Origin of the sequence: Streptomyces sp. NPDC048718 (assembly GCF_043198875.1) — a bacterium.
Lineage (GTDB): Bacteria > Actinomycetota > Actinomycetes > Streptomycetales > Streptomycetaceae > Streptomyces.
This window is the reverse complement of the sequence record NZ_JBICVG010000006.1, coordinates 1-57,671: the sequence shown is the minus strand read 5'-3', so window position 1 is coordinate 57,671 and position 57,671 is coordinate 1. Positions and strand designations below refer to the sequence as shown.

Sequence of the window (57,671 nt, the reverse complement as noted above, 5' to 3'; positions counted from 1 at the left end):
CAGGCCCGACACGCCGGGCGAATCGGCAGGGTTGTGGCAGGCTGCACCCGGGCAGGCCACACTCGACTAGCGGAAGCAGCGACGCACGTGACGTCGGCAGGCACCACCCGGGAGGTTCCCATGCCCGAACTGCGTGTCGTGGCCGTCTCGAACGACGGCACACGACTGGTGCTGAAGGCTGCGGACAGCACGGAGTACACCCTTCCGATCGACGAGCGGCTGCGCGCCGCCGTACGCAACGACCGTGCGCGGCTCGGCCAGATCGAGATCGAGGTGGAGAGCCACCTCCGCCCCCGTGACATCCAGGCGCGGATACGTGCCGGTGCCTCCGCCGAGGAGGTCGCGCAGCTCGCGGGCATCCCCGTCGAGCGGGTACGGCGCTTCGAGGGCCCCGTCCTCGCGGAACGCGCCTTCATGGCGGAGCGGGCCCGCAAGACCCCCGTCCGCAGGCCGGGCGAGAACACCGGCCCCCAGCTCGGCGAGGCGGTACAGGAGCGGCTGCTCCTGCGCGGTGCCGAGAAGGACAACGTGCGGTGGGACTCCTGGCGACGGGACGACGGCACATGGGAAGTGCTGCTCGTCTACCGGGTCGCGGGCGAGGTGCACACGGCGAGCTGGACGTACGAGCCGCCGCGGCGGCTCGTCCAGGCCGTCGACGACGAGGCGCGGGCGCTGATCGGCGAGACCGACGACACCCTGGCCGCCGCGCCGGAGCCGAGCTTCCCGTTCGTGCCGCGGATCGCCCGGCTGCCCCGGGACCGGCCGCTGGACCGCACGCTCGACCGCCCCTCGGAGCGCACGCCCGCCCCGGCTCCCGAGCCGGAGGAGGAACGCGACTCGCTGACCAGCCTCCTGGAGGCCGTGCCGAGCTTCCGCGGCGACATGGTCGTACCGGAACCGGCCACTTCGGAGTCCGCCGAGGAGGCCGAGGCCGACGTCGAGGAGCCGCCGGCGCCCGCCGCCTCCGCCGGAGCGGGCGCGGCCTACGCCGACGTCCTGATGCCGCGCGCCGTCTCGGGTCACCGCGACCGGCTCACCGGCACCACCGACCGTCAGGCCGAGGCCGACGGCGTGCGGCCCGGCCGTCGCGCGGCGGTCCCGAGCTGGGACGAGATCGTGTTCGGCACCCGGCGCAAGAAGCAGGAGTGACGCGCGCGTACGTCGGCGTACGTGTGTCCGCGTGAGCAGATGATCGCGTGACGGAGGGGCCCGCTGCCGGGTGACGGCCGCGGGCCCCTTTGTCGTGCGGATCTGTCGTGCGGTGTCGTCGGCCGGCCCGGCCTGGGAGGACGCCGGCCCGGGCCTTGGGCCGTACGTGACCTGCCGTCAATCGCCACACGCGGGCCGTGGTCGCGGTCGTGACCGTGGTCGTGACCGCGACAGGGAGGGTCCGCTACTCGGGGTCCGGGCCCGTCGCGACCGGGCGGGCCGGGTCGGCCGACCATTCGGACCAGGAACCGGCGTAGAGCGCGGCGGGGATCCCCGCGACGGCGAGCGCCAGGACCTCGTGGGCGCCGGAGACGCCCGAGCCGCAGTAGACCGCCACCTCGGACGCCTCCGTGGCGCCGAGTGCGGCGAACCGCGCCGTCAGGACGTCGGCCGGGAGGAAACGGCCGTCCGGTCCGACGTTCTCGGTCGTCGGGGCGCTCACCGCGCCCGGGATGTGGCCGCCGACCCGGTCGATCGGCTCCACGTCGCCCCGGTAGCGTTCGGCGGCCCGGGCGTCCAGGAGCAGACCCGCCCGGGCCAGGGCCGCCGCGCCGTCCGCGTCGAGCAGGCCGAGGGCGCCCGGCTCCGGTACGAAGTCGCCCGGCGCGGGATCCGGAGTGTCGCGCGACAGCTCACCCGTCCAGGCGGCGAGACCGCCGTCGAGGACCCGCACGTTCGGGTGACCCGCCCAGCGCAGCAGCCACCAGGCGCGGGCCGCGGCCCAGCCGAGCCCGCCGTCGTAGACGACGACCGGGGTCCGCGCCGACACGCCCGCGCGGCGCATCGAGGCGCCGAAGGCGTCCGGGTCCGGCAGCGGGTGCCGGCCGCCCTTGCCGGGCGGGCTCGCCAGCTCGGCGTCCAGGTCCACGTAGACGGCTCCGGGCAGATGTCCGATCTCGTACTCGGGCCGCCCGGGCGGGCCGCCGAGGCTCCAGCGGACGTCCAGCAGGACCGGAGGCGTCGCCCCGGCCGACTCGCTCACGAGTTCGCTTACGGAGATGATGGGCTTCATGGGTGCCATCCTCGCGCAGCCCGCGCCCTGAACACGGCCCCTTGGGGATTCCGGGATTCCGCGCGTCCGCGTCGGGACGCGCGGGCGTCGTACAGACGCTTCGCACAGAGACTTCGTACAGGGGCTTCGTACGGAGGCTCGTACGGCCTTCGCGGCCCGGGGCCACGGGCCGTTCGCGCGAACTCGCCGCCCGGCCGGGGCGTGGGCTGAGCGCGCCGTGTGCCGCGTGGTGCGACGATCGGCGCGGGACACGAAGGGTGCCCGACGGGACACCCGGGAACGGTCGCAGGTGTAGGACGGGCGGACGGCGGGCAAAGGCCCGCCGCGGCGCGGCCCCGTACGGCCCGCCGGAATTCACCTCGTACGGCCACTGGCGAGGAGAGAGTGACGATGACCGAGGCGACTCGGCGGACACCCGGCACACCCTGTTGGGTGAGTTTGATGGTGCATGGACTTGACGCGACGCAGGAGTTCTACGCCACGCTGTTCGGCTGGGAATTCGAGCCGGGCCCCCAGCAGCTCGGCCCGTACGTGCGCGCGCTGCTCGACGGACGGGAGGTCGCCGGGATCGGTCAGCTGCCGCCGGACCGGCATCTGCCCGTCGCCTGGACCACCTATCTGGCCACGGACGACGCGGGCGAGTCGGCGGAGACCATCCGCTGCTGCGGCGGCACGGTGGCGGTCGGCCCGCTGGAGGCGGGCGACGCCGGGCGGATGGCGATCTGCGCGGACCCGGCGGGCGCCGTCTTCGGCCTGTGGCAGGCGAAGGCGCATCTCGGCACGGCGAAGGCCGGACCGGCCGGAACACCGGTCTGGAACGAGCTGCTGACGTACGAGACGGGCTCGGTCGCCAAGTTCTACCGGTCCGTCTTCGCCTACGAGGCCGAACCCCTCGTCTCCGCCGGCCACGACTACGTGACCCTGCGCCTCGACGGCCGGCCCGTCGCCGCCCTGCACGGGGTGGGCACGGGGCTGCCCCGGGACCGGGGCGCGCACTGGATGACGTACTTCGAGGTCGGCGACGTGGACGCGGCGGCCCGGCTGGTCGCCGAACTGGGCGGGCAGGTGCTGCGCCCGCCGCGCGAGGGCACGGCGGGGCGGCCGGTCCTGGTGGCCGACCCCGAGGGAGCGGTCTTCACCCTCGTGCAGGCGGAGGACGGGGAGGCGGACCCGCCGCGAGTGCTCTGACCCGGCCGGTCCACCGGGGCCTCCGGGGCCTCCGGGTCCCCGCTCGCTCTTCCGGCCGGTTGTCCCCGCGTCCGCTCCTGCCGGTCTGCCGTCCCCGCGCTTCTTTCTCCTCCCGTCTCCCTCAGGTGCGGGCCGGGAGGGGCAGGGCGAGTTCGGCGAGCCGTTCGGACGGGAAGTGCGGCTCGCCGGGGTGCCCGGCCACGTAACGGACGGCCTCGGGGCGCAGCCCCGGATGCGTGACCGGGCGCATGCAGTAGCCCACGGCGCGCAACAGCGGCGCGAGGCTCGCGGCCGCACCGTCCGGGACGGTGGGCTCCGTGCCGCTCTCCAGATCGGTCACCAGATGGTCGACGATCGTCAGCGGGACGCGGTTGCTGTTCTCGTACGGGGTGAGCCGGGCGAGCACCGTGCCGGTGCCCACGCGCGCGATGGGCACGCCGAAGTACACGGCGGCGGTGATCATCGCCGTGGAGAAGCAGCCGACGACGAGACGGGGCCGGCAGCGGGCGTAGAAGGTCTCGGCGAGCAGCGGACCGTCCAGGACGGTGAGGGTGACGCCCGCGCGGTCGGCCTCCTCGTACAGGGCCGCCGTCTGGCTCGCCGGTGCCGTGGGGTGCGGCTTGAAGACGATCGAGCGGTGCCCGGCCGCGGCCGCGCCGCGCACCATCCGTACGTGCAGATCCTCCTCTTCCTCGGCGGTGAGGATGCCGAGGGCGGCGAGGTACTGGCCGAGGAGCAGCGCGGTGGGCGCGGTGGCGACCGCGGCGGTGAGGGCGGCGTTCTCCGCCGAGTCCTCCGACGCCGCCGCGATCTCGCGCAGCACGGCGCGGAAGGCGTCGTCGGGGACCAGTTCGGCGCCGACGCCGTACTCGGTGAGGAGCAGCGGCACCAGGCCCGGTACGAGGTCCAGGTGGAGCACCCGGCGGAGGCGGCAGGCGATCGAGTGGGACAGCTCGTCGCGGGTCGGGCCGTAGCTCATCAGGCCGTCGGCGTAGACGTGGACCGGGCTCTCGGCGAACACGGTGGCGAGCGCCCGGGCCGGATTGACCTGGATGGACTCGACGACCAGCTCGACCGGAGCGGCGGCGAGGTCCCAGGCCGTACGCAGCACCCGCTGCCAGAGCGGGGCCTCCTCGGGGCGGGGCGACCAGGTGCCGGGGTGGTGCGGGCGGATGGTCTCGTTCCAGTCGAGGACCTCGTCGAAGCGGGTCGCGATCCGCTCGTAGCCGGTCATCGTCTCCAGGCGGACGGCCGTCTCGGGGATCTCGGCGTTGTTCGAGACGAGCAGCAGGCGGCGGGCCTCGCCGGGGGCGCCGAACAGCCCGGCGTCGAGGGCGGCGGCCACGGTGGCGGCGCCGTAGAGGGTGGACACCTGGAAAATCTGGACGCGGCGGGGATCGGCGGGTGATGCGCGGCGGGGAGCCTCGTGTTGGGGGGAGTCGGTCTTGGCGGAGCCGGGCCGGGGGGAATCAGGCCTGGAGGAGCCGGGCCGGGTGGTGGGGGCCATGGGTCAGGCGGCCTTTCCGGTGTCGCGCAGGCTCCTCAGGAGGGCGCTGCGGGTGGTGTCCATGGTCGCGAGGGTCTCGTCGAGGACCGTCTGCGGCATCCGGCGCAGCGCGTCGGTGACATCGCGGCGCAGCCGCTTGCCCACGGCGGCCTCGTACTGGTCGGCCTTCGCCAGGTGGAAGGCGATCATCGCGCAGTACGTGCGGACGGCCTTGGGCAGGAAGCGGTCGGCCTCGCGGTCCCGGGAGACCTCGTCGATCAGCAGGTCGTAGGACGGGATGAAGTCCAGCTGGCGGTGGTCGGAGATCTGGGTGAGCGAGGTGGTGACACCGCGCCGGTAGAAGACGCCGTGCAGGGAGAGCGCCGCGTAGCTGGTGGCGGCGAGGTGGAGGCGCCAGATCCAGAGCCGGTCCTCGGCGGTGCGCAGCGCCGTCTCGAAGCGTCCCGCCCCGTTCCGGAAGAGCGAGGCGCGGTAGACGCCGAACGGCACGAACGGATAGTCCACCATCGTCACCATCGAGGACGGCGCGATGCCGTCCCGGGGGTCCATGACGGTGTCGCGTTCCTTCGCAGGCGCGTAGCGGATCCGTCGGTCGCGGCCGGTCGCCAGGACATGGTCGGTGCGGGCGAACTCGCAGCCCAGTCGGTGGATTCCGGTCACCATGGCGCGCAAGTGGCCGGGGGCGTACCAGTCGTCGCCGTCGAGGAAGGTGAGGTAGTCGCCGGTGGCCGCGTCGATGCCGGTGTTGCGCGCCTGGGCGACGCCGAGGTTGGTCGCGTGGCGGATGACGGTGGCCTGGGGGATACGGCTCTTCCAGCGGTCGAGGAGGTCCGGCGTCTCGTCGGTGGAGTGATCGTCGATCAGCAGGAACTCGGTGTCGTCGTCCGCGTTGTCGGCGAGACTGCGCAGGGTGTCGGGGGCGTAGGGCCCGACATTGTGGAAGGGCACGACGACGGACAGTTTCGGCACTCTGACTCACCAACTCGTGGATCGGTACGGGGGTCGGGCAGACGGGGCGGGCGGACGGGGGCAGGGGTTCGCTCCGTCGGACGGGACGGACGCGCGCGGGCGGTGAACTCCCGTCATGTGGTGGGTGGGCGGCTTGGGGCGCTCGGGGTGCTCGGGGTGCTTGGGACGCTCTGGTCACTCGGACGCCTTCGGCGGTGGAGCAGGGCGGTGGCGAGGAGGCCGAGGAGGGCCACCGCGCCGACGGCGCCGCCGAGTTTCATGCCGGGTGGGCGGAAGGAGCAGGTCACAAAGGTGGCCCGGCCGTCGAGGGGAACGGCGAGAAGGCCGAGGCGGCTGTGCGCGGGCTTCAGGGGCACGTCGCCGGCGGCGCAGCGCCAGCCGCGGATACGGGGGACGGCGAGGACCGCCGTGCCGGTGCTGCCCGCGGGCAGGTCGGCGGTGAGGGTGTGGCCGGTCGCGCGGACGGCGGTGGCGCCGGTGGCGGTCAGGTCGCGTACGGCGCTCTGGAGTCGCTGCCGGTCCAGACAACCGATCGGCCGCGCGGGCAGCTTGGGGACGGAACCGGCCGGACCGGCCTTCGGCTCGGGCCGCAGTTCGATCCGTACGGCCGTGGAGCCGGGCACCGTGCCGAGCCGCCGCATGGGCGCCAGGACCGAGGGTGGCTTTCCGGCGAACGGCACGGGCCCGCCGCCGCCCGCGAGTGTGGCCGTGCCCTGGAACTCGGGGGCCCAGAACCAGACCTCCGAGCCGGCCGGGCAGCTCGCGGCGAGGGCGGTGGTCGGGGCGGCGGTGGCGGTGGCGGTGGCGGCGGAGCGGCCAGGGATAACGGTACGGCGTGGGGCGGCCGGCACCTCGTACACCGTGCGCCCGAGCATCCGCTCCTGGCGGGCGAAGGCGGAGTCCACACTTCCGCCTGCTCTCAGTCCCGGGGGCGGGACCGGGGCGCTCGGGTGGACGGTGACGAGCGGCGGTACGGGGGTGTCGGTGACGGTGATCGCGGCCTTGGGCAGCCGGTCGAGCGCGAGCGGGCCCTCGGGCGTGGAGCGCATCCGGGTGCCGATGGAGAAGATCGCGTCGGTGACGGGGTTGTCGAGGCTCACCGGGTGGCGGCCCTTGGCGTAGGAGCCGAAGCCGAGACCGGCGAGGGTGCGCGCGTACGTATCGGAGGTGAGGCTGCTGTAGTAGTCGGCGCCTTCGCCGCCGACCAGCAGGACGTCGTTGCCGCCCGGGACTTCGCCGGGGTCGGTGCGATGGCGGGGCCAGTCGTCCTTCCGGGCGACGGCGCGCGCCATGTCGGTGTGCCAGGGCCCGACCCGGGGCGCCCAGGAGACCTCGCTCAGCTGCTGCTCCTCGATGCGCTTGCCGGTGACCAGGGCCTCCCCCGCCTGCGCGGCGAGCAGCAGGACGACGGCCACGACGGACAGCAGCCGGCCGGCGGGGCGGCGGGCCCGGGCGAGCAGGGCGGCCGCGGCGGCGAGCGTGCCGAGGAGTGCGGCGCCGGCGGCGGCCGGGTAGGTCCAGCGGTCGATGTCGACGGTGCCCGCGGCGGCCCACGCGAGGAGGCCGAGCGCGCCGGCGCCGCCGAGCAGCGCGCGCGTCCGGGGTACGCCGCCGGCCACGGACAGCCAGGCGGCCATCAGCAGCAGCCCGCACAGGACGAAGGTCTGACGGTACGGAATGCCGTTCGGCGAGGTGCCCGCGTGCCAGAGCAGGTGCGTCGGCTCCCATTGGAGGGAGAGGGTGACCAGCGCGATCGCCGTGATCCAGCCGGCCCGGACGCGACCGGCGACCGTGCCGTTGAAGGGCAGCGTGAGGGCGAGCGCCAGAGCGGGTGTGCCGATGAACAGGGCCGGCGTGGCCACGCTCGCCGTGGCCGGCAGGAAGCGGGCGGCGACATCGGCCCAGGCGGCCGCGGCGAAGGGGGTCGGCGGGGTCGGGGCGGCGGCCTTGGTGCCGAGGAAGATGACGACGACGAGCGGGGCGGCGAGCCCGATGCCGAGGGCGACGGTGCGGGTGGCGCGCAGCAGCGCGGTGAGCCCGTGGCGGGGGCGGGGGCTCGGGCGCGGGCTGGGGCGCGGGGGAACGACGCCGGCGGCTGCGGAGGGTGAAGGGTCCGGGAAGCCTTCCGGCCGGGTGCCGGGGCGGAGATCGCGGTCGGTGTCGTCGGCCGTGAGCAGCCGGACGAGGAGGACGACGGCGGCGCCGATCGTGGCCATGTACGCGGTGTAGAAGTTGGCGAACCACGCGAGCGCGACGACCAGCGGCCCGAGGAGCGGACGGCGCCCCCGGCGTGCCCACTCCCCCGCCAGGCACAGCAGCGGGAAGGCGACGAGCCCGTCGAGCCACATCGGCACGGTGGCGCCGTAGTTGAAGGTCCAGCTGGACAGCGCGTACGCGGTGCCGAGGATCGCGGCGACCGGCCACGGGCCGCGCCGCAGGGTGAGCAGCAGGACCGCCATGACCGCGCCCGCCGTGACGATCTTGAGCGCGGTGACGGTGTACAGGGCGAGTTCGGGGCGGTCGGCCGGGAAGAGGACGACGAGCAGGTCGAAGGGGCTGCCGAGGTACGTGCCGAAGTCGCCCAGGAAGTTGGTGCCGAACCCCGACGCCCAGTTCAGGAACAGGTCGCCGTGGGTCCGGCCGAGGAGAAGCTCGCGCCAGTAGGCGTGGAACGGCAGATACTGCTGGCCCAAGTCGACGATGTTGCGGGTGCGGGTGCCGAACGGATAGCTGCCGGCGAGCCGTCCGGCCAGGCAGAAGAGCACTCCGGTGAACAGCGCCGCGCCGGCCGCCGCCCGGAGCCGGGGCCGGGACCGGGACGGCTTCGGCGAACCGTGCGTCCTTGAAGGCCCGGACGGCTGGGACGTCCCGTGTGTCCCGGGTGCCCGGGGTGCCCGGGAATCAGCCTCGGCCTGGGACTCGGCTGCGGGTGGCACACGTCCTCCTGGTGACCGGCGCGGCTCGGCGGACGGCACGGCTCGGCTCGGTATGCCGGACTGCGGGGCGCCGCTCGGCACGCAATCTGATCGTCGTAGAAACGCATTACCCCCGAGCAGGGCGACCGCCGGCCGATCGGCAGGAGGTCTCCGGGCACACCGCAGGTGAACAGCCGGTGCCCGGCACCGCCGCCCCGGCCGGCTCGGGCGGTGGCCGGACGGCCGGTGCCCGAGCGAGCCGTATCCCGACCGCCGTCCGATCACCGTCCGACCGCCGCCCTATGAGCCCGCCCGATCACCCTCCGGCCGGCGGGCGGCAGATCACCGGGTGTCGCCGGCGGGTGCGCGGCCCAGGGCTGTCACCGCCAGGGCCCCGGCGGCGAGGACCGCACCCAGATACATGACGGCCCCGACGCCGAACCCGTCCGCCGCGCGGCCACCGGCGAACGCGCCCAGCGCGATCGATCCGTTGAACACGCCGACGAACAGCGCGGACGCGGCCTCGCGCGCCTCGGGGGCCGCCGCGAGCAGCCAGCTCTGGGTGGCGACGGAGACTCCGCCGTACGAAAGTCCCCAGACCGCGAGCAGGACCGCCGCCGTGACGGCCGACCCGCCGACCGCCGGCATCAGGCAGACCGTCGCGGCCAGCACCGGACAGATCGCCAGGAGCGCACCGCGCGGGGAACGCGAAGCGACGGCGCCCGAGAGGAAGTTGCCGGCCACGCCCGCGACGCCGTACACCAGCAGCAGTGTGCCGATCCTGGTCGCGCTCGCGCCCGAAAGCTCTTCGAGGACCGGCCGTACGTAGGTGTAGGCGGCGAAGTGGCCGGTGACCAGGAGCGCCACCACGCCGAGCCCGGTCGCCACCCTCGGCTCGCCGGCGAGCCGCAGCACGCCGCCGAGCCGGATGCCCCGCTCGGCGGGCAGCCTCGGCAACAGCGCCGCCAGGGCCGCGAGTACCACCAGGGCGAGTCCTGCGGCGACGACGAACGACGTACGCCAGCCGGCGAGTTCGCCGACGTAGGTGCCGGCCGGAACGCCGAGCACCGAGGCCACCGCGATCCCGCTGAAGATCAGCGAGGTGGCCGGGCCGACGGATCGCCCCGGGACCAGCCGTACGGCGAGACCGGCCGCCAGGGCCCAGACCCCGCCCATGCCGACGCCGACCAGGACCCGGGCGAGCAGCATGACCGCGAAGTGCGGGGACCAGGCGGCCAGCAGGTTGCCGGCGCTCAGCACCGCCATCAGGGCGCACAGCACCGGGCGACGGGCGAAGCGGGCGAGCGCCGGGGTGAGCAGCGGCGCGGACACCGCGGCGACCAGGCCCGTGAGGGTCAGGGTCAGACCGGCCGTCCCCTCCGTCACCCGCAGATCCCGGGCGAGGGGCGTCAGCAGTCCCACCGGCAGCATCTCGGACGTGACCACGGTGAACGTCGCACCGGCGACGGCGACGACGGCTGGCCGGCCGTCACCTCGGGGACTCGCGACGCTCGCGGTGACGGCGCCGGCAGGGGTGGCGATCTCGGTGGATTGCTCTGTCTGTGCCATGAGTTCAGCCAATCCGCCGCGACCTGCCGGAACAACGGCCAATCCCTCATGCTTCGATGAGCCGGGCTCATCGATCGGTCTGCCCGGCCCACCGCCCGAACCGGGCTTCCGGGCACTGGGGTTGAACCCGAAGCCGACACGAAGAGAAGGGGATCGGGGGAACGGCATGAGCACGGGCAGTCTGCACATCCGCGAGCTGGAGGCCTTCCTCGTCCTCGCCGAGGAGTTGCACTTCGGCCGGGCGGGTGAGCGGCTGTACGTGTCCCAGAGCCGGGTCAGCCAGCTGCTCCGGTCGCTGGAGGGCCGGATCGGCGCCCCCTTGGTGGAGCGGACGAGCCGCCGGGTGAGTCTGACCCCGCTCGGTGCGTCGTTCCTGTCCGCGCTGCGTCCGGCGTACGAGTCGCTGCGCGCGACGGTCGACGAGGCCCGGGCGGCGGCCCGGAGCATCGGCGGGGTGCTGCGGATCGGCTTCCAGGGAACGGTGGACGGCCATCTGGCCCGGGCCATCGCCTGGTTCGAGGAACGCCATCCGCAGTGCGCGACGGAGGTGGTGGAGATCGCGCTGTCCGATCCGTTCGGGCCGGTGCGGCGCGAGGAGGTGGACTGCGCGGTGGTGCTCCTGCCGGTGGCGGAGGACGACTTGGCCCTCGGGCCGGTGTTCTCGCGACAGCCGCAGACCCTGGCGATCTCCGCCCGGCACCCCCTCGCGGCGCGGGAGTCGGTCTCGGCGGAGGAACTGGCGGAACTACGGCTGATCGGCGTCCACGACACCGCGCCCGCGTACTGGCGCCTGGCGCAGGCCCCGCGCGAGACCCCGGCCGGCCGTCCGATCCCGCCCGGCCCCACCGTCAACACCCTTCAGGAGGCCCTCTCGCTCGCGGCGGCGGACCGGGGAGCACTGCTGCTCTGCCGCTCGACGGCCGGGTACCACGCCCACCACGCCTCCCTCGCCTACGTCCCGGTCGAGGGCCTCCCCGACTCCCGCCTCGGCCTGATCCTCCCCCGCGCGAACACCACTCAGAGCGCGCGGGCCTTCGCCGAGGCCCTCGCCCAGTCCCTGGCCGAGACGCCGCCCGATCATTCGACTCGCTGACGAGGGATCACTTCTTCGCCGGACGGACTCGTCAAAGGAAAACGCCGCACCCCCGACCTCGCGTCGGCGGCACGGCGGCGGAACTCCCCGAATGTCAGGCGTGGTTGACAGGCAGGACGTCCGGGGAGAGAGCGCCCGCGCGGGCCGTGGCGCTCGTCACCCGGCGGCGGTGGTGCCGGCGGCAGAGGACCTCGTAGCCGATCTCCTCCGCCGGCCGGTTCACGTCGCCGACGACCACCTGGGCACCTTCCACGACCATCTCGCCGCTCACCGTGCGGGCGTTGTGCGTGGCGCGGGCGCCGCACCAGCACAGGGCCTCGACCTGGAGCTGTTCGATCCGGTCCGCCAGCTCGATCAGCCGCTGCGAGCCGGGAAAGAGCTTGGTGCGGAAGTCCGTGGTGATGCCGAAGGCGAAGACGTCCATGTCGAGGTCGTCCACGATCCGGGCCAACTGGTCGATCTGCTCCGGCGCCAGGAACTGGGCCTCGTCCACGATCACGTAGTCCGCCCGGCCGCCCTTGGAGAGTTCGGTGACCAGGTACGCGTACAGATCCATGCCCTCGGACGCCTCGACGGCCTCCGTCACCAGACCCAGCCGGGACGACAACTTCCCCTCGCCCGCGCGGTCGTCGCGCGTGAAGATCACGCCCTGGAGCCCGCGGGCCGACCGGTTGTGCCCGATCTGGAGCGCCAGAGTACTCTTCCCGCAATCCATGGTGCCGGAGAAAAATACCAATTCGGACATGGAAGGACGGGGACCTTTCAGGATCGGAAAGCTGCGGAACGGCAGAGCGGCGAAACGGTGGACGGCGAACGGACAGAACAGCGGGCAGCAGGCGGAGCGGCGGGAGGGCGCGGGGCACACGTGAAACGGAAGCCCCGCACCTCTCAGGTACGTACTTCGAGGAGCGGAACCAACTGCTCCATCGGCGTCATGGACCCGTGCATGCCCGTCATCGCGGACTCGTTCGGCTCGTTGAGGGACGCGGTGATGGCGATGTCGCCGTCCGCGGCCGCGGCGACGACATCGCCGATCCGGCCGTACACCCGCTCGTCCACGTGCTCGCCGAACCAGCCGAGTGCGATGGCCTCGTCGCGGCTCGCCACCCAGAAGCGGTCGCCGATGACCTCGCGCCAGCAGGTGAGAACGTCGGCCTCGGCCCCGGGGACCGCGTAGACGTGCCGGGCGCGGCCCTCGCCGCCGAGCAGGGCGACGCCGGCGCGCAGCTCCCAGTCCTCGTCGAAGTCGATCCGGTGGTCCTCGTCGAAGGGGATGTCGACCATGCCGTGGTCGGCGGTCACGTACAGCGCCGCGCGGGGCGGCAGCTGCTCGGCCAGCCGCTGGGCGAGCCGGTCGACGAACATCAGCTGGCCGCGCCAGGCGTCCGAGGAGACACCGAAGCGGTGCCCGGCCCCGTCGAGTTCGCTGTAGTACGTGTAGACCAGCGAGCGGTCGCCGGCGGCGAGCTGCTCGGCGGCGAAGTCCACGCGCTCCTCGCCGGACAGCCGTCCGTGGAAGCTGCCGCCGCTCAGCGCGATCTTGGTGAGCGGGGTGTCCGAGAAGATCGGCGAGGAGACCTGGGCGGTGTGGATCCCGGCCTCGTGGGCGAGCTGGAAGACGGTGGGGTACGGCTGCCAGACCCGCGGCGGGGTCCAGGGCTTCCAGCGGAGCTGGTTCATCAGCCCGCCGGTGCCCGGGTCGCGCACCGTGTAACCGGGCAGACCGTGGGCGCCGGGGTGCAGGCCGGTGCCCACCGAGGCGAGCGAGGTCGCGGTGGTGGCGGGGAAGCCGGCGGTGAGGGGGCGCCCGGTGCCGCCGCGCGAGCCGGCGAGCAGCGAGGTGAGGAAGGGGGCCTCGTCGGGGTGGGCCTTGACCTGTTCCCAGCCGAGCCCGTCGACCAGGAAGACACAGACCCGGTCGGCGGGCGCCAGCTCGGCGATCCGCGACTCGAAGCCGGCTACGCCCTGCCCGGCCACGAGCGTGGGCAGCAGGTCGGCGAGGGAGCCGCTGCCGTACTCGGGCAGCGGCGCGGTGGCGGGGTCGAGCGGGATCGGGTCGTCCGGCCAGCCCTGGGCGATGGCGGTGGGCTGGGCCATCAGCGGGCGGTGGAGGTCGACGCGGTGGCCTCGGAGAGGGCCTGGGCGAAGGCGAGCGTCTGCCGGACGGTGTCCGGGCCGTCGCCCGCGTCGCTGACCCGGAGGCTGAGGTCGTCGGCGGTGGCGTTGCCGGTGTAGCCGTGGTCGGCGTCGCAGTTGGGGTCGCCGCAGGCGGCCGGCTCCAGGTCGATCCGGGAGACGGCGCCCCAGCCGATGGTGAGCACGACCTCGCGGGGCAGGGTGCCCGGGGTGTACGACTCGGGGTTGGCGACCATGCGGCTGACGACGACCGAGGAGATCCGGTCCAGGTTGAGGGACTCGGTGGACGTCGTGGCGTACGGCGTCGGGGAGCCGCTGTCGGCGGCCTGCTCGTCGGTGTGGCTGACGATGAAGCGGTTCGCCGTCAGGACCAGCACGGTGACGTGCCGCCGGACCTCGTTCGCGTCGAACGTGGTCTCCTGATGCACCACGTACGACTTGACGGCCTCGCCGCCAACGGCGGACTCCACCGCCTCGGCCACGAGGGCCGGGTAATAGCCGCTGCGCTCGATCGCCGTGCGCAGCCCCTGAGTCGTCGTACCGGTCTTCGCCATGGACTCCATCCTAATCCGTGGGCAAGGACGGCTTGGCCCGCCGAACGGGCGGCCGGGGCCGTTCGGCGGCGCGAGGGCTGTGACATCCGACTCCCCGCCGGGCGTGTGGGGGCATACCGGGCTCGGTCGGGCGCGCACGCGCCGGATCGCACGCCGGATCAGGACCACGTCAGGACCACACACCGGGGTCGCGCCAGGACCTCGTCGGGACCGGATCAGGGCCGGACCAGGAGGAGGTGCGCCCCGGTGAGGAGTCCCGGTCGGCGCGGGATCCGGGGCGATGGGGCGGTCAGAGTCGGTCAGGGGCGGTCGGGGACGGTCAGTAGGAGGGGAGGCGGCGCGGGCCGAGGTCGGTGACGGGCGAGGGCGGGGGCGGGGCAAGGCGGACGCTGGCACCGAGCACGGACAGACCGCGCGGGGCGACGACGACGGGTTCGAGGGAGAGAGCGACGACCTCGGGGTGGTCGTCGACGAGCCGGGAGACGCGCAGCAGCAGCTCTTCGAGGGCGGCGGTGTCGACGGGGGCCGAGCCGCGCCAGCCGAAGAGGAGGGGCGCGGTCCTGATGGAGCGGACGAGGTCGGCGGCGTCCCGGTCGGTGGCGGGGACCAGCCGGTGGGACATGTCGCCGAGGAGTTCGGAGGGGGCCCCGGCCAGGCCGAAGGAGAGGACGGCGCCGACGGCGGGGTCGATGGCGGCGCGGACGACGGTGTCGACACCGCGCGGGACCATCGCCTGTACGACCGGCTGGAGCTCCTCGGGCTTGCCGAGGGCCTCGGTGAGTTCGGCATATGCCGTACGCAGCTGGCCCTCGGTGGCCAGGTCGAGCCGTACGCCGCCGAGGTCGGGGCGGTGGCGCAGGTGGGGCGCGGTGGTCTTGAGGGCGACTGGGAAGCCGAGGCGGGCGGCGGCCCGGACGGCCTCGTCGGGGCCGGGGGCGGGCAGGGTCGCCAGGACCCGGATCCCGTAGCGGCCGAGAAGGTCGGCGGTCTCGTCGCCGTCGAGGGTGACCCCGCGCGCGTGGGCGTCGCGCTCGCGCAGGACGCGGGCGATGAAGTCGGCGGCGCCGGGTTCGTCGATGCGGTCGAACTCGGGGACCCGGCCGGGGTCGGCGGCGGACCGGCGGCGCCAGTCGGCGTAGCGGACGGCCTCGGCGAGGGCGCGCACGGCGCGTTCGGCGGCGGGGTACGCGGGGATGGCGCCGGGTACGGCGACCGGTTCCGCGGTGTCCTGCGGCCCGGCCGGTTCCGGGGTGGCCGCTTTCCGGCCCGCGACCCGCGAGGCGGACGGAACCGGTGGGGTGGCGGGGACGGCCTGTGGGGCAGCTGCCGGGGCAGATGGCACGGCAGGGGCAGGTTGCACGGCGAGGGCCGCCGTGGGGTCCGTCGGCCTGCCCGCGCTGGGCCGCGTACGGGTGGCCGCGGACAGCGCCTCCGCCAGCGCGCCCATCTCCACATGCACGACGACGACCGGCTTCGCGGGGCCGGGCGCGGCGGCGACGGCCGAGCGCAGGGCCGCGGCCAGCACGTCGACACCACCGGACGCACCGGACGCACCAGTCCCACCCGGCGCACCGGCCTCGCTGCCCGTCGCGCCGGCCGTTCCGCCGATACCGTCCTCGCCCACGCGCGGTATGGCCGTGACGACCACCGCGTCGCAGCCGTCGTCGGCGAGGGCCGCCGCGAGCGCGGCGCGGAAGCCGTCCGGGGTGGCGCCGGTCGTCAGGTCGAGGGGCCGCTGCGGGCGCAGGCCCTCGGTGAGGCAGGCGTCGTAGGCCAGCAGACCCAGCGACTCGGAGTTGCCGAGGATGGCGACCCGGGGACCGGCGGGCAGCGGCTGGTCGGCGAGGAGCAGACCGGTGTCGACGAGTTCGGTGATGGTGTCGACGCGGATGACTCCGGCCTGCCGCAGCAGCGCGGAGACGGTGGCGTACGGAACCCGGGTCACCGGGACCCGGTGCCCGGGCGGGGCGCTGCCGCTGTGCCGGGCCCCCTTGACCACGACCACGGGCTTGACGGCGGCGGTCCGGCGTGCGAGCCGGGTGAACTTGCGCGGGTTTCCGATCGACTCCAGGTACAGCAGGACGACATCGGTGGCGGGGTCGTCGTACCAGTGCTGGAGCAGGTCGTTGCCGGAGACGTCGGCGCGGTTCCCGGCGGAGATGAAGGAGGAGACGCCCGCGCCGTGCCGGTGCAGACCGGCGAGCAGGGCGATGCCGATGGCGCCGGACTGGGCGAAGAGCCCGATCCGGCCGGCGGCGGGCATCTGCGGGGCGAGCGAGGCGTTCAGCCGGACGGACTCGGCCGTGTTGATGATCCCGAAGGCGTTGGGGCCGATGATCCGCATGCCGTACGAACGGGCCTGGCGCACCAGGGCTCGCTGGCGTTCACGGCCCTCGGCGCCGCTCTCCGCGTATCCGGCGGACAGGACGACCAGTCCGCGGACGCCGTGCTCGCCGCAGTCGGCAACAGCGGCGGGCACCTGGTCGGCGGGAACGGTGACGACGGCGAGGTCGACCGGCTCGCCGATGTCGGCGAGCCGGCGGCAGGCCGGAGCGCCCTCCAGGGTGTGCGGCCCCTCCCCCAGGTTCTTGTTGACGGCGTGGACGGTGCCCCGGTAGCCGGCGGCGACGAGGTTGCGCAGCACGGTCCGGCCGACCCCGCCGGGCGCGCGGCCGACGCCGATCACCGCGACCGAGCCGGGGGCCAGCAGCCGCTGGACGGAGCGGGACTCGGCGCGCTGTTCGCGGGCGCGCTGCACGGCCAGGGAGCGGTCGGTCGGCTCCAGGTCGAGGTGGAGGCGGACCGAGCCGTCCTCGAAGCTGCGCTTCTGGGTGTAGCCGGCGTCCGTGAAGACCTTGATCATCTTGGTGTTCGCGGGCAGCACCTCGGCGGCGAACCGGCGGATCCCGCGCTCGCGGGCGACCGCCGCGATGTGTTCCAGGAGGGCGGAGGCGACCCCGCGGCCCTGGTGGGCGTCCTGGACGAGGAAGGCGACCTCGGCCTCGTCGGCGGGCGCCGAGGCGGGCCGCCCGTCGGGGGCGATGCGGTCGTAGCGGACGGTGGCGATGAAGTCGTCGCCCACGGTGGCGGCGAGCCCGACCCGGTCCACGAAGTCGTGGTGGGTGAACCGGTGGACGTCCTTGGCGGACAGCCGGGGGTAGGGCGCGAAGAAGCGGTAGTACTTCGACTCGTCCGACACGTGCTCGTAGAAGCCGACCAGCCGGTCGGCGTCGTCGGCGGTGATGGGGCGGATGCGCGCGGTGCCGCCGTCCCGCAGGACCACGTCCGCCTCCCAGTGGTCGGGGTAGGCGTGTTCCGGCTGTGCGGGCTGTTCCGACGCGCTCTGCATGGGGAAAGACTACGACCGGCGCGGGGCGTTGACACGAGTGGTGACTCGGGTCGCGGCGGAGCCGTGGCACCGGTCGCGCGGCGGGCGGGCGCCGGGCGCTGTGGGGAGGGCCGGACGGGGCACCCCAGGGGCCGCCCGGCGGTTCAAGGCCGGGTCTCTCGCCACCCGTGAGAGACTGGTCTAGACAACCGCTGAGAGTTGAAGGGCAACCACATGGCTGAGCGCCGCGTCAACGTCGGCTGGGCCGAGGGCCTGCACGCCCGCCCCGCCTCCATCTTCGTCCGTGCCACCACGGCCTCCGGCATCCCCGTGACGATCGCCAAGGCCGACGGCAACCCGGTCAACGCCGCGTCCATGCTCGCGGTGCTCGGCCTGGGCGCCCAGGGCGGCGAGGAGATCGTGCTCGCCTCGGACGCCGAGGGCGCCGAGATCGCGCTCGACCGCCTCGCGAAGCTGGTCGCCGAGGGCCTCGAAGAGCTGCCCGAGACCGTCTGACCCGTCCGCCGTCACCCCGCCGTCACCCGGCGACGGTTCGGCGGCGGTTCGGCTGTTCGGCGGTTCGGCTGTTCGGCGATTAAGCGACGAGAGCCGCGCCCCTCCAGCTCCTCCGGAGGGACGCGGCTCTTCGCATGTCCGCGCCCCGCGCACACCCTGGCACCGCACTCCCGGCACCGCGACCCCGCGCACACCGAAGCCCCGGCTCCTTCGAGCCGGGGCTTCGTCACGTGATGCGCCGCGCGCGATCGCGGGATGCGATCACCCACCGGGCCACCCGGGGGACGACCGTCAGACGGCCACGCCGCGGGCCCGCAGGTACGAGATCGGGTTGATGTCCGTGCCGTACTCCGCACCGGTGCGGGCCTCGAAGTGGAGGTGCGGGCCGGTGGAGTTTCCGGAGGAACCGGAGATGCCGATCAGCTCGCCCGGGGTGACCTTCTGGCCGACGTACACGCGCAGGGCGGAGAGGTGGCCGTACTGGGTGTACGTGCCGTCGTTCATCCTGATGACGATGTTGTTGCCGTACGCGCCGCCCCAGCCGGCCTCGACGACGGTGCCCGAGCCGACCGAGACGACCTTGGTGCCGTACGCGGCGTGGAAGTCGATACCGGAGTGGTGGCCGGAGGACCACAGCGCGCCGCCGGTCTGGTAGCCGGTGGAGACGTACGAGCCGGCGACAGGGAGCTGGAAGGAGGCGAGGCGCTTACGCTCGGCGTCGCGGGCGGCGCGCTCCTTGGCCTCGCGGATCTCCTTGACGCGCTGCTCGGCCTTGCGCTTCGCCTCGGCGGCGGCCTTGGCGCGGGCGGCGGCCTGGTAGGCCTGCTTCTCCTGGGCGGCGGCCTGGGCGTCGACGTGCTTGGCGAGGGACTCCTCGGTGACCACCCGGGTGAGGCCGGTGTCCTCCAGGGAGCCGTCCTCGGCGTCGGCGGCGAGCGCCGGGGAGGCCAGAGAGCCGATGACGCCGGCACCGGCGAGAGTCGCCGCGCCGGCGATGCCCGCGCCGCGGCGCGCCATCCGGCTCGGAGCACGATGCTTCCCGGTGGCACGGGTGAACGCCATGAAAAGGCTGGTCCTTTCCTTCCCTCTCGCCTACCGGGTTAGCTGACGGGTTCGGAGCAGGAAGGTCTCCTACGGGCCCCTCCGCGAGAGAGCGAAGGCGTCCGATTCACCCCAGGGGACGTGAGGGGTCCCCGGCTCCCCAGGCTCGCGCCTGACGGGGACTCGGCGATGGCTGCCCGGTGCCGCGGACGCGGCGTCGTGCAAGGGCGGACAGCCGCATCGACGCTAGGCCGATCATCTGTCCATCGCCAAACAGAGGCGCCTCATTGTTATTCATGCCACAGGGCATTCGGCCTCACAGGCCGTCAATTCGGACATAAGGAAGGACCCTGACGAACCGGGTCGTCAGGGTCCCTCTCTCAGCCGTCCACACCGTCGGCCCGGCCGAGCCCACGGGATCGGCCGGGCCGGCCGGGTCAGGTCACTCCCCGGCCGGGTCAGGTCGGTCGGGTGGGTCGGTCGGCCGCTCAGCCGGTGACGACCGTCACCTCGCCGATCCCGAGGGCCCGCACCGGCTCCTCGATCTGTGCCGCGTCACCGACGAGCACGGTGACCAGCCGGTCCACCGGGAAGGCGTTGACCACGGCGGCCGTGGCCTCGACCGTGCCGGTCTCGGCCAGGCGCGCGTACAACTGCCCCTGGTAGTCGTCCGGGAGGTGCTGCTCGACCTGGTCGGCGAGCGTGCCCGCGACGGAGGCCGCCATCTCGTACTTGAGCGGTGCCACCCCCACCAGGTTCTGCACGGCCACATCGCGCTCGGCGTCCGTCAGACCCTCGGCGGCCAGGGTGCGCAGCACCTTCCACAGGTCGTCGAGGGCCGGGCCGGTGTTCGGCGTGTCGACCGAGCCGGTGATGGCCAGCATCGAGGCACCGTGGCCCTCGGCGTCGGAACGCACCACCTGGCCGAAGGCCCGTACCCCGTAGGTGTAGCCCTTCTCCTCGCGCAGGACGCGGTCGAGCCGGGAGGTGAGGGTGCCGCCGAGGCAGTACGTACCGAGCACCTGGGCCGGCCAGACCCGGTCGTGGCGGTCGGCGCCGATACGGCCGATGAGCAGCTGCGTCTGGACGGCGCCGGGGCGGTCCACGATGACGACCCGTCCGGTGTCGTCGGCCGTGATGCCCTGCATGGGACGCGGCGCGGCGGGCGCCCCGGTCCACACGCCCAGGGTCTCGGCGAGCAGCTTGTCCAGGTCGACCCCGGTCAGGTCGCCGACGACCACGACGGTGGCGGCGGCGGGCCGCAGGTGCGCGTCGTAGAAGGCGCGCACGGCAGCGGCGTCGATCGCCTCCACCGTCTCCTCGGTGCCCTGGCGCGGCCGGGACAGGCGCGTACCGGCCGGGAACAGCTCCTTGGAGAGCTGCTTGGCCGCCCGGCGGGCCGGGTTGGCCGCCTCGTGCGGGATCTCGTCGAGCCGGTTGCGCACCAGGCGCTCGATCTCGGACTCGGCGAACGCGGGCGCGATCAGGGCCTCGGCGAGCAGGCCGAGCGCCTTGGGCAGCCGGGAGACCGGGACCTCCAGGGAGACCCGTACGCCGGGGTGGTCGGCGTGCGCGTCAAGGGTGGCGCCGCAGCGCTCCAGCTCGGCGGCGAACTCCTCGGCGGAGTGCTGGTCGGTGCCCTCGGACAGGGCCCGGGCCATGATCGTGGCCACGCCGTCCAGGCCCTCGGGCTCGGCCTCCAGCGGGGCGTCGAGGGACACCTCGACGGCCACCACCTGCTGGCCGGGGCGGTGGCAGCGCAGCACGGTCATCCCGTTGCCGAGCGTGCCGCGCTCCGGGGCCGGGAAGGCCCAGGGCTTGGCGAGGCCCGGCTGGGGCTGCGGGTGGAACGTCATGGTTGCCAAAGACGCGGCGGCCTCGGTCACTGGTCCGCTCCCTCTTCCTCGTCGCTGTCGCTGTCGTCGGCGCCGTCGGCCGTCACCGGCTCGTAGACCAGGACGGCGCGGTTGTCCGGGCGCAGCCGGGCCTGGGCGACCTCCCGGACCTCCTCGGCGGTGACGTCGAGGACCCGGTGCACGGCGGTGAGCGCGAGCTGCGGGTCGCCGAACAGCACCGCGTACCGGCACAGTTCGTCGGCACGGCCGGCGACCGTGCCGAGCCGGTCCAGCCACTCGCGCTCCAGCTGGGCCTGGGCGCGCTCCATCTCCTCGGGCGTCGGGCCCTCGGCGGCGAAGCGGGCCAGCTCCTCGTCGACGGCCTTCTCGATCGCCGGGACCTCGACACCGCCGGAGGCCTTGACGTCCAGCCAGCCGAGCGAGGGCGCGCCGGCCAGCCGCAGCAGGCCGAAGCCCGCGGCGACGGCCGTACGGTCGCGGCGGACCAGCCGGTTGTGGAGACGGGAGGACTCCCCGCCGCCCAGGATGGTCAGGGCCACGTCGGCCGCGTCGGACTCCCGCGTGCCGTCGTGGGGCAGCCGGTAGGCGGCCATCAGCGCACGCGCCGGGACCTCCTCCTCGACGACCTCGCGCAGCTGCCCGCCGATGACGTCCGGCAGCGAGCCGTCGCGGGGCGCGGGCTTGCCGTCGTGGCCGGCGATGGAGCCGAAGTACTTCTCGACCCAGGCCAGGGTCTGCTCCGGGTCGATGTCGCCGACGATGGAGAGCACCGCGTTGTTCGGCGCGTAGTACGTGCGGAAGAAGCTCCGCGCGTCCTCGAGGGTGGCCGCGTCCAGGTCGGCCATCGAGCCGATCGGGGTGTGGTGGTACGGGTGGCCCTCGGGGTACGCGAGGGCGGTCAGACGCTCGAACGCGGTGCCGTACGGCACGTTGTCGTAGCGCTGGCGGCGCTCGTTCTTGACGACGTCGCGCTGGTTCTCCATGGACTCGTCGTCCAGGGCCGCGAGCAGCGAGCCCATGCGGTCGGCCTCCAGCCAGAGCGCGAGCTCCAGCTGGTGCGCGGGCATGGTCTCGAAATAGTTGGTCCGCTCGAAGCTCGTCGTACCGTTGAGCGAGCCGCCGGCGCCCTGCACCAGTTCGAAGTGGCCGTTCCCCTTCACCTGGCCCGAGCCCTGGAACATCAGGTGCTCGAAGAGGTGGGCGAGTCCGGTGCGGCCCTCGACCTCGTGGCGCGAACCGACGTCGTACCAGAGGCAGACCGCGGCGACCGGGGTCAGGTGGTCCTCGGAGAGCACCACCCGCAGGCCGTTGGCCAGCCGGTGCTCGGTCGCAGTCAGGCCGCCGGAGCCGGCCTCGGCCTCAGCCGTGTGACCCATGGGCATGTACGTCCCTTCGATCGCGATCGGGAAAAAGTCCTGCCACTGTATGCAAGCGCGCCGCCACCTCGCGAAGTTCCCGTACCTCTCGGATGTCCCTCTTCCGGGTCGCGGTCGGCATTGTCCGTGGCACGGTCCACAATGGTCGGCGTCAGATCAGCCCAAGTTTGGTGAAGGAGCCGCAGCCGCGATGGCCCGCCGCAGCACGAAGACACCGCCGCCGGACGAAGCGTTCGAAGAGCGAATCCTCGACATCGATGTCGTCGACGAGATGCAGGGTTCCTTCCTCGAGTACGCGTACTCGGTGATCTACTCCCGTGCGCTGCCCGACGCCCGCGACGGTATGAAGCCGGTACAGCGCCGCATCGTCTACCAGATGAGCGAGATGGGCCTGCGGCCCGAGCGCGGCTTCGTGAAGTGCGCGCGCGTGGTCGGCGAAGTCATGGGCAAGCTCCACCCGCACGGCGACGCGTCGATCTACGACGCGATGGTCCGGATGGCACAGCCGTTCTCCATGCGGCTGCCCCTCGTCGACGGCCACGGCAACTTCGGCTCGCTCGGCAACGACGACCCGCCGGCCGCCATGCGGTACACCGAGTCGAAGATGGCCCCGGCCGCACTCCTGATGACGGAGTCCATCGACGAGGACACCGTCGACTTCGCCCCGAATTACGACGGCCAGGAGCAGGAGCCGGTCGCGCTGCCCGCCGCGTACCCGAACCTGCTGGTCAACGGCGCCTCGGGAATCGCGGTCGGTATGGCGACCAACATGCCCCCGCACAACCTGGGCGAGGTGATCGCGGCCGCCCGGCACCTGATCCGCCACCCGAGCGCGGACCTCGACGCGCTGATGCGCTTCGTCCCCGGCCCGGACCTGCCGACCGGCGGCCGGATCGTCGGACTCGCCGGCATCCGGGACGCCTACGAGTCGGGCCGAGGCACCTTCAAGATCCGCGCGACGACCACCATCGAGACCGTGACGGCGCGCCGCAAGGGCATCGTCGTCACCGAACTCCCCTTCACGGTCGGCCCCGAGAAGGTCATCTCCAAGATCAAGGACCTGGTCGGCTCGAAAAAGCTCCAGGGCATCGCCGACGTCAAGGACCTCACCGACCGCAACCACGGCCTGCGCCTGGTCATCGAGGTGAAGAACGGCTTCGTGCCGGAGGCCGTCCTGGAGCAGCTGTACAAGCTGACGCCCATGGAGGAGTCCTTCGGCATCAACAACGTGGCGCTGGTCGACGGCCAGCCGCTCACGCTGGGCCTCCGGGAACTGCTGCAGGTCTACCTCGACCACCGCTTCGCCGTGGTCCGGCGCCGCTCCGAGTTCCGTCGCGGCAAGCGGCAGAGCCGGCTGCACCTGGTCGAGGGCCTGCTCGTCGCGCTTCTCGACATCGACGAGGTCATCCGGCTCATCCGCGAGAGCGACAACTCGGCGGAGGCCAAGCAGCGTCTGATGGAGCGCTTCTCGCTCAGCGAGATCCAGACGCAGTACATCCTCGACACCCCGCTGCGCCGGCTCACCAAGTTCGACAGGCTGGAGCTGGAGGAGGAGCGCGACCGCCTCACCGGCGAGATCGAGGAGCTGACGAAGATCCTCGAATCCGACGCGGAGCTGCGCAAGCTGGTCTCGACGGAGCTGGCGGCCGTCGCGAAGAAGTTCGGCACCGACCGGCGCACGGTCCTGCTGGAGTCGGCGGGCTCGCCGAAGACGGCCCCGGCGATGGCCCTGGAGGTCGCGGACGACCCGTGCCGGGTGCTGCTGTCCTCCACCGGTCTGCTGGCCCGTACGGTGACCGAGGCCCTTCCGGCCGACCACGACGGCAAGCGCGCCAAGCACGATGTGATCGTCTCCTCGGTGGCGGCCACCCAGCGCGGCGACATCGGCGTGGTGACCTCGGCCGGCCGGCTGCTGCGGATCGCCGTCATCGACCTCCCGCAACTGCCGGACACGGCCGCCGCGCCGAACCTGGCGGGCGGCGCGCCGCTCACGGAGTTCCTGACCCTGGAGGCGGACGAGACGGCACTGTGCCTGACCACCCTCGAGGAGTCCTCGCCCGGCCTCGCGCTCGGCACGCTCCAGGGTGTGGTCAAGCGGGTCGTGCCGGACTATCCGGCCAACAAGGACGAACTGGAGGTCATCGGCCTCAAGGACGGCGACCGGGTCGTCGGCGCGACCGAACTGCGCACCGGCGAGGAGGATCTGGTCTTCATCACCTCCGACGCCCAGCTGCTGCGCTATCAGGCCTCCCAGGTACGGCCGCAGGGCCGCCCGGCCGGTGGTATGGCGGGCATCAAGCTGGCGGAGGGCGCCGAGGTCCTGTCCTTCACGGCGGTGGACCCGGCGTCGGACGCGGTGGTGTTCACGGTGGCCGGCGCGACCGGCACCCTGGACGCCTCGGCCGGCACCTCGGCCAAGCTGACCCCGTTCGACCAGTACCCGCGCAAGGGCCGGGCCACCGGTGGTGTGCGCTGCCAGCGGCTCCTGAAGGGCGAGGACCTGCTGATCCTGGCCTGGGCGGGCGCCACCCCGGCCCGCGCCGCCCAGAAGAACGGCACCCCCGTCGAACTCCCGGACCCGGACCCGCGCCGCGACGGCTCGGGCACGCCGCTGGCGAAGCCGGTGGCGGTCCTGGCGGGCCCGCCCAGCTAGGGCACGCTCTCCGCGTACCCGCGACGGCCCCCTGTTCCCTCGCGGGTACAGGGGGCGTCGCGGGTGCGGGCGCGGGCGCGGGTGCGGGTGCGGGTGCGGGTGCGGGACGGACGCTCAGGCCGGCGCCTCGGCCTCGTCCGGCCGCGGCACGTACCGCAGCACCCCCCACATGCTCCGCTCGTCGGGCGCGTCGTCCGGACCGGTCTGCTCGCAGGCGGCGAGTTCCGCGCGCAGCGCGGCGGCGTCGACTCCGCTGCCGATGAGGACGAGCTGCGTCAGCCGCTCCTCTCCCGCGGGCCAGGGTTCGGGGTGGAAGCGCAGAAAGCGGCCCACCGCGTGGACGGTGTAGCGGTGTTCCGGGTCGGCGGCGCCGAAGTCGACGAAGCCCTTGATGCGGTAGAGGCCCTCGGGGCGGGAGTCCAGGAAGGTCATCAGACGGCGCGGATGCAGCGGGACCGCCGTGCCGAGCGACACCGTGTCGTAGGCGGCGTGTGGATGGGCGTGCTCGTCCTCGTCCCCGTACAGGATGTCCTCGATGGACATCTGTCCGGCGATCTCGCCGTCCGGCACCACCCGGTCGAAGAGCAGCTCCGGGTCGATCCGCCCGTGCGCCGTCTCGACGATCGCGGCCCGCGTCGCGAGCCCGGTGACCGTCTCCCGTACGGCGGCCAGTTCCGCCGGTGCGAGCCGGTCGGACTTGTTGACGACGACGAGGTCGGCGACGGCCAGATGGCGGTCGGTCTCCGGGTGGCGGGTACGGGTCGCGGCGAACTCGGCGGCGTCGACGACCTCGACCAGCCCGCCGTAGACGGCGCGCGCGTTGTCGCTGGCCAGCACCATCCGGACGAGTTCCTGCGGCTCGGCGAGCCCGCTGGCCTCGATCACGATCACGTCCAGGCGCAGCTCTGGGCGGGTGAGGACCTCCAGGTAGGTGTCGAGCTCGCTCGCGTCCACCGCGCAGCACAGACAGCCGTTGCCGAGCGAGACCGTGGATCCGACCTGCCCGGCGACGGTCATCGCGTCGATGCCGATGTCACCGAAGTCGTTGACCATGACCCCGATCCGTGTGCCGCGTGCGCCGCGCAGCAGATGGTTGAGCAGGGTGGTCTTCCCCGCCCCGAGGAACCCGGCCAGGACGACGACGGGGATCGGCTGGGTGGTCAAGGGTGGTGCCTCCGGGCCATGGGTGCTTACAGGTGGTGCCACGGTCGGTGCCCGCGACCGCGAAGCCCCAAGAATAGGCACGCCGCGCGGCCCGGCCGTCCGCTCGCCCTGTGACCAGGCCCGATACTCCCCCGGCGCGCTCTCTTCCCGCGGCCCGGTCCCGGCCCCAAACATGGCCCCGGACGCGGCCCCGGCTACGGCACATCGCCGAGCGGGCCGGTGTCGACCGGTGACTCGCTCGGCGATGTGTTCCCGGACACGGCCCGGGGAGGGGTGGGTCAGACGGCGCCGGCGCCGGTGAGCGCCCGGACCTCGGTCTCGGCGTGCTTGGCCTCGTCCGCGGGCTCGGACGAGGTGACGGTGCCGAACCAACCCGCGAGGAAGCCGAGCGGGATGGAGACCAGGCCCGGGTTCTCCAGCGGGAAGTAGGCGAAGTCCACGCCGGGGAAGAGCGATTCGGGGCTGCCGGAGACGACCGGCGAGACCACGACGAGCAGGACCGCGGGGAGGAGTCCGCCGTACACCGACCAGACCGCGCCCCGGGTGTTGAACCGCCGCCAGAACAGCGAGTAGAGCACCACGGGCAGGTTGGCCGAAGCGGCCACGGCGAAGGCCAGGCCGACGAGGAAGGCCACGTTGAGGTCGCTGGCCAGGAGGCCGAGACCGATCGCGGCGACGCCGATGCCGGCGGCGGCCAGCCGGGCGATGGTCACCTCGCTGTACTGCTTGGCGTTCGGGCGGCGCAGCGTGGCGTAGAGGTCGTGGGCGACCGACGCGGAGGAGGCGAGGGTGATGCCGGCGACCACGGCCAGGATGGTGGCGATGGCGACGGCCGCGACGACTGCGAAGAGGATGGTGCCGCCGGTGGAGCCGGGGCCGCCGCCGAGGTCGAGGGCGAGCAGGGGTACGGCGGTGTTGCCGGCCGCGTTGGAGGCGTGGACGGTGGCGGGGCCGACCACGGCCGCGGCACCGAAGCCGAGCACGATCGTCATCAGGTAGAAGCCGCCGATGAGGCCGATGGACCAGACGACGGAGTGGCGGGCGGCCTTGGCGGTGGGCACCGTGTAGAAGCGGGACAGGATGTGCGGGAGTCCGGCGGTGCCGAGGACGAGGGCGACACCGAGGCTGACGAAGTCGAGGCGGGCGGTCCAGTCCCGGCCGTAGAGCAGACCGGGGCCGAGGAAGTCCTCGCCGTGGCCGCTGCGTTCGGCCGCGACGGTGAGCAGCTCGTTGAAGTTGCCGTGGAACCGGATCAGGACCAGCACGGTGAGGGCGATCGTGCCGAGCATCAGGAGGACGGCCTTGACGATCTGGATCCAGGTGGTGGCCCGCATGCCGCCGAGCGACACGTAGACGACCATGAGCGCGCCGACCCCGATCACGGTCCAGGAGCGGGCGGCGCCGCTGGTGCCGCCGAGGAGCAGGGCGACCAGACTGCCGGCGCCGACCATCTGGGCGACGAGGTAGAGCACCGACACGGTGACCGAGGAGGAGCCGACGGCGATGCGGACGGGACGCTCGGCCATCCGGGAGGCCACGACGTCGGCGAGGGTGAAGCGGCCGCAGTTGCGCACGAGTTCGGCGACCAGCAGCAGGACGACCAGCCAGGCGACGAGGAAGCCGACGGAGTACAGCATGCCGTCGTAGCCGAACAGGGCGATCAGACCGGAGATGCCGAGGAAGGAGGCGGCGGACATGTAGTCGCCGGCGATGGCGAAGCCGTTCTCCATGGGCGAGAAGAGGCGCCCGCCGGCGTAGAACTCCTCGGCGGAGCCCTGCCGGTTGCGGCCCGCCCAGGTGGTGATGGCCAGGGTGACCACGATGAAGACGCTGAACAGCACCAGGGCCAGGGCCTGGTGGTCACCAGTGATCTGGTCTCCGGTCATGACCGCGCCCCCCGGGTCATCTGCTGGGTGTCCCAGCGCAGTTCGAGGGCGGCCTGGTCCCGGCGCCGCCGGGCGTTGCGGACGTACGCCCAGGTGAGCAGGAAGGTGGAGGCGAACTGCCCGAGTCCGGCGAGCATCGCGACGTTGACCGCTCCGGCCACGGGGTGGGCCATGACACCGGGGGCGGCGGTCGCGGCGATCACGTACGCCAGGTACCAGAGGAGGAAGGCCACGGTGGCGGGGAAGACGAACCGGCGGTACCGGCTGCGTACTTCCTGGAAGGCGGGACTGCGTTGGACCTCCAGGTAGATGTCCGCCGTGCTGTGCACCCGCTGGCGCGGGACCCTGCCGGACGGGTCCAGGGCACCGGCCCCGATTCCGTCGTGCTCCGTGTCGTCGTGGGCCCGGCCGGCGAACGCCGCGGCTCCGTATCCGTCGCCGCCGTGTCCCTCACTGTCGGGGGTCTTCCCGTCCGGCTCGCCCCATGGGGCGGCCAGCGCGTCGTACCAGGGGTCGTCGATCCGCACCGTCGCGGCGTCGCGCCCGTCCTGCTTCTCCACCGGTGAACTCTCCTTGGTCAGCGAACCCTTTGGGCCGCGTGCCCAAGGATGGACAGAGCGGGCGCATCCTGGACGCTTCTCCTGGATTCTTCACACCATTAGGTGATCAAGGCGCCCTTGCGCCTGACCGGTGCCGTCCGACAGTCGTATCGGAGGAAACACGGGAGAGGGACACGGGAGGGATCACGGGGAGACGCACCCGAGGCCCCCGGCAGTCGGATGCCGGGGGCCTCGGGGTGGGCCGTGCCGCGGGGTGGTGCCGTACGCCGAAGGGGCGGGCGTCAGGCGTCGATGCGGGAGCGGTCGAGGGTCGCCGCGGAGCTGGTGATGAACTCCTTGCGGGGGGCCACGTCGTTGCCCATGAGGAGGTCGAAGACCGTCTCGGCCGCTTCCAGGTCGCCGATGTTGATCCGGCGCAGGGTGCGGTGGCGGGGGTCCATGGTGGTCTCCGCCAGCTGGTCGGCGTCCATCTCGCCGAGGCCCTTGTAGCGCTGGATGGAGTCCTTGTAGCGGACCCCCTTGCGCTGGAACTCCAGCAGGGTCTGCCGCAGCTCGTTGTCCGAGTACGTGTACACGTACTTGTCCTGCCCCTTCTTGGGCTGGACCAGTTCGATGCGGTGCAGCGGCGGCACGGCGGCGAAGACGCGCCCCTGCTCGACCATGGGCCGCATGTAGCGCTGGAACAGGGTCAGCAGCAGGGTGCGGATGTGGGAGCCGTCGACATCGGCGTCGGTCATCATGATGACCTTCCCGTAGCGGGCCGCGTCGATGTCGAAGGTGCGGCCCGAGCCCGCTCCTATGACCTGGATGATCGCTCCGCACTCGGCGTTCTTCAGCATGTCCGAGACCGAGGACTTCTGGACGTTGAGAATCTTGCCGCGGATCGGAAGCAGCGCCTGGAACTCGCTGTTGCGGGCGAGCTTGGCGGTGCCGAGCGCGGAGTCTCCCTCGACGATGAAGAGTTCGCTGCGCTCGACGTCGTCGCTGCGGCAGTCGGCGAGCTTGGCGGGCAGCGAGGAGGACTCCAGGGCCGTCTTCCGGCGCTGCGCCTCCTTGTGCTGACGGGCCGCGATGCGCGTACGGGCGGCGGCGACGGCCTTCTCCAGGACGGCGCGGGCCTGCGCCTTGGCGTCGCGCTTGGTGGAGGTCAGGAAGGCCTTGAGTTCCTTGGCGACCACGTTGGCGACGATCCGGCGGGCCGCGGAGGTGCCGAGCACCTCCTTGGTCTGTCCCTCGAACTGCGGCTCGGCGAGCCGGACCGTGACGACCGCGGTGAGGCCCTCCAAGGCGTCGTCCTTGACGATGTCGTCCTCGGCGACGCGCAGCATCTTGGCGGAGCGCAGCACCTCGTTGACGGTCTTGGCGATCGCCTGCTCGAAACCGGAGACGTGCGTACCGCCCTTGGGGGTGGCGATGATGTTGACGAAGGACTTCACCGTCGAGTCGTAGCCGGTGCCCCAGCGCAGGGCGACGTCGACGCCGAGTTCGCGGGTGACCTCGGTGGGGGTCATGTGGCCGCGGTCGTCGAGGACCGGGACGGTCTCCTTGAAGGTGCCCTGCCCGGTGAGGCGCAGCACGTCGCAGACGGCCTTGTCCTGGGCGAGGAACTCGCAGAACTCGCTGATGCCGCCGTCGAAGCGGAAGGTCTCCTCGCTCTTGCCCACGCCGTCCAGGTCGCGCTCGTCGCGGACGACGATGGTGAGACCGGGGACGAGGAACGCGGTCTGGCGGGCCCGCTGGTGCAGCGTCTCCAGGGAGAGCTTGGCGTCCTTGAGGAAGATCTGGCGGTCGGCCCAGTAGCGGACCCGGGTGCCGGTGCGGGTCTTGGGGACGCGCTTGCCCTTGAGGAGGCCGCCGGACGGGTCGAAGGGGCTGTCCGGACCGGACTCGGTGAAGATGCCGGGGACGCCGCGGCGGAAGCTGAGCGCGTGCGTGGCGCCATTGCGGTCGACCTCGACGTCGAGTCGGGCGGAGAGCGCGTTGACCACGGAGGCGCCGACACCGTGCAGACCGCCGGAGGCGGCGTAGGAGCCGCCGCCGAACTTGCCGCCGGCGTGCAGCTTGGTCATGACGACCTCGACGCCGGACAGACCGGTCTTGGGCTCGACGTCGACCGGGATGCCTCGGCCGTTGTCCCGGACCTCTACGGAGCCGTCGTCGTGGAGGACGACGTCGATGTGATCGCAGTAGCCGCCGAGGGCTTCGTCGACCGAATTGTCGATGATCTCCCAGAGACAGTGCATCAGTCCACGGCTGTCGGTGGACCCGATGTACATACCGGGGCGTTTACGGACGGCTTCGAGCCCCTCGAGGACGAGCAGGTGCCGCGCGGTGTAGTTGGAACCGTCACGGTCTGCGGTCAGCAGCGCACTGGACGGCACGGACGTATCGGCGGTCACGCGGTTCGCTCCTCGCTGAATTTGAAATCTGGCCCGGTGGGGTAAGGCCCGTCTTCGGTTACCGGTCAGAGGGTACCGATGCCTGGTAGGGCCGTTGTCACGCCACCCTCCTGATTCCTCATGCTAGTCCAGAGTCGCATGAGTGTTCGATCCCTCGATGGGGTGACGGAAACATCACGTTCCCTTCCAGGCATGAACCATTTAGGCTCCGGGCACGTCCTCCTGAACAACCGGCAACCCGCCGGGAGGGCACAACCACACACAGCAACGCGAAACCCGTAGAGCGAAGCAATACGGCTCATTCGCCGCCAACCGGCAGCAAACAGCCACCTTGGAAAATTTTTCAAGGAAAAGCCACGAGCGGGAACGTTTTCGGCCTGGTTGGATGTTGACCCTGGTGCGACAGCTCGTCGAGCTAGAGAAGAGGCGACGTGACTACTGTTCTGACCCCCGCGACCCCCCTGACGGCCGCTGACCGATGCGACCGCTGCGGCGCCCAGGCGTACGTGCGAGTCGTCCTGACGAGTGGCGGTGACCTGCTCTTCTGCGCTCACCACGGACGCAAGTTCGAGCCGGAACTGAAGAAGATCGCCGCAGAGATACAGGACGAGACGGACCGGCTCAGCGCCGTTCCGAACCACGCCGCGGAAGACGAGCGCTGACGCCTCGCTGTACGACGAGCCGGCAGCCGGTCACTGAGGCCGGCGACGACGGGCGGCCATCCGACCACGCATACGCGTGCGGGTGGGCGCCCGTTCTCGTACCGTGACCGCCCCCTGACACGAGGTCACGGGCGCGATTTCACCGGCACAAGGCGTCGGGTCGGCGCCGGGGGCACCGGTCGGGCGGCGCGGCGCACCCGCGAGCCGCCGTCCCGGTGCCGTACGAGCCGGAAGGCCGCCACACGGCGGTCAGGAGCGCCGGTGCAGCACCGCGGGGACCCGGGTGTACACGCCGGGGCTTCCCGCCTCACCGCAGCCGCTCCCCCACGACACCAGGCCGATCAGCCGCCCGCGCGCCACGAGCGGGCCCCCGCTGTCCCCCTGGCACGCGTCCCTGCCTCCGCGCAGGTCGCCCGCGCACAGCATCGTGTCGCGCCGGTACTCCACCCCCAGGCTGCGCGGATACGCCTTCTCACAGGTGGCGTCGGCCAGTACCCGGACGCGTGCCGAGCGCAACGACGGGGCGTACGCGCCGCCCCCGGTCGTATCGCCCCAGCCGTACACGTCCGCCGGCGTCCCCGGCTCCAGCGCCGGATCGTCCCCGGCGGCCACGTCGATGGCGTACGACGACGGCAGCGCCTTCGCCAGCGTCAGAACGGCCAGATCGTCCGACCCCGCCGAGGGGTCGTACTCCGGATCGACCCAGGTTCTGGCGACCCGGACCTCCTGTCCGCCGTCGCCGCGCAGTTTGGTGCGCCCCGCGATCACCTTGAAGTCGGGCAGTTCCCCGGGCTCGCCGCCCAGCACCTCGCGCCCCAGGCAGTGGGCGGCGGTGAGCACTTTGGTGGGGGCGATGATCACCCCTCCGCAGAACTGCCCCGCCCGCGTTCTCCCGAAGCGGGCGCGGCTGGACAGGGCCACCACCCAGGGCGCGTCCGCGGTCCGGGCGGGCCGGCCGCCGACCACGACACCGCCGGCGGACGCGGGGGCCGGGGCGGCGAGCGGCACCGCGACGGCGGCGAACAGCCCCAGGGTGCCGGTCAGGGCGCGGGCAAAAGGACGACGCATGAAGTCTCCTGACTCTCCGTTGACGACCTTCTACCCAGCGTCGTGCAGTCGCACCGCCCGCGCACCCGCGCCTACGCCGAAGGGCCCGGCCCCCTGACGGGGAACCGGACCCTTCGTGTGCCGGCCCGGGTCTGACGACCCCGGCCCGACAGTCCGTACGCGTACGGATCAGTCGAGGTAGTCCCGCAGCACCTGCGAGCGCGACGGGTGGCGCAGCTTCGACATCGTCTTCGACTCGATCTGACGGATGCGCTCCCGCGTCACGCCGTAGACCTTGCCGATCTCGTCGAGGGTCTTCGGCTGACCGTCGGTGAGACCGAAGCGCATGGAGACGACACCCGCCTCACGCTCGGAGAGCGTGTCGAGGACGGAGTGCAGCTGCTCCTGGAGGAGCGTGAAGCTGACCGCGTCGGCCGGGACGACGGCCTCGGAGTCCTCGATGAGGTCACCGAACTCGCTGTCGCCGTCCTCGCCCAGCGGGGTGTGCAGCGAGATCGGCTCACGGCCGTACTTCTGGACCTCGATGACCTTCTCCGGGGTCATGTCGAGTTCCTTGGCCAGCTCCTCCGGGGTGGGCTCGCGGCCCAGGTCCTGGAGCATCTGGCGCTGCACACGGGCGAGCTTGTTGATGACCTCGACCATGTGCACCGGAATACGGATGGTGCGGGCCTGGTCGGCCATGGCGCGGGTGATCGCCTGACGGATCCACCAGGTGGCGTACGTGGAGAACTTGTAGCCCTTGGTGTAGTCGAACTTCTCGACGGCACGGATCAGACCGAGGTTGCCCTCCTGGATCAGGTCCAGGAAGAGCATGCCGCGGCCGGTGTAGCGCTTGGCCAGCGAGACGACGAGGCGGAGGTTGGCCTCGAGGAGGTGGTTCTTGGCGCGGCGGCCGTCCTCGGCGATGATCTCCAGCTCGCGCTTGAGCTTCGGAGCGATCTTGTCCGAGTTCGCCAGCTTGTCCTCGGCGAACAGACCGGCCTCGATGCGCTTGGCGAGCTCGACCTCCTGCTCGGCGTTGAGCAGCGGGACCTTGCCGATCTGCTTGAGGTAGTCCTTGACCGGGTCGGCGGTGGCACCGGCGACGGCGACCTGCTGGGCCGGCGCGTCGTCCTCGTCCTCGTCGGACAGGACGAAGCCCTTGTTCTCGCCCTCGGTCTCCTCTTCGTCCTTGCCGGACGCGACGTCCTCGATCAGCTCCTCGCCCTCGAGGAGTTCGTCGTCGTCCTTCTTGGACTTCTTCGCCGCCGTCTTCTTGGCGGCGGTCTTCTTCGCGGTCGCCTTCTTGGCGACGGTCTTCTTGGCCGCGGCCTTCTTGACCGGGGATCCGGTCTCGTCGGCGTCGGCACCTTCGGCCGCCGAGGCCGCGCCGGTGGACGTGACGGTCTTCGTCACGGTCGTCCGGGCGGTGACGGTCTTGGTGGCGGTGCGCTTGGCCGGGCTCTTGGCAGCGACGCTCTTACGGGTGCGCTTCGGCGACTCCGCCGCACTGACCATCAGCGTCACACCCTCTTCCTCGAGGATCTGATTCAGGCTGCGCAGAACGTTCTTCCACTGAGTCGGCGGAATCTGGTCGGCCTCGAAGGCCCGCCGCACGTCATCTCCGGCGATCTGCCCATCAGCCTTTCCCCGCTCGATGAGCGCCATCACAGATGCGGACTCGGCGATCTCCGGCGGGAGCGTACGGGATGTGCTGGCCGACACGAACAACCTCTCGGAACGATGGAAACGGCTTCCGGCCCCGCCCTGGATCAGGCTGGAACCGACGACCGGCGGCAGGGAATGAGCCGACGGCGCGGGCTCGGCCGGGGAACTGCACAGCGCCCTGAGCGGCTGCTGTATTCCTTCCTCGGCTGTCACCTCTTAGGTCATCGCTCGGCCGCCGGGAGCGTTACGCCCAATCCACGTGGCCCGAGTCACACCTCATTTGCGGCGAATCCGCCAGGAAGCGACAGGAACACACCTACCCCACCCGGACGCGCGTACGGACACGGGGTCCGATGAACGCCTCCGCCGGACTCCGGCGCGCGGGCAGCCACAGGGGCCGCCGCGCACCCCGGTCGCCGCACCGGCCACGCGCCGGTGCTCCGGGCGCGGTGTACGCGCGTCGGGTGCGCCGGGTGGCATGGCGGTCGCGGTATGCGCGGGGTCACCTCCAAGGGTGCCGGACGCGCCGGGTGTGCCGGATGGGCCCGGCGCACCGGGGCCCGGCACTCCCGAGGGTGGTCGCCCGCCCCCGGGTGCCGCCCGCTCGGGCGGTGCGCGGGGCGGGCGTCACGGCGCGGCCGGCCGCGGTGCGCGGTCAGTGCTGCTCACGAGGCCCCGGCACGACGGGCTCGGGGTGCCCGATCAGCAGCTGCCGCATGGCCGCCTCCGCGGCGTTCGCGTCACCCGCGGCGAGCGCGTCGACGATCCGGGCGTGGTGGCCGAGGCAGCTCTCGCTGAGGCGGTCGCATCCCGCGGCGGGGGCTCCGGAGACCTGGAGGGCGGCGCCGACGATGCCGGAGAGGTGCTCCAGCATGCGGTTGCCCGCGAGCTGGATGAGGAGCGCGTGGAACTCGGCGTCGGCCCGCGAGAAGGTGATGGCGTCACCCTGTGCGTAGGCGTGCCCCATGATCTCGACCATGTCGGACAGCCGCTGCTGGACGTCCTCCCGGCCGTGCCCGGCGGCGAGCCGGGCGGCGAGCGGCTCGATGGTCCAGCGCAGCTCGTTCAGCTCGCGGCGCTGGTCGTCGCGCTGTGGACCGAAGGCCCGCCACTCGATGATGTCGGGGTCGAGCAGATTCCAGTCGCTGACCGGGCGGACCCGGGTGCCGACATTGGGCCGGGCACTGACCAGGCCCTTGGCTTCCAGCACGCGCAGCGACTCGCGGACGACGGTACGCGAGACCTCGAAACGCTGGCCGATCTCCTCGGGGACGAGTGGGCGGTCGGCGCCGAGGTCGCCGGAGACGATCATCTGTCCGAGCTGCTGGACGAGCTGGCCGTGCAGTCCGCGGCCGCGGCTGCCCGCGGCCCTGCGGCCGGCCCGGCCGAGCTCGTCCACCCCTTCCCAGGCGGGTGGGGCCACTCGGTCCGGCCCGGAGGTCTCGGAGTAGGAGTAGCGGTCGAGATCGCCCGGGGCGCCGAGGCCGGACTCGACGGAGCGGGCGGCGGTCATCATCGTGTGCGCAAGGGTACTCACGCATCCTTTGTCGGCGCGGCTTCCGCGCCCCTTGAGGTCTTTGGTGAAAAGCACACGAAAGGGTGATCGGCGCCCCCTACACAATTGACGATTATTACGACATAAGGTGCATTTTCCAAGGGAGTTGCCGCCCGGACGGAACTTCTCGATCCGAATGCGGTCACCAACGCGCCTTACTGCGAAGACCGGTGAGCACATAGGCGCAGAGGAGAACCGTCAAGGTCAGCGCCATGGCCACCCCCACGGGTTGGCCGACCACCTTGAGGGCCGCCATCACCCAGCGGTCCGCCGCCGCCGACCACTCGACGCTCATCAGCGCGCGCAGCCTGGCCGGCAGTCCCGCGACGGATCGCCCGGGGCCGGCGGCGAGTACGTGGTGCAGTGGTGGCGCGAAGGCCACCGGTACGGCGAGGACCGCGGCGACTCCGGCGGCCGCCGCCCGGAACACCCCCGCTCCCAGCAGCCCCGCCCATCCGCAGCCGATCATCAGGCCGAACCAATTCGCGGACAGTGCGGGCCAGTTGTGCGGCACGGGGACCAATTGGCCGCCGTAGACGAATCGCAGCGCCTCCCGGTCGGCGACGACGACCAGGACGGCGAGGAGCGTCGCGACCGCGGCCGTGACGGCCAGCTTCGCGAGCAGCAGCCCGAGCCTGCGCGGTACGGCGCCCCGCCCGGTCGTGAGCGCCGGGTAGCGGTACTCCTCCCCGAAGGAGAAGGCACCGACGAGCCCGGCCCCGAGGGCCGCCGGGGGCAGCGGCGACAGGACGGGCCAGCCGGCCAGCACCGCGGGCAGCGGGGTGCGCCCGTTGCGCGCGAGCAGGACGGAGAGCGCGAGGGAGACGAACAGGACGCCCAGCACCACCAGCGGCGTGGAGGGCACCCCGAGGAGGCGGCGGATCTCGTAGCGCACGGGCCACAAAGGGGAACGCCGGGGCGCCCGGACCACGGCGGCCGCCGGGACGCTCTCGGGTTCCGGGACTCGGGCGCCCTCGGGTTCCGGGGGCGGGACGCTTCCGGGTTTCAGGGGCGGGACATCTTCGGGCTCCGGGGGCGGTGCGCCGTCGGCGGACGGGGCCGGCACCGGGACCGGGGCGTCTGCGGGGCCCTGGGCCGGCGCGCTCTCGGGGCCCTGGGTCGGCGCGTCCTCGGCTTCCGGGCTCGGCGCGCCCTCCGGATCGACGGCCGGGGTGCCACCGGGGTCCTGGGCGGGGCCCGGGATCGGCGCGCCCTTGAGTTCCGTGCTCGACCGAGGGCGGTCCACATCGACTACTCCCGGTGCGCCCGAGGGATCGGCGGCGACCGCCTCGGCTCCGGTGCGGACATCGGCACCGGGGGCGAGGTCGGAGGCGGCGCCGGTGCCGGACTCCTCGACGGGCGGTACGGCGCCCCACGGGGCCTTGCGCGCGGGAGCGAGCACGGGTGCGAGCACTGGCACGGCCGAAGGGTGGGACTGGAGGAGCTGGGGCACACAGGAGGGCGCGGGCGCCTGCCGGGGAACGGCCGAGTCACCGGCGTCGCCCGTCTCGTCGGCGAGCCGGTGCAGAAGCAGACCGTGCCGGAAGGCGCTCTCGCCGACGGTGGCGCAGTCGCTCCCGTAGACGGAAAGGTGGTTGCCGCCTTCCGCGACCACTTCCACCGGGCGGCGGGCCGCCCGGGCTTCCTGGGAGAGCACGACGGCCAGCCGGGTCGCGTAGGGCGTGCGGACGGCGACCCTGGGGCGCAGCCGGGTACGGGCGAAGTCGACGGCCTCCTGGTCGGCGATGAGCCGTCCCTGGTCGAGCGTGACGACCCGGTCTGCGTTCCGGGCGGCGTCCTTGGGGTCCGCGGTGGTGTAGAGGACCGTGCCGCCCTCGTCCGCGTGGGCGTGCAGGAGTTCGTACAGCCAGGCGCTCTCGCGTACGGAGAGCCGGGCGCCCGGCTCGTCGAGGAGCAGGGTGTGCGGGCCGCCCAACAGTGCGCAGGCGAGGCCCAGTCGGCGGTCCATGACGAGCGGCAGGGTGCCGATGCGCCGATCACGGGCGCCGGTGAGACCGACGAGCCCGAGCATGTCGTCGGCGCGCGAACCGGGCACTCCGGCGGCTGCGCAGAGCATGCGCAACTGACTGCGCGCGGTGCGGGAGGGGTGACCGGGAACGTCGCCGAACAAGACGCCGACCTCGCGGGCGGGGTGGGCGATGCGGTGCAGCGTGCGGCCCCTGAAGTAGGTGATACCCCGGCCTGGTTCGAGCTGGAGCATGAGGCGCAGGGCGGTGGTCTTGCCGGCGCCGACGGGCCCGAGCAGGGCGGTGACGGTGCCGGGCCGGGCCTCGAAGGTGAGATTGTCCACGGCGGGCGGGAGGTCCCGGCGGGGGGTGCTGGTGAGTCCGATGGCCTGGAGCATCGCTTCTCTCGCGGGTAGGTGAGACCGCTCCGCGGCAGGGCGGTTTCCCAGCAAGATAGCGTTACATTTCGGACTTTTGGTGCAGCGTGCGCACCTCGGGTCGCCCCGGGTCCCCACCTGGGTGTGTCCGGCGGATCAGGGCCGGGACCCGGCGAGCCCGACAGGATCCGGAAAGACGGCTTCTAGACCTCCGGGCGCAGCATCGGCGGGTTCAGCAGGGTGGCGCCGCCGGCGCGGAACAGCTGGGCGGGACGGCCGCCCTGACGGGTCGTGGTGCCACCGGCCGGAACGAGGAAGCCGGGCGTACCGGTCACCTTCCGATGGAAGTTGCGCGGATCCAGCGTCACGCCCCACACCGCCTCGTAGACCCGGCGCAGTTCGCCGACCGTGAACTCGGGCGGGCAGAAGGCCGTGGCCAGCGACGAGTATTCGATTTTCGAACGGGCGCGCTCCACTCCATCGGACAGGATCCGGGTGTGGTCGAAGGCGAGCGGTGCGGGCTCCTCGTCCCCCCGGTCCCCCGGATTCGCCGCGCCGCCGTCCGGGCCGAGCAGTTCCCCGACCGGCGCCCAGCGCGCGCTGTCCGCGTCGCCGCCCGGGCGCGGTGCGGGCAGGTCCGGGGCGAGCGCGAGGTGGGCCACGCTGACCACACGCATCCGCGGGTCACGGTCCGGCGCGCCGTACGTCGCCAGTTGCTCCAGGTGCGCCCCGTTCCCGGGCACGGGTAGCGGCGCTCCCGGGTCGTGGACGCAGAGCCCGGTCTCCTCGACCAGTTCGCGCGCGGCGGCACCGTCGAGGTCCTCGTCGTCCCGGACGAATCCACCCGGCAGCGCCCAGGATCCCTGGAACGGAGGCTCCCCGCGTTTCACGACGAGGGCGCACAGGGCATGGCGCCGCACGGTGAGCACGACCAGATCGACGGTGACAGCGAAGGACGGGAAGGCCGACGGGTCGTAGGGAGGCATGCCGCGATCATAGTCGTCTCCCTGACGATAAACACGCGAGTCGACGGATCCCGCCCTTCCGTTCCAGCCCCGCCTCGTCTCCCTCGCCGACTCCACCACTTTTGTCCGCCTTCCCGGCCGGCCCGCCACGCGGTGCCCCATCTGCCATGCCGCGCGTCACCGGCCGACGGCGCGGTGGCGTTCGATCACGCCCCCGGCGGTCGGTCGCGACAGCCGGTCGGAAAGACCCCCGTCCGAGAGAGCGGGCAGGACGGTGGCTCTTCCGCGCACGTGGTCTCGCCGCGGCGCGGGGACTCACGGAGCACCAGCGGTACCCACCGTCCGGCGGGTCACGAGGGCCCTCTCCACCGTCTCGCGAACAGCCCGCCCGCTCCTCCCGGGAGTCCTCATGGGGACCCATCGTCTGAACCGCGGTTCTCCGCGCGAGATTTCCCCGCTCGGCGAGAAACGTCCGGCAGCCACCCGCGCCCGGCCCCCGGTGGCACCGGTCGGCCGCCCGGCCATCATGTGCCACGGCCCGCTCGTCGAAACGGAGTCGGACGGACCGGTCCGGGGCGACACCGGTCATCGCCGACCTGCACGGCCCGGGGAACGGCCGGGTGCCGACCGGGGTCCCGCGCCCCGCCCGCGCGGGCCCCGGGGAGAGCACCCTGCGGCAGGTCGTCCGTCTCGGCCCACACCTCGAAGGACGTACGGCGCATCACGCCGGCCCATCCGCACCGTGCCCACTCGGGAAGGCTGCCGGCCCCTCGGCCGGTTGCCGCCCTTCACCGACCACGGCCACCACGGCGACCAAGCCACCGTCTTCAGCACGCACGCCCCCTGGGAGTCCGCCCGGCTCGCGCCTCCCTCCGCCGGGTGACCTCCCCTCAAGCCGGCCTCGCACGTGGTGCCGAGCGCCCGGTCGTGCCGCGCGGGCGGCGGCCCGTCAGACTCCCAGTTGAAGACCGGACGCGGCCTCCTCGACCATGCCGAGGCCGAAGCGGCCGGATCGGGCCGCGAACGGCTCGCCCGCGACGACGAGTCCGGACAGCCGGACCTCGCCGAACGGCGCCGAACGCAGCGGATGCAGAGCCACCGTACGGCCGGGTACGTCGGGGCACACACCGACCAGGGTGGTCACCAGGTACACCCCGGCCGCGGCGGCGACCGCGGCGGGCCGGCAGGCCGCCGGGTGCGCGACCGGCGCGACGCCGGGCGTCCGCCGATGCCCCGCGAACATCTCGGGAAGGCGGTGGTCGAAGGCGTCCGCGGCGTCGAGCAGCCCGCGCAGCAGTCCGACGGCCTCGCTCTCGTGCCCCGCCGCCGCCAGTCCGGCGACGGCGACGGCGGTCTCGTGCACCCGCACGGCCCCGGAACGGTGTCCGAACGGATTGTGCCCCTGTTCCTTCGCCCCGAGGCCGCGCAGCCCCCAGCCGGAATCGAGCGCGGGGGTCACCAGCAGGTGGGCGAGCCGCTCGGTCCGGGCCCGGTCGAGGAGCCCAGGAGCGTGCCAGCCCTCCTCGGCGAGTCCGGTGTCCAGCAGATGCGCGGCCCAGCCCCCGAGTTGACAGAGCGGACGGCCGTCGGACGTCAGCGCGAGCACGGGCCGGCCACCGGACGGATCGTCGAGCCAGAACCGGGCCCGGAACCGCTCGCGCAGCGCCCACGCCCACTCCCGCCACGCGTCGCCGCCGGGTCGTCCGCAGGCGTCGAGCAGATCGGCGCCGAGCAGGGCCGCCCGGTGCGCGTGGGCCTGGGTCTCGGCCCGCGCCGGTCCGGTGGGCCACGGGTCCGGTACGAAGCCGTGCCCGTCGAGGGCGCCGCGCAGCCAGCCGAGGCAGCGTTCCGCGACGGGCAGCAGCTCCGCGAGGTCCTGGTCGGCCAGTCCCCAGCGGCGGGCCTCGGCAAGGACGACGGGGAAGGCAAGGGTGGCCTCGACGCCGGTACAGCGGGGCGGCAGATGAGGTCCCGCGTCGCGGAGCGGACCGCGCATCCGCCCCGAATCCGGCCCCGTACCGCCGCATTGGGAGCGGGCCACGGCGCGCAGCGTGGTGGCGGCGAGCCGGGTGCCGAGCGGGAGGGCCATCCGGGCGGCCCAGAGGGCTTCGGCGGTGACGGGGCCGCAGCGCCAGGGCACCCCGGCGGCCAGATGGACGTCGGCGGGATGTGCCGGGTCGCGCTGGAGCAGGGCCCGCAGGTCGGCGACGGAGGCCCGCAATAACAGCCCGAGCCGGGCGTCGTCGCCCTCGGCGACGGCGTCGGCGAGGACGTGCCCGCCGACGCGCCCACCGGCACCGGGCCCGAACCCGGCACCCGCACCGGGGCCGGGGCCCTGACCGCCGGAGCCCTGACCGGAGTGGTGCGGGGTCCGGTCGGCGCGGAGCCGGAGGGTGAGGACGAAGCCGGCTCCGGGGGCCAGCTCGGTTTCCCAGCGGAGCAGTCCGGCCGTGGCGAGGGCCTCACGGGGCGGAGGGTCCGCCAAAACGGCGACGGCGGCTCCGTCGTCGGCCGTCCAGCGCAGCCCGGTGCCGTGGACGGCCGCGGCGAGTTCGGGGCCGGGCCGCCCCGACCCCACCGCGCGCAGGTCCGCGAGATCCGTGCCCAGAGTGATCTCCACAGGGATCCGCAGCGGCCGGGAGGCGGAGCTGCGCAGGGTGATCCGCTCCGTCCCGTCGGCCGACCGGACCCGTTCGACGGCCAGCCCCGGATCGGGGCCGGTGTCCCCGGGTGCCCGCAGGACCCCGAGGAACTCGGCCTGATCCGCCGTGATCGCGCGGCTGTGGAGAGGTATGGGCGCGCGACCGGCGACCCGGAGGACGCAGCGGGCGAGAAGCCTGCGCCCGGAGAGGAAGACTCCTTCGAGGCCGTTCCCGGTGAGCTGGCCGTGCCGGGGACTGATGGCCAGAGCGGGCAGGGCGACGCCGATGAGGGTGTCGTGGGTGGCGGGCAGGTCGGTGGGGCGGGCGGCCCCGTTTCCCGGTCCCGGGGATGGGTTTCCGGTACGGGGCGGGCGCCCGACGGAGGGGCCGGGGGCCTGGGCGGGACTGGTGGCCATGGCGGGAGTGTGGCGCTCTCTGTGTGGTCCGGGCGGCTCGGCCTGATTCGGCGAGGGCCGGGGCCGGGGCCGCACGGGCGGTCCCGGCGGCCCGCCGGGGCGGCCACAGGTCGGCGCCACCGCTCCCGCGGTACCGCCATCCAAGTGAACGCCGTGGCGGGCCGCCGGGTCACGGTCGTCATCCCCCGTTCCTCGCGCCGCGGCGCCCGGTCCGGCGCACGGCCGGGTTCTTCGGCGGCTTCGGGGCCGCATCGGCCCGCTGGGGCGGCCGGGTGGAGCCGGGCGTGCGCGGTCCGGCCTTGCGCGCGTTCCGTCGCGCGATCAGAAGGGCTCGCCGCCGCTCGCGCTCCCGGTCGGCGGGGCCGGCGGGGCCGGTGTCGGCGCCGGTGTCCTCGGCGTCGACGACCATCTCGTCGTCGCCGTCGGAGTCGTCGACCGGTGCCGGCTCCCGGTCCTGCCCGGCCGCGGTCCGGGCGGACCGCTCGCTCCGCAGACAGTCGCGCAGGGCCTCCGGGTCCAGCCCCTCGTTGCACGCCTGAGTCAGGAGCCGCGCGAACAGGTAGTGCGAGTCGGCCTCGATGGCGAGGCCGAGCGCGACCCGGGCGAGGGGATCGTCGCCGGTGGACCACGCGACCCAGCCGGCCAGGGTCAGCGGCGCCGCCGCGTATTCCTCGTACGGGGCGACACAGCGTCGCGAGAGCGCGCTCCAGAGCCGCAGGGCGGGGGCGGCCTCCGGTCCTTCCATCCACTCGGCCGCCCGGTCGCGGGTCTCACGGTCCTGGAGCGCGAGGATCAGGGTGGCGGCCTCGTCCGGGCTGATCAGGGCGTCGTCCCGGGCGTCGTCCCGGGCGGGCCCGGACAGTCCGGCGCCCCCGTTCGCACCCCTGCCCCTGCCGGTGTCCGCGGCCAAGTCCACGGACACCGGCGCGGACGCGGACGCTTCGGAGAGCCGCCGGACCAGCCGGTGGACGAGGTCGATCGCGGTCTCGCGCGTCTCCTGCCGCGCGTCCGCGCCCGACGGTCCGTCGAGGATCCTCGGCACGATGACGGCCGCCGCGTCGTTCAGGGCGGCGCGCTGGGCCGCCGCGTCGGCCTCCGGGCAGCGGGGCTTCAGCCGGGCCTCCATGTCCTTGAGGGTGCCGCGCACCTGGACTCCCGCGTAGGCCGCGGACGCCGCCATCACCGACGTACCGGCGAGGGCGAGGGGTGTGCCGTCCGCCGGACAGCACGGGGAACCGTCGGGGCAGCAGTAGGAGAAGTACAGGCCGTCGGAGATGCAGAGGACTTCGAGGACGGGGACATCGAGCCTGCCGCAGGCGATGCGCAGGCTCTGGGCGAGGGGCCTCAGCCGCTCCATCGCCCGGCGGCCGGTCTCGCCGCGGGCCGGTTCCTGGCAGAGGAAGCCGACGACGGCGTCGGGGCGCTCGCCACGCCGGGCGGAGCCCTCGACGAGGCACTCGGCCAGGCAGCCGGCGAGGGCGGCCCAATCCCTCGGGGAAGAGGGGATGCCGACTCTGACCCGGCCGCCGAAGCGCGCGCGCTCGCCGTGGAGCGCGACGAGCACGATCGAGTCGCTGGGGTGGAAGCCGAGGATGAAGGGCAGGGCGTCCGCCAGTTCGGCGGGACCGCGCAGAACGATCTGCTGCGGTGAGGGCGATGAACCGGTTTGGCGTGGAATGTTGCTCATGGCCCTGACGGTCCCGCAAGCGCCTCGATCGCGAAAGCCCTGTGGATAACGTTATCCACAGGCTCGGCGGCCCATTCGCGCAATGTCGTACTCATCGGGTTGCATGGGGGCATGACCCACGCAGACCGCACCGAGGACCGCACCGCCCTGCGCGCGGCCGCCGACGCCGTGCTCGCCCGTCTCGTCTCGGACCCGACGGGGACGGCGAGACTCCGCGAGGACCAGTGGCGTGCCATCGAAGCCCTGGTCGCGGAGGGGCGCCGGGCGCTGGTCGTCCAGCGGACCGGCTGGGGCAAGTCGGCGGTGTACTTCGTGGCGACATCGCTGTTGCGCGAGCGCGGCGCCGGCCCCACCGTGATCGTCTCCCCGCTGCTCGCGCTGATGCGCAACCAGGTGGAGGCGGCCGCCCGCGCGGGAATCCGCGCGCGCACGATCAACTCGTCGAACACCGAGGAATGGGACACGGTCCAGCAGGAGGTGGCGGCGGGCGAGGTCGACGTGCTGCTCGTCTCGCCGGAGCGTCTCAACAACCCCGACTTTCGCGACCAGGTGCTGCCGCGGCTGGCCGCCGCGACGGGGCTGCTCGTGGTCGACGAGGCGCACTGCATCTCCGACTGGGGGCACGACTTCCGGCCCGATTACCGGCGGCTGCGGACCATGCTCGCGGACCTGCCGGGCGGAGTGCCGGTGCTCGCCACGACGGCGACGGCGAACGCCCGGGTGACCGCCGATGTCGCCGAGCAGCTGGGGACGGGCGCCGGCACGGACGCGCTGGTGCTGCGCGGGCCGCTGGACCGGGAGAGTCTCAGCCTCGGTGTGGTGCGGCTGCCGGATGCCGCGCACCGGCTGGCCTGGCTGGCCGATCACCTCGACGAGCTGCCGGGCTCCGGGATCATCTACACGCTGACGGTCGCCGCGGCGGAGGAGGTCACCGCCCATCTGCGCCAGTGCGGGCACGCCGTCGCCTCGTACACGGGCCGGACGGAGAACGCCGACCGCCAGCAGGCGGAGGACGATCTTCTGGCCAACCGCGTCAAGGCGCTGGTGGCGACCTCGGCGCTCGGCATGGGCTTCGACAAGCCGGACCTGGGTTTCGTGGTGCACCTCGGTTCGCCTTCCTCCCCCATCGCCTACTACCAGCAGGTGGGCCGCGCCGGGCGTGGCGTGGAGCACGCGGAGGTGCTGTTGCTGCCGGGCAAGGAGGACGAGGCGATCTGGAAGTACTTCGCCTCGGTGGCCTTCCCTCCGGAGGAGCAGGTGCGCCGCACGCTGGACGTGCTGGCGGCGGCCGGCCGGCCGCTGTCGCTGCCCGCCCTCGAACCGCTGGTCGAACTACGCCGGACCCGGCTCGAGACGATGCTGAAGGTCCTCGACGTGGACGGGGCCGTCAAGCGGGTCAAGGGCGGCTGGGAGAGCACGGGCCGCCCGTGGGTGTACGACACACAGCGGTACGCGTGGGTGGCCCGGCAGCGGGAGGCCGAGCAGCAGGCCATGCGGGAGTACGCGGCGTCGGACGGCTGCCGGATGGAGTTCCTGCGCCGTCAGCTGGACGACACGGAGGCGGCACCGTGCGGTCGCTGCGACAACTGCGCCGGGGTCCGGTTCGACGCGAAGGTGTCGGGCGGCTCGCTGGACGCGGCCCGGGGCGAGCTCGGCCGGGCGGGTGTGGAGGTCGAACCGCGCAAGATGTGGCCGACCGGGCTCGCCGCGGTGGGGGTGGATCTGAAGGGCCGGATTCCGGCGGGCGAGCAGTCCTACCCGGGCCGGGCGCTCGGCCGTCTGTCGGACATCGGCTGGGGCAACCGGCTGCGGCCACTGCTCGCGGACACCGCGCCGGACGGGGAGGTCCCGGACGACGTGGCGCAGGCGGTGGTGGGGGTGCTCGCCGACTGGGCGAAGGGGCCCGGCGGCTGGGCCTCGGGCGCCCCGGACTCGGTGCCCCGGCCGGCCGGTGTGGTGACGGTCGCCTCGCACCGCAAGCCGCGGCTGGTGGGCTCACTCGGGCACCGGATCGCGGAGATCGGGCGGATGCCGTTCCTGGGCACGGTGGAGTACACGCCGGAGGCGGCGGACCTGAGGCTGTCCCGCACGAACAGCGCGCAGCGGGTGGTCGGGCTGCAGCGGACGCTGGTCGTGCCCGCCGACCTGGCGGAACGGCTGACCGCGGCGGGCGGCCCGGTGCTCCTCGTCGACGACCTTTCCGACAGCGGCTGGACGCTGGCGGTGGCGGCGAGGCTGCTGCGCCGGGCGGGAGCGGAGGGGGTGTTTCCGCTGGTGCTCGCCGTCCAGGGGTGAAGGACGGGTGAACCGGGGGAATCGGGCAGGGATATGAACGTCATACCGGTTCATTCCGGTCGGCGGCGCCAATTGCTCGTTGCCGCCCGCGCACGCGCCAGGAAGAATCGGAAATCCACCCCGTACGGCTCGCCAGTGGTCCGCCGGACCGTGCCGCGGTGCGCCCTCACCCGTCCCCGCCCGAGGCGCGGGCGACGCATATCCGAAGGGAGGATCGTGACCTTCGGATTCATTCCGTCCGGGGCCGCTCCGGCCGGCACATCGTCCGGTTCGGCCAGCCGTCTCTCGCGGACACTCGAACCGGCCGAATGGGCCGGTGCCGGGATTCCGCTGTTGCGCAATCCACGGGAAGTCGTCACCGGGCTCCACTCCCGCCACCGGCCCACGCCGTCGACGGCGGTCGTGGCCGTGCTCGATCACGAGGAGCGACTCGCCGCCAGCGCCTCGTTCATCCCGCGGTCCGCGCCCGCGGACGGCTGGGAGTTCCGCAACTCGCTCCTCGCCCATCTGCGCCGGGTGATCCCGCACGATCTGCGGCGTCGCACTCCGGTGCGGACGGCGGTGCTGCTCTACTGCCGTGAGGGCGACGAGCGCTGGACCGAGGAGGACGGCGCCTGGATGTGGGGGCTGCGGGACGCCTGCACGCTTCACGGGCTGCGCTGCGGGGCGTACATCACGCTCACTCGCGCGGGCTGGCAGGTGCTCGGCGAAGGGCGGGGCGGCCGTCGGCCGGATCTCGGCTCTCCCCCGGTGCCGCTCGGGGTGAGCACCACGTTCGATCTGCCGTCGCTGCCGTCGCCGCGGAGCGCGAGCGGGGCGTCCGAGCCGCTGCGGCGGGCCGCTGCCCGCTGAAGGGCGGACCCTGACGCTCGGGCACCGATGGCCGGTATTCGGATGCCGGTGATCGAGCGCTCGCCGTCCCGGGCACCGTCCGGCCCGCGGTACGGGACTACGACCGGACGGGGAAAGGCGGGACGGGCCCGTCCGCCCGGCCGCCGCGAGAGCGGCCGGGACGGTGGACGGGTGCGGTCAGACGCCGACGCCGAGCACGGCGCCCACCCGCTGCGGATCGCCGCAGACGATCAGCAGGGCGGAGGCCCGGGCCATGGCCTCGGGCAGCCGGCCCGCGACGGCCTCGTCGGAGCCGCCGTTGACGGCGACGACCACCACGGGGCGGACGGCGGTACGGGCCGCGGCGGCGGCGTCCGCGAAGAAGACGTCCTCGCGAGCGTCTCCCTGCGCCCAGTAGGCGTCCTCGCCGAAGGACAGCTCGTGCGCCGCCCACGGGTGCTGCTCACCGGTGGTCAGCACCAGCACGTCGCCGGGGGCGCGGCCGCTTTCGAGCAGCAGGTCCACCGCTTCCTCGGCGGCGTCGACGGCTCCGTCGACGGTCGCGGGTATCAGCTGGATCTGCGGCTCGTCGCGCTGGTCGAAACGATTCTCCGCTGCGGCGTCGGCCTGCGGGTCGGCGACCGGCGGGCGCGGCATCGGCGGCGCGGGCCGGACGGGACCGGGGACAGGACGCCCGGGACGCGGCGTGGCCGCGGTACGCGGGCCGGGTACGGGTCGGGGGGTCGGCACGGGGCGGCCGGCGGCCGCGGTCGCGCGGGGACCCTGGGCACTCTCGTGAATCTGAGACTCCTCGGGGATGAGAGGCATGGGTGGATGTCTATCAAACGCCGTCGCGTGGGGCTCCGGCGGGTGGGCGCGCAGTGCGCCCCGACCCGTTGGAACGAGGTCTTCCGGTCGGCTCCCCGAGTGGGGCGTCCGCCGGCGGATCCCCGTGCCAGGGGCCGGAAGTACGGGTGGTCGGCCGTGGGGCCGGAGGTCAGAAGTCGAAGCCGAGCTGGCCCCCGCTTTCCAGTGCGGCCGCCTCGGCGGAGAGGCGGACCTTCTTGAGGTGCCGCCAGCGGGGCATCGCGTCGAGGTACGCCCAGGAGAGCCGGTGGTACGGGGTGGGCCCGAACTCCTCCAGCGCGGCCTTGTGGACCGGCGAAGGGTAGCCCGCGTTGGCCCCGAACGCGTACGCGGTGTACTCCCCGGCCTCAAGTTCGCCCATCACCGCGTCGCGGCGGACCTTGGCGATCACGGAGGCGGCGGCGACGGCGACACAGGACTGGTCTCCCTTGATCACCGTCCGCACCTGCCAGGGACTGCCCAGGTAGTCGTGCTTGCCGTCGAGGATCACGGCGTCGGGGCGCACCGGCAGGCCCTCCAGGGCACGGACGGCCGCCAGCCGGAGGGCGGCGGTCATCCCGAGTTCGTCGATCTCCTCGGGCGAGGCGTCACCGAGCGCGTACGCGGTGACCCACCCCTCGAGTTCCGCGGCGAGTTCGGTGCGGCGCTTGGGGGTGAGCAGCTTGGAGTCGGTGAGCCCGTCGGGCGGGCGGCGCAGGCCGGTGACGGCGGCGCACACGGTGACCGGACCGGCCCAGGCCCCGCGTCCGACCTCGTCGACCCCGGCGATGATCTTGGCGCCGGTGGTGGCTCGGATCGAGCGTTCGACGCTGTGGGTGGGTGGTTCATACGGCATGGCGCCTGACAGGTTACGCCGAGAGGCACCCGTGCCGGTACCCGGATTCCCCGTACTCCGTCAGGCACGTCCGAAACCCGCTTGCCCCGGCGTCCGGACCGTCCGCTCCGAGCGGTCGAATCGAGGCAGCCCTGCGGCCCGACCATGCCGGACGGCGCACGTGGATCATCCTCGCTCCCTGGAGCTCGAGGGTGGAGCGCCGACCCCTGCGATCACTCCATGGGAACGTTCGCTCCCGCATAGTTTCGCGCGGTCGCCACACCCGTCGACGCCTCGCCGCGCCCCCGATTCCCGCTCCGCTCTCCTGCCCCCGCACGAGAGAGGCCTCCTAGGGAGTGTTTCGAAAGTCCCTCCTGGCCCGCGACGCCTGGCACGCACGCTCGCTGCGTTGTCGGAGTCATCCAAGTACGTCCAGTACGAGGATGATCCTCCGCCTTGCGATGCTGCTCGGCATCCGAAGGATGAATCAAGGCGCCGAGACGGAGCGAGCGAAGCGAGCGCAGTGCACCAGACGCCGCAGGCCCCGCCCTCCGGGCGGACGGAGCTACTTTCGAAACACGCCCTAGATCCGGCACTCCGCACACGGGGACGTCGAGCAATCCACTCATCGCATTGGCGAAGGTCATCGCTCCGTGCGACAGCACCCGGGCCGACGGCCACCGGAAACCGGAGCACCCTCGCCGCAGCCGCCGTGGCCGGGACGAAGCACCCGCCCGCCCACCTCGCCCCGGGCCACCACCAGGTCCGGGCGACACGACCGCGACGGCATCCGGTGAGCTTGCCTTCCCCGGAGAGGAATCACTACCGTGAAACGCAGTCAACGGGGCACTTCACCGCATATTTCGTGGGGGACGCACCGTGACAACCACTCGGACGAACACACGCACGTCTCCCGGACGCGTGCGCCGCCGCGACCGGCCGGGCATCGCGCTCGCCGTCATCGCCGCATGCCAGTTGATGGTGATCCTGGACGCGACGATCGTGAACATCGCGCTCCCCCGCATCCAGGACGCTCTCGACTTCTCCACCACGAGCCTGTCGTGGGTACTGAGCGCCTACACCCTCACCTTCGGCGGCCTGTTGCTGCTCGGCGGTCGCGCCGGCGACATCCTCGGCCGCCGCCGGATGTTCCTCATCGGCATCCTCGTCTTCACGTTCAGCTCACTGCTCGGCGGATTCGCGCAGGAGCCGTGGCAACTGCTGGCCGCACGCGCCCTCCAGGGCGTCGGCGGGGCGATCGCCTCGCCGACCGCCCTCGCCCTGATCGCCACGACATTTCCCGAAGGACCGGCCCGCAACCGGGCGTTCGGCGTCTACGCGGCGGTCTCGGCCGGCGGCGGCGCCGTCGGCCTGCTCGCCGGCGGCATGCTCACCGAGTGGCTGGACTGGCGCTGGGTGTTGTTCGTGAATGTGCCGATCGGCATGGTCATCGCCTTTCTGACACCGCGTTTCATCCCGGAGTCCCCCCGGCATCCCGGCCGCTTCGACCTGACCGGGGCGCTCACCTCCACGCTCGGCATGGCCTCGCTCGTCTACGGATTCATCCGCGCCTCGGAAGCGGGCTGGACGAACGCCCTCACGATCGGAGCGTTCGCCTCGGCCGTTCTGCTGCTCGCCGCCTTCGCCGTCGTCGAGTCGCGGGCCCGTGAACCCATCACCCCGCTCCGGCTGTTCGCCGACCGCAACCGCGCGGGCACCTACGTGATCATGCTCAGCCTGGCCGCCGCGATGCTGGGCATGTTCTTCTTCATCGTCCTGTTCCTCCAGGACGTGCTCGGTCTCAGCCCGATCCGCGCGGGGATCGCCTTCCTGCCGGTCACGCTCGCCATCGGCGTGGGCTCGGCACTCGCCCAGCGGGTCCTTCCGCTGTTCGGCCCGAAGCCGTTCCTGATGACCGGCACGGCCATCACCGGCGCGGCCCTGCTCTGGCTGAGCTTCCTCTCCCCGGACACGTCCTATGCGGCCGGGGTCCTCGGCCCGATGATCGTCTTCGGCTTCGGCATGGGGCTCAATTTCGTGACCCTGACCCTGACCGCCGTCTCCGGTATCGCCTCGCACGAGGCGGGGGCCGCTTCGGGGCTGCTCAACGCGACCGAGCAGGTGGGCGGTTCGCTCGGTCTCTCGATCCTGGTCACGGTCTTCGGTGCGGCGAGCGCGAACGCGGCGCGCGCGCAGATGCCCGACTTCCTCGCGCATGCGACGCCCGAGCAGAAGGCGGCGTTCGCGCGCGAGGGGCGGCTGCCCGCTCCGTGGTCCCATGACGTACTGACGGCCGGGATCTCCAGCGCGTTCACCGGCGCCGTGGTCATGGCGCTGGTCGCACTCGGCACGGCCACCCTGGTGATCCGGGTCCGCAAGAGCGACTTGGCGGCCCTGCGAGGGAAGGCGGAGGCGGCCGGCCCGACCGTCTGACCGAGCCGGTACGCCTCCGGTACGCCGCCCCGGCCTCCGGCGCGGCTCTTCCGTAACCGAACCGGCTCGGGGCCGTCCGGTGGATCAGGGCCGGACAGGCCGGGGCGTCCGTCTGGTGCATGGGGGCTCCCCAGACCCGCCAGGGCCCAGGGGACGGATGGCAAGGCGCCGGAGTGTCTTGACAGCGAAGCTATTCGGACAGTTCGGCGACGCGGCCAAGCGCCGTGCCGGACGCCCCGGCCCCGGCCAAGATCCGCCGGGCAGCCGCTACGGGTGCGCCGCCGCCGGAATCCAGGCGGGCAGGTCCTCGGTCTGGTCCAGCCATGCCGCCGGCGGGGTGCCCGCCGGGCTCGCGGCCACCACACCGCCCGCGATGGCACAGGTGGTGTCGACATCCCCGCCGACCGACGCGGTGGTCCAGAACATCCGCTCGAAGTCGCCGATGGCCCGGGCCGCCGACCACAGGGCGAACGGCACGGTGTCGTGCGCGCTGGTGCGCCGGCCGCTGCCGAGGACGGCCGCGACTGTGCCGGCGTCGTCGTAGTCGAGCATGTCGCGGGCCCGGCGCAGTCCGGCGCCCACGGCGCTGCGGGGGACGAGCGCGACGACACCGTCGAGCAGCGCCTCCGGCGTGGGCGGGCCGGCGGGGTCGGCGACCAGGGCCGCGGCAGCGGCGACGGCCATCGCGCCGGCCACCGCCTCCCGGTGCTGGTGGGTGGTGTACGCGGAGATCTCGGCCTGGTGGGTCGCCTGTTCGGGATCGTCGGCGTACCAGGCGCCGAGCGGGGCGATCCGCATGGCGGCGCCGTTGCCCCAGGATCCCTGGCCGTTGAAGAGGTTCGCGGCGAGGGAGCGCCAGTCCTCTCCCTCACGGACGAGCCGGAGCATGCGGTTGACGGCGGGGCCGTATCCGCGGTCGAAGTCGTGGTGATGGGCGAACGACAAGGCCAAGGCGTCCTGGTCGATCCGGCCGTGGTCGGCGAGGACGGCGAGGACGGAGCAGGCCATCTCCGTGTCGTCGGTCCACTGCCAGGGTCCAGTCGGCGTCTCCCGCCGCTTCAGCAGAGGGTAGGTGCCGGGAACGAAGAACTGGGAGCCCAGGGCGTCTCCCACGGCCAGTCCGCGCAGACTGGCCAGGGCGCGGTCGAAGCGCCGGTCGGTTGAGGAGTCAGCGGTCATCTCTTGGCAACTCTATCCGGTGGAACCGTACGATTCCGGGTCCCGCCAGCGTTCGAAGGGCCGGTCGAGCCGGTATTTCCCGTCCTCGCCGAGCAGCAGGGTCCGGGTCTCCGCGTTGCCGGGGTTGGACAGCGACTCGAAGTCGGCGACCGTCCAGTGGAACCAGCGCATGCAGAACAGTCGCATGGTCAGTCCGTGGGTGACGAGCAGGACGTTGGGCGGGTGGTCGGCCGCTTCGAAGCTGCGGTAGAGACTTTCCAGGAAGGCCCCGACCCGGTCGTACACATCGGCACCGGACTCCCCCTGGGCGAAGCGGTAGAAGAAGTGCCCGTACGCGTCCCGGTACTCCTTCTGAAGGCGTACGTCCTCCCGCTCCTGCCAGTTGCCCCAGTCCTGCTCGCGCAGCCGGGGCTCCTCCCGGATCCGCACCTGGTCCGGGTCGAGCCGGAAGGCGCTCAGCGTGTCGTGGGTGCGGCGGTACGGCGAGACGTAGACGCTGACCCGCTCGTCGCCGAAGAGCTCCCGCAGCCGCTCCCCCGTCTCCTCCGCCTGCCGCCGCCCGGTCTCCGTGAGTCCGAGCGCGTGATCGGGGACCCGCTCGTACACGGTGTCGTCGACGTTGCCGTCGGACTCTCCGTGCCGTACGAGGACTATGCGCCGCGGTCGTGCCATACCTCGACCCTAGGCGGTGTCCCGCCGTCCGGCTCAGTCGGTCAGGCGCCCGGCGTCCATACGCCGTATACGGCCGGTGAACCGGCGGCGCAGTTCACGGTCGTGGGAGACGACGACCACGGCTCCTTCCCACTGTTCCAGGGCCTGTTCCAGCTCCTCGACGAGGCCGAGGGCCAGGTGGTTGGCGGGCTCGTCGAGCAGCAGCAGGTCGGCGGGGCGGGTGAGCAGGCGCGCTAGGGCGAGACGGCGGCGCTGGCCGGCGGAGAGGCTGCCGACCGGGACGGTGAGGTCGGCCGGGCGGAACAGTCCGTATGAAAGGAGAAGTTCGGCCTGTTCGCCCTCGGTGAGGGGGAGGCCGCGGCCGAAGGCGGCGAGGACGCGTTCGGCGGGGCGGTGGGCCGGGATCTCCTGGGCCAGGAAGCCCGTACGTCCCCGGCGTACGATCTGCCCGGCGTCCGGTGTGACGAGGCCGGCCATGACGCGCAGCAGGGTGGACTTGCCAGCCCCGTTGCCCCCGTGGACGAGCAGCCGCTCGCCCGCGCCGATGGTCAGGTCGTCGACGGCGAGCCGGCTGCCGACCCGTACCCCACGGAGGGTGATCAGGGCGCCCTCGGCGCGGCCGGAGACGGGTCTGGCCGTGAACGCGAGGGGCTTCGGTGGCTCGGGAACGGCGTCCTCGTGAAGCCGGCGCAGTCGCTCCCGGGCGCTGCGGACGCGGCCGGAGACGGATGCCTGCACACGGCCGCCCGCTCGGTCGTAGGCCATCTTGTTGTTGTCCGTCATGGTCCGCCCGGCGGCGACGGTGTGCGCGGTGGTGCGGGTGTACTGCTCCAGTCGGGTGATTTCCGCGCACCATTCCTCGTGCGCCTGTTCCCAGCGCCGCCGGGCGGCGGCCCGCTCGGCGCGGAAGCCCGCGTACCCGTCGCCGTAGCGCACGACGGTCCGGCGGTCGGCGTCGACCTCCAGGATGGCGGTGGTCACCCGCGCCAGGAAGACCCGGTCATGGGAGACGGCCACCACCGTGCCGCGATGGGCGAGGAGAGCCCCCTCCAGCCAGTCGAGGGCCTGGGCGTCCAGGTGATTGGTCGGCTCGTCGAGGAGCAGCACCTCGGGGGCGGCGGCGAGCACACAGGCGAGACCGAGACGCGCCTGCTCCCCTCCGGAGAGGCTGCCGAGTCTGCGGTCGCGCCCAAGGTGCGCCACGCCGAGGCCGTGCATGGCCTTGTCGACCCGGGCGTCGGCCTCGTAGCCGCCGCGCAGTTCGAAGGCGGTGAGCAATTCACCGTACGCGTCGAGGGCCGGCGCGTCCGCGTCGCCGAGCCGTGCCTCCAGGGCGCGCAGGCGGTGTTCCATGGCGCGCAGTTCGGCGAGCGCGGCGTCGATGACTTCGGCGACGGTGGCGTGCGCGGGCAGTTCGGGGGTCTGGGCGAGAAGCCCGGCTCCGCGCTCCGCCACGGTGACGACCTCGCCGGAGTCGGGCGCGTCGAGCCCGGCGAGGATCCGCAGGAGGGTGGACTTGCCCGCCCCGTTCTCCCCCACGATCCCGATCCGCTCGCCGGGGCGCACGGCAAGCGATACCTGGTCGAGCAGCAGCCGTTCACCGCGGGTCACGGTCACGTCGTGAAGCGAGATCTGCGTGGGCAAGGGCGCCTCCCGGGCAGCAGTGGGGCCGATAAACGCAACCAATGTCGCGTTATGGAGAAGTGTGGCACACTCGGAGCTACTAACGCAACGGGAGTAGCAATTGAACGATCCTCAGAGCGCCGCGGACCACGAGGGAAGCGACCCCGCGCCCGGCAGTAGACGCCCCGGCGGCCGCACGGCCCGGACCCGTGCCGCCGTCCGCGACGCGGTCCTGACCGGACTCACCGAACACGGCTATCCCGCCCTCACCGTCGAGTACGTGGCGGAGCACTCGGGGGTGCACAAGACGACGCTCTATCGCCGCTGGGGCGGCGTCGAGGGCATGGTCGCGGACGCGCTCGCCCTCGCGGGCGAGGACCGGTGGACGGCGCCCGACACGGGCAGCCTCGCCGGGGATCTGCGCGCGCTGGCGCGCGAGGTGGCCGAGTCCTTCGCGGATCCGGCGCGGGCGGCGGCACCGACGGGGTTCGTGGCCGCCGCGTTCCAGTCCCCCCGCGCCGCCGAGTCGCTGCGCGACTTCTACACCGAACGCTTCCGGCGCTGCGAGTGCGTCGTCGACCGGGCGGTGGCCCGGGGCGAAGCCCCGGCCGGCACGGACGCGGGAGCGGTGGTGCGGGCGGTCTCCGCGCCGCTCTTCCTGCGACTGTTCGTCACCCGCGAGCCGGTGGACACCGGCCTCGCGGACCAGGCGGCCCGTACGGTGCTCGCGGCGGTCGAGGCGGGGGCCTTCGCGGGCGAGGACGCTCCGGTGTGAGACAGGGGGCGGGCCTTTCGGCCACAACGCGGCAGGAGGGGTGAGGCAGGCGGGTGGGAAGCGGGCGGCCGGATAACCGGACGAAGACCGCCCCGGGGCCCGCCTTCGCGACTCGGGCCCGGGACGCCCGGGCAGCGCCGCCCTCCCGCCCCGTACCGCCACCCCTTCGCACCCGACCGACCCGTCATCCTCGCCCGGGACCCGGGCGGGGCGGACTCACACCGTCCAGGCCTGCTCCAGTTCCACGATGTCCCCCGTCATGGCCGCCACATCTGCCTCGGTCTGCGCCCGCAGCCCGAGCCGCTCGATGCGCTCCACCCGGTACTTCCCGTGCTCGGCCGCCGAGTTCCACATCGACAGGACCAGGAACTCGCTTCCCGGCCCCTCCCCGAACAGCCCGCGCAGCATGCCCGGGGACCCGGCCATCGCCGGGTTCCAGACCTTCTCCTGCATCAGGGCGAAGTGCTCCGCCCGCTCCTCGCGCACCTGACAGTGCGCCACCCGGGCCACGTCGGCGTCCGCGAACCGAGGCTCGAACCCCGTCTTCACGTCGAATCGGTGATCGAACAGCTTCACCTGGATATCGCGGTACGTGCCGACCTGGGCGGCCGCGAGCCGGTCGTGGGATCGCGCCATGAAGGAGTCGTAGAACGCCCGGCTCTCCCAGAACCCGAAGACATGGGCGACATCCGGCCGTCGCCGACTCCACCCGCCACCCTGCCCCCGGAACCCCGGTTCGCCCGGCAGCCCCGCCCACTTCCGCTGCCCCCGCTCGAACCCTCGGCGGTCCACCACGGTGCAACGAATCCACTTGACCAGCACCGCGCCATGGTACGGGGCGAGGCGACGCACCGTCAGGTCTCGGTCGCCGCACCTTCCGGCCTGCCCCGCCGTCTCGCCGCCGCGTTCGAGGTCCGGCATCCGGGGCGGGAACGGGTCCGGTATCCGTCGTACTCGGATTGACATGTTGATCGGTTGCCCGCATGACACTATGAACGACTCATCAAGAACCGTAAGCGGAGAGGGGATTCAGGATGAGCGGACTCAACAAGGGCATCGACAAGGTCGAGGTGGCGCTCAAATGGGACCCCAGCCCGGCAGGCGCTCCCGCCCACGACCTGGACATCGTGGCGGGGGTCTACTCGGCGGAGGCTCCCTATGGGCCGCCCGCCTACCTGGTGCACTTCGACCAGCGCTCCCCCGACGGCACCATCACGCTGCAGCGTGACAGCCGTACGGGCCAGGGCTTCGGCTACGACGAGGTGATGACCGTCGAACTCGGGCGGCTCGCCGACCAGTACGCGCGCGTAGTCGTGGGGGTGGCCATACAGCAGGGCGCCGGACGGCTCGCGTTCGGCCAGGTCGCGGGGACCGGCGTCCGGGTCCGCGAGGGCTACACGGACCTGCTGACCGACGCACTCGCGTCCGTCGCGAACGCGACCGCGGCAACCGTCGTCGAGTTCGCCCGCGACGAGAGCGGGGCCTGGACCTGGCAGCCTCTGATCCGCGGCTTCGACACGGACCCGGACTCCTTCGGCGACGTGATGGGCGCCGCGTAACCGCACCCGCCGGGACGTGCGCCCCGCCGCGCGCACGTCCCCAGCGGCCCCCCTGTACGTTCCCGCCATGACGGACGACTGGCGCGCGGACCGGATCAAAAGCGCCCTCAGGGGCGAGAACCCCACTGTGCTGCGACGGCTGGAGGCGGGGTTCGCGGTGATCGGGGACGTGCAGTTCCTGCCGGGGTACTCGGTCCTGCTTGCCGACGCCCCGGACGTGCGGCGGCTGTCGGATCTTCCGAGGACGAAGCGGATGGCCTTCCTGGCCGACATGGACCACCTCGGAGAGGCGGTCGAACGCGCCTGCCGCCGTCTGGATCCCGCCTTCAGGCGCGTGAACCTGGAGATCCTCGGCAACACCGACGACTTCCTGCACGCGCACGTGTGGCCCCGGTTCGACTGGGAGCACCCCGAGTCGGTGCGCGGACCGGTGTGGCTGTATCCCCGTACGCGATGGAGTGACGAGCGCTTCGCGCTCGGCCCGCGGCACGAGGCGCTGCGTGAGGCCATCGGGGTCGAACTGGACGCGCTGTCCTCGGCCAAGGAATAGGCGGGTCCGCCGGGCAGCCGCACATGCCGGAAAGGGGGGGGGGGCGGGGGGGGGGGGGCGCGGGGGGGGGGGGGGGGGGGGGGGGGGGGGGGGGGGTGGGGGGGGGGGGGGGGGGCGGGGGGGGGGCGGGGGGGGGGGGGGGGGTTCTCCAAAAGA

42 protein-coding genes and 1 riboswitch are annotated in these 57,671 nt (G+C 73.0%); of the genes, 13 read left to right on the top strand and 29 right to left on the bottom strand.

All coding sequences use genetic code 11. The features are described from left to right. The first annotated feature begins 87 nt into the window (after positions 1–87). Complete coding sequence (sepH, locus tag ACGFRB_RS13055) at positions 88–1,149, top strand: septation protein SepH (protein ID WP_393242613.1); 1,062 nt, start codon at positions 88–90, stop codon at positions 1,147–1,149. 244 nt (positions 1,150–1,393) lie between these two features. Here sepH and ACGFRB_RS13050 read toward each other — a convergent pair whose 3' ends face one another. Beyond that, positions 1,394–2,221 (bottom strand): sulfurtransferase, encoded by an 828-nt coding sequence (locus ACGFRB_RS13050; protein ID WP_393242611.1) that lies wholly within the window; start codon positions 2,219–2,221, stop codon positions 1,394–1,396. 390 nt (positions 2,222–2,611) lie between these two features. On the opposite strand from ACGFRB_RS13050, the gene ACGFRB_RS13045 reads away from it, so the two are divergent. After that, entirely contained in the window at positions 2,612–3,409 is a 798-nt protein-coding gene (locus ACGFRB_RS13045) for a VOC family protein (RefSeq protein ID WP_393242609.1), read from the top strand. A 121-nt stretch (positions 3,410–3,530) separates the two neighbouring features. On the opposite strand, the gene ACGFRB_RS13040 is transcribed toward ACGFRB_RS13045, so the two are convergent. The 4 genes from ACGFRB_RS13040 to ACGFRB_RS13025 form a co-directional block, all read right to left on the bottom strand. After that, positions 3,531–4,781 (bottom strand): polysialyltransferase family glycosyltransferase, encoded by a 1,251-nt coding sequence (locus ACGFRB_RS13040; RefSeq protein ID WP_393242607.1) that lies wholly within the window; start codon positions 4,779–4,781, stop codon positions 3,531–3,533. A gap of 138 nt (positions 4,782–4,919) precedes the next feature. Next, on the bottom strand, positions 4,920–5,885 hold the full coding sequence (locus tag ACGFRB_RS13035; RefSeq protein WP_363009603.1) for a glycosyltransferase family 2 protein: 966 nt from the start codon (positions 5,883–5,885) through the stop codon (positions 4,920–4,922). 113 nt (positions 5,886–5,998) lie between these two features. After that, positions 5,999–8,650: a YfhO family protein gene (locus ACGFRB_RS13030; RefSeq protein ID WP_393242605.1), complete on the bottom strand. Its 2,652-nt coding sequence runs from the start codon at positions 8,648–8,650 to the stop codon at positions 5,999–6,001. Positions 8,651–9,142: 492 nt separating this feature from the next. Continuing rightward, positions 9,143–10,369, bottom strand: coding sequence for an MFS transporter (locus ACGFRB_RS13025; RefSeq protein WP_393242603.1), 1,227 nt, complete (start codon positions 10,367–10,369; stop codon positions 9,143–9,145). Positions 10,370–10,535: 166 nt separating this feature from the next. On the opposite strand from ACGFRB_RS13025, the gene ACGFRB_RS13020 reads away from it, so the two are divergent. Next, a complete protein-coding gene (locus ACGFRB_RS13020) occupies positions 10,536–11,462 on the top strand; it encodes a LysR family transcriptional regulator (protein ID WP_393242601.1) in 927 nt (308 codons plus the stop codon). 94 nt (positions 11,463–11,556) lie between these two features. Here ACGFRB_RS13020 and ACGFRB_RS13015 read toward each other — a convergent pair whose 3' ends face one another. The 4 genes from ACGFRB_RS13015 to ACGFRB_RS13000 form a co-directional block, all read right to left on the bottom strand. Then, positions 11,557–12,207, bottom strand: coding sequence for a thymidine kinase (locus tag ACGFRB_RS13015; protein ID WP_393242599.1), 651 nt, complete (start codon positions 12,205–12,207; stop codon positions 11,557–11,559). A 143-nt stretch (positions 12,208–12,350) separates the two neighbouring features. After that, complete coding sequence (locus ACGFRB_RS13010; protein WP_393242597.1) at positions 12,351–13,559, bottom strand: alkaline phosphatase family protein; 1,209 nt, start codon at positions 13,557–13,559, stop codon at positions 12,351–12,353. Continuing rightward, on the bottom strand, positions 13,559–14,161 hold the full coding sequence (locus tag ACGFRB_RS13005; protein ID WP_361223792.1) for a DUF5998 family protein: 603 nt from the start codon (positions 14,159–14,161) through the stop codon (positions 13,559–13,561). Before ACGFRB_RS13005 ends, ACGFRB_RS13010 begins: the two co-directional genes overlap by 1 nt. A 310-nt stretch (positions 14,162–14,471) precedes the next feature. Next, positions 14,472–17,501 (bottom strand): GNAT family N-acetyltransferase, encoded by a 3,030-nt coding sequence (locus ACGFRB_RS13000; protein WP_393242595.1) that lies wholly within the window; start codon positions 17,499–17,501, stop codon positions 14,472–14,474. 213 nt (positions 17,502–17,714) lie between these two features. On the opposite strand from ACGFRB_RS13000, the gene ACGFRB_RS12995 reads away from it, so the two are divergent. Then, positions 17,715–17,996, top strand: coding sequence for an HPr family phosphocarrier protein (locus ACGFRB_RS12995; protein ID WP_363009617.1), 282 nt, complete (start codon positions 17,715–17,717; stop codon positions 17,994–17,996). Positions 17,997–18,287: 291 nt separating this feature from the next. Here the strand turns inward: ACGFRB_RS12995 and ACGFRB_RS12990 are convergent, their stop codons facing one another. The 3 genes from ACGFRB_RS12990 to ACGFRB_RS12980 all read right to left on the bottom strand — a co-directional run bounded on the left by ACGFRB_RS12990 (position 18,288) and on the right by ACGFRB_RS12980 (position 22,269). Continuing rightward, entirely contained in the window at positions 18,288–19,058 is a 771-nt protein-coding gene (locus tag ACGFRB_RS12990; RefSeq protein ID WP_393242593.1) for a M23 family metallopeptidase, read from the bottom strand. Between the two features lie 12 nt (positions 19,059–19,070). After that, positions 19,071–19,236, bottom strand: a riboswitch (cyclic di-AMP (ydaO/yuaA leader). A gap of 289 nt (positions 19,237–19,525) precedes the next feature. Beyond that, positions 19,526–20,893 (bottom strand): M16 family metallopeptidase, encoded by a 1,368-nt coding sequence (locus ACGFRB_RS12985; protein ID WP_393243107.1) that lies wholly within the window; start codon positions 20,891–20,893, stop codon positions 19,526–19,528. 26 nt (positions 20,894–20,919) lie between these two features. Next, positions 20,920–22,269, bottom strand: a complete 1,350-nt coding sequence (locus ACGFRB_RS12980) for a pitrilysin family protein (protein ID WP_361223778.1) — start codon at positions 22,267–22,269, stop codon at positions 20,920–20,922. A gap of 190 nt (positions 22,270–22,459) precedes the next feature. Here ACGFRB_RS12980 and ACGFRB_RS12975 point away from each other — a divergent pair, with 190 nt between their 5' ends. After that, complete coding sequence (locus ACGFRB_RS12975) at positions 22,460–24,922, top strand: DNA topoisomerase (ATP-hydrolyzing) subunit A (protein ID WP_393242591.1); 2,463 nt, start codon at positions 22,460–22,462, stop codon at positions 24,920–24,922. A 114-nt stretch (positions 24,923–25,036) separates the two neighbouring features. Here the strand turns inward: ACGFRB_RS12975 and ACGFRB_RS12970 are convergent, their stop codons facing one another. The 4 genes from ACGFRB_RS12970 to ACGFRB_RS12955 form a co-directional block, all read right to left on the bottom strand. Further along, positions 25,037–26,086 carry a GTP-binding protein gene (locus ACGFRB_RS12970; RefSeq protein ID WP_363009624.1) on the bottom strand — a complete coding sequence of 350 codons (1,050 nt, stop codon included), beginning with the start codon at positions 26,084–26,086 and terminating at the stop codon, positions 25,037–25,039. Between the two features lie 278 nt (positions 26,087–26,364). Further along, positions 26,365–27,957 carry a cation acetate symporter gene (locus ACGFRB_RS12965; RefSeq protein ID WP_363009695.1) on the bottom strand — a complete coding sequence of 531 codons (1,593 nt, stop codon included), beginning with the start codon at positions 27,955–27,957 and terminating at the stop codon, positions 26,365–26,367. Between the two features lie 11 nt (positions 27,958–27,968). Further along, positions 27,969–28,532 carry a DUF485 domain-containing protein gene (locus ACGFRB_RS12960; RefSeq protein ID WP_363009625.1) on the bottom strand — a complete coding sequence of 188 codons (564 nt, stop codon included), beginning with the start codon at positions 28,530–28,532 and terminating at the stop codon, positions 27,969–27,971. Between the two features lie 281 nt (positions 28,533–28,813). After that, positions 28,814–30,931, bottom strand: coding sequence for a DNA topoisomerase IV subunit B (locus ACGFRB_RS12955; protein WP_363009627.1), 2,118 nt, complete (start codon positions 30,929–30,931; stop codon positions 28,814–28,816). Between the two features lie 431 nt (positions 30,932–31,362). Between ACGFRB_RS12955 and ACGFRB_RS12950 the strand changes: the two genes are divergently transcribed. Continuing rightward, complete coding sequence (locus tag ACGFRB_RS12950) at positions 31,363–31,593, top strand: hypothetical protein (RefSeq protein WP_361223765.1); 231 nt, start codon at positions 31,363–31,365, stop codon at positions 31,591–31,593. A gap of 249 nt (positions 31,594–31,842) precedes the next feature. Here ACGFRB_RS12950 and ACGFRB_RS12945 read toward each other — a convergent pair whose 3' ends face one another. From ACGFRB_RS12945 to ACGFRB_RS12925, 5 genes are all read right to left on the bottom strand, one after another. Beyond that, positions 31,843–32,661, bottom strand: coding sequence for a serine protease (locus tag ACGFRB_RS12945; protein ID WP_393242588.1), 819 nt, complete (start codon positions 32,659–32,661; stop codon positions 31,843–31,845). Between the two features lie 168 nt (positions 32,662–32,829). Next, entirely contained in the window at positions 32,830–34,365 is a 1,536-nt protein-coding gene (locus ACGFRB_RS12940) for an RNA polymerase sigma factor (RefSeq protein WP_363009631.1), read from the bottom strand. Between the two features lie 598 nt (positions 34,366–34,963). Beyond that, positions 34,964–35,899 (bottom strand): FadR/GntR family transcriptional regulator, encoded by a 936-nt coding sequence (locus tag ACGFRB_RS12935; RefSeq protein ID WP_393242586.1) that lies wholly within the window; start codon positions 35,897–35,899, stop codon positions 34,964–34,966. A 106-nt stretch (positions 35,900–36,005) separates the two neighbouring features. Continuing rightward, the gene (locus ACGFRB_RS12930; protein WP_393242584.1) at positions 36,006–38,228 is read right to left on the bottom strand and encodes an ATP-binding cassette domain-containing protein; all 2,223 of its coding nucleotides are present in this window, start codon (positions 38,226–38,228) and stop codon (positions 36,006–36,008) included. A gap of 182 nt (positions 38,229–38,410) precedes the next feature. Then, the gene (locus ACGFRB_RS12925; protein ID WP_363009637.1) at positions 38,411–39,193 is read right to left on the bottom strand and encodes an NUDIX domain-containing protein; all 783 of its coding nucleotides are present in this window, start codon (positions 39,191–39,193) and stop codon (positions 38,411–38,413) included. Positions 39,194–39,914: 721 nt separating this feature from the next. Between ACGFRB_RS12925 and ACGFRB_RS12920 the strand changes: the two genes are divergently transcribed. Beyond that, on the top strand, positions 39,915–40,055 hold the full coding sequence (locus ACGFRB_RS12920) for a hypothetical protein (protein ID WP_393242582.1): 141 nt from the start codon (positions 39,915–39,917) through the stop codon (positions 40,053–40,055). 66 nt (positions 40,056–40,121) lie between these two features. Here the strand turns inward: ACGFRB_RS12920 and ACGFRB_RS12915 are convergent, their stop codons facing one another. Together ACGFRB_RS12915 and ACGFRB_RS12910 are read right to left on the bottom strand one after the other, a co-directional pair. After that, the gene (locus tag ACGFRB_RS12915) at positions 40,122–42,230 is read right to left on the bottom strand and encodes a glycogen debranching N-terminal domain-containing protein (RefSeq protein ID WP_393242580.1); all 2,109 of its coding nucleotides are present in this window, start codon (positions 42,228–42,230) and stop codon (positions 40,122–40,124) included. Positions 42,231–42,408: 178 nt separating this feature from the next. Continuing rightward, a complete protein-coding gene (locus ACGFRB_RS12910) occupies positions 42,409–43,917 on the bottom strand; it encodes a DUF4192 domain-containing protein (protein ID WP_393242578.1) in 1,509 nt (502 codons plus the stop codon). A gap of 111 nt (positions 43,918–44,028) precedes the next feature. On the opposite strand from ACGFRB_RS12910, the gene ACGFRB_RS12905 reads away from it, so the two are divergent. After that, positions 44,029–46,212 (top strand): RecQ family ATP-dependent DNA helicase, encoded by a 2,184-nt coding sequence (locus ACGFRB_RS12905; protein WP_393242576.1) that lies wholly within the window; start codon positions 44,029–44,031, stop codon positions 46,210–46,212. 216 nt (positions 46,213–46,428) lie between these two features. Beyond that, positions 46,429–47,064: a hypothetical protein gene (locus tag ACGFRB_RS12900; RefSeq protein ID WP_393242574.1), complete on the top strand. Its 636-nt coding sequence runs from the start codon at positions 46,429–46,431 to the stop codon at positions 47,062–47,064. A 177-nt stretch (positions 47,065–47,241) separates the two neighbouring features. Here the strand turns inward: ACGFRB_RS12900 and ACGFRB_RS12895 are convergent, their stop codons facing one another. Both ACGFRB_RS12895 and ACGFRB_RS12890 read right to left on the bottom strand, forming a co-directional pair. Further along, positions 47,242–47,871: a hypothetical protein gene (locus ACGFRB_RS12895; protein ID WP_393242572.1), complete on the bottom strand. Its 630-nt coding sequence runs from the start codon at positions 47,869–47,871 to the stop codon at positions 47,242–47,244. Positions 47,872–48,040: 169 nt separating this feature from the next. Continuing rightward, positions 48,041–48,745 carry a ribonuclease HII gene (locus tag ACGFRB_RS12890; protein WP_393242570.1) on the bottom strand — a complete coding sequence of 235 codons (705 nt, stop codon included), beginning with the start codon at positions 48,743–48,745 and terminating at the stop codon, positions 48,041–48,043. Positions 48,746–49,603: 858 nt separating this feature from the next. Between ACGFRB_RS12890 and ACGFRB_RS12885 the strand changes: the two genes are divergently transcribed. After that, entirely contained in the window at positions 49,604–51,157 is a 1,554-nt protein-coding gene (locus tag ACGFRB_RS12885) for an MFS transporter (RefSeq protein WP_393242568.1), read from the top strand. Between the two features lie 267 nt (positions 51,158–51,424). Here the strand turns inward: ACGFRB_RS12885 and ACGFRB_RS12880 are convergent, their stop codons facing one another. The 3 genes from ACGFRB_RS12880 to ACGFRB_RS12870 are packed head-to-tail and all read right to left on the bottom strand — an operon-like array spanning position 51,425 to position 54,652. Continuing rightward, on the bottom strand, positions 51,425–52,336 hold the full coding sequence (locus ACGFRB_RS12880; RefSeq protein WP_363009653.1) for an ADP-ribosylglycohydrolase family protein: 912 nt from the start codon (positions 52,334–52,336) through the stop codon (positions 51,425–51,427). Between the two features lie 12 nt (positions 52,337–52,348). Further along, positions 52,349–53,008: a histidine phosphatase family protein gene (locus tag ACGFRB_RS12875; protein WP_363009655.1), complete on the bottom strand. Its 660-nt coding sequence runs from the start codon at positions 53,006–53,008 to the stop codon at positions 52,349–52,351. Positions 53,009–53,041: 33 nt separating this feature from the next. Then, positions 53,042–54,652, bottom strand: a complete 1,611-nt coding sequence (locus ACGFRB_RS12870) for an ABC-F family ATP-binding cassette domain-containing protein (protein WP_393242566.1) — start codon at positions 54,650–54,652, stop codon at positions 53,042–53,044. 100 nt (positions 54,653–54,752) lie between these two features. Between ACGFRB_RS12870 and ACGFRB_RS12865 the strand changes: the two genes are divergently transcribed. Continuing rightward, positions 54,753–55,406 carry a TetR/AcrR family transcriptional regulator C-terminal ligand-binding domain-containing protein gene (locus tag ACGFRB_RS12865; RefSeq protein WP_393242564.1) on the top strand — a complete coding sequence of 218 codons (654 nt, stop codon included), beginning with the start codon at positions 54,753–54,755 and terminating at the stop codon, positions 55,404–55,406. A 216-nt stretch (positions 55,407–55,622) separates the two neighbouring features. On the opposite strand, the gene ACGFRB_RS12860 is transcribed toward ACGFRB_RS12865, so the two are convergent. Beyond that, the gene (locus ACGFRB_RS12860) at positions 55,623–56,228 is read right to left on the bottom strand and encodes a YdbC family protein (protein ID WP_363009661.1); all 606 of its coding nucleotides are present in this window, start codon (positions 56,226–56,228) and stop codon (positions 55,623–55,625) included. Between the two features lie 212 nt (positions 56,229–56,440). Between ACGFRB_RS12860 and ACGFRB_RS12855 the strand changes: the two genes are divergently transcribed. Together ACGFRB_RS12855 and ACGFRB_RS12850 are read left to right on the top strand one after the other, a co-directional pair. Beyond that, complete coding sequence (locus ACGFRB_RS12855) at positions 56,441–56,965, top strand: TerD family protein (protein WP_363009663.1); 525 nt, start codon at positions 56,441–56,443, stop codon at positions 56,963–56,965. A 67-nt stretch (positions 56,966–57,032) separates the two neighbouring features. Beyond that, positions 57,033–57,515 (top strand): diadenosine tetraphosphate hydrolase, encoded by a 483-nt coding sequence (locus tag ACGFRB_RS12850; protein WP_393242561.1) that lies wholly within the window; start codon positions 57,033–57,035, stop codon positions 57,513–57,515. The last annotated feature ends 156 nt before the right edge of the window (positions 57,516–57,671 follow it).

Bases quoted from the DNA above. Each gene is read 5' to 3' on its own strand.
- ACGFRB_RS12915 (WP_393242580.1), bottom strand. From the start codon at position 42,230: ATGGCCACCAGTCCCGCCCAGGCCCCCGGCCCCTCCGTCGGGCGCCCG.
- ACGFRB_RS12880 (WP_363009653.1), bottom strand. From the start codon at position 52,336: ATGACCGCTGACTCCTCAACCGACCGGCGCTTCGACCGCGCCCTGGCC.
- ACGFRB_RS12905 (WP_393242576.1), top strand. From the start codon at position 44,029: ATGACCCACGCAGACCGCACCGAGGACCGCACCGCCCTGCGCGCGGCC.
- ACGFRB_RS12890 (WP_393242570.1), bottom strand. From the start codon at position 48,745: ATGCCGTATGAACCACCCACCCACAGCGTCGAACGCTCGATCCGAGCC.
- ACGFRB_RS12995 (WP_363009617.1), top strand. From the start codon at position 17,715: ATGGCTGAGCGCCGCGTCAACGTCGGCTGGGCCGAGGGCCTGCACGCC.
- ACGFRB_RS12910 (WP_393242578.1), bottom strand. From the start codon at position 43,917: ATGAGCAACATTCCACGCCAAACCGGTTCATCGCCCTCACCGCAGCAG.
- ACGFRB_RS12925 (WP_363009637.1), bottom strand. From the start codon at position 39,193: ATGCCTCCCTACGACCCGTCGGCCTTCCCGTCCTTCGCTGTCACCGTC.
- ACGFRB_RS13000 (WP_393242595.1), bottom strand. From the start codon at position 17,501: ATGCAGAGCGCGTCGGAACAGCCCGCACAGCCGGAACACGCCTACCCC.
- ACGFRB_RS13005 (WP_361223792.1), bottom strand. From the start codon at position 14,161: ATGGAGTCCATGGCGAAGACCGGTACGACGACTCAGGGGCTGCGCACG.
- ACGFRB_RS12945 (WP_393242588.1), bottom strand. From the start codon at position 32,661: ATGCGTCGTCCTTTTGCCCGCGCCCTGACCGGCACCCTGGGGCTGTTC.
- ACGFRB_RS13050 (WP_393242611.1), bottom strand. From the start codon at position 2,221: ATGAAGCCCATCATCTCCGTAAGCGAACTCGTGAGCGAGTCGGCCGGG.
- ACGFRB_RS13025 (WP_393242603.1), bottom strand. From the start codon at position 10,369: ATGGCACAGACAGAGCAATCCACCGAGATCGCCACCCCTGCCGGCGCC.
- ACGFRB_RS12990 (WP_393242593.1), bottom strand. From the start codon at position 19,058: ATGGCGTTCACCCGTGCCACCGGGAAGCATCGTGCTCCGAGCCGGATG.
- ACGFRB_RS12850 (WP_393242561.1), top strand. From the start codon at position 57,033: ATGACGGACGACTGGCGCGCGGACCGGATCAAAAGCGCCCTCAGGGGC.
- ACGFRB_RS12975 (WP_393242591.1), top strand. From the start codon at position 22,460: ATGGCCCGCCGCAGCACGAAGACACCGCCGCCGGACGAAGCGTTCGAA.
- ACGFRB_RS13010 (WP_393242597.1), bottom strand. From the start codon at position 13,559: ATGGCCCAGCCCACCGCCATCGCCCAGGGCTGGCCGGACGACCCGATC.
- ACGFRB_RS12895 (WP_393242572.1), bottom strand. From the start codon at position 47,871: ATGCCTCTCATCCCCGAGGAGTCTCAGATTCACGAGAGTGCCCAGGGT.
- ACGFRB_RS12980 (WP_361223778.1), bottom strand. From the start codon at position 22,269: ATGGGTCACACGGCTGAGGCCGAGGCCGGCTCCGGCGGCCTGACTGCG.
- ACGFRB_RS12855 (WP_363009663.1), top strand. From the start codon at position 56,441: ATGAGCGGACTCAACAAGGGCATCGACAAGGTCGAGGTGGCGCTCAAA.
- ACGFRB_RS13045 (WP_393242609.1), top strand. From the start codon at position 2,612: ATGACCGAGGCGACTCGGCGGACACCCGGCACACCCTGTTGGGTGAGT.
- ACGFRB_RS12930 (WP_393242584.1), bottom strand. From the start codon at position 38,228: ATGCTCCAGGCCATCGGACTCACCAGCACCCCCCGCCGGGACCTCCCG.
- ACGFRB_RS12875 (WP_363009655.1), bottom strand. From the start codon at position 53,008: ATGGCACGACCGCGGCGCATAGTCCTCGTACGGCACGGAGAGTCCGAC.
- ACGFRB_RS13020 (WP_393242601.1), top strand. From the start codon at position 10,536: ATGAGCACGGGCAGTCTGCACATCCGCGAGCTGGAGGCCTTCCTCGTC.
- ACGFRB_RS13015 (WP_393242599.1), bottom strand. From the start codon at position 12,207: ATGTCCGAATTGGTATTTTTCTCCGGCACCATGGATTGCGGGAAGAGT.
- ACGFRB_RS12985 (WP_393243107.1), bottom strand. From the start codon at position 20,893: ATGACGTTCCACCCGCAGCCCCAGCCGGGCCTCGCCAAGCCCTGGGCC.